General features: G+C 61.1%; 42 protein-coding genes and 3 pseudogenes (1 of these 45 running past the window's edge). 22 read left to right on the top strand and 23 right to left on the bottom strand.

Annotated features, from left to right (window positions below; all coding sequences use genetic code 11):
- The 7 genes from RY831_RS00225 to RY831_RS00195 form a co-directional block, all read left to right on the top strand.
- Positions 1–264, top strand: partial view of an arsenate reductase ArsC gene (locus tag RY831_RS00225; RefSeq protein ID WP_326504324.1) — the 3' portion only. The gene continues 246 nt to the left of window position 1, outside the view; 264 of the gene's 510 nt are visible here — the last part of the coding sequence; the start codon falls outside the window, past its left edge; the stop codon is at positions 262–264.
- A gap of 60 nt (positions 265–324) precedes the next feature.
- Positions 325–1,395 (top strand): ACR3 family arsenite efflux transporter, encoded by a 1,071-nt coding sequence (arsB, locus tag RY831_RS00220; RefSeq protein WP_326504323.1) that lies wholly within the window; start codon positions 325–327, stop codon positions 1,393–1,395.
- A 5-nt stretch (positions 1,396–1,400) separates the two neighbouring features.
- On the top strand, positions 1,401–1,832 hold the full coding sequence (gene arsC, locus RY831_RS00215; protein WP_326504322.1) for an arsenate reductase (glutaredoxin): 432 nt from the start codon (positions 1,401–1,403) through the stop codon (positions 1,830–1,832).
- 233 nt (positions 1,833–2,065) lie between these two features.
- Complete coding sequence (locus RY831_RS00210; RefSeq protein ID WP_326504321.1) at positions 2,066–2,275, top strand: hypothetical protein; 210 nt, start codon at positions 2,066–2,068, stop codon at positions 2,273–2,275.
- A gap of 452 nt (positions 2,276–2,727) precedes the next feature.
- Complete coding sequence (gene glgA, locus RY831_RS00205; RefSeq protein WP_326504320.1) at positions 2,728–4,302, top strand: glycogen synthase GlgA; 1,575 nt, start codon at positions 2,728–2,730, stop codon at positions 4,300–4,302.
- Positions 4,303–4,305: 3 nt separating this feature from the next.
- Positions 4,306–6,735: a 1,4-alpha-glucan branching protein GlgB gene (glgB, locus tag RY831_RS00200; protein ID WP_326504319.1), complete on the top strand. Its 2,430-nt coding sequence runs from the start codon at positions 4,306–4,308 to the stop codon at positions 6,733–6,735.
- A gap of 486 nt (positions 6,736–7,221) precedes the next feature.
- Positions 7,222–8,430: a nucleotidyltransferase family protein gene (locus RY831_RS00195; RefSeq protein ID WP_326504318.1), complete on the top strand. Its 1,209-nt coding sequence runs from the start codon at positions 7,222–7,224 to the stop codon at positions 8,428–8,430.
- Positions 8,431–8,672: 242 nt separating this feature from the next.
- On the opposite strand, the gene RY831_RS00190 is transcribed toward RY831_RS00195, so the two are convergent.
- The 4 genes and pseudogenes from RY831_RS00190 to RY831_RS00175 form a co-directional block, all read right to left on the bottom strand.
- Positions 8,673–9,641, bottom strand: coding sequence for a TIGR03885 family FMN-dependent LLM class oxidoreductase (locus tag RY831_RS00190; RefSeq protein WP_326504317.1), 969 nt, complete (start codon positions 9,639–9,641; stop codon positions 8,673–8,675).
- A 330-nt stretch (positions 9,642–9,971) separates the two neighbouring features.
- Positions 9,972–10,196 (bottom strand): hypothetical protein, encoded by a 225-nt coding sequence (locus RY831_RS00185; protein WP_326504316.1) that lies wholly within the window; start codon positions 10,194–10,196, stop codon positions 9,972–9,974.
- A gap of 284 nt (positions 10,197–10,480) precedes the next feature.
- Positions 10,481–10,636 (bottom strand): annotated as a pseudogene (locus RY831_RS00180) (STAS domain-containing protein); the annotation flags it as partial.
- A 215-nt stretch (positions 10,637–10,851) separates the two neighbouring features.
- Positions 10,852–12,183 carry a hemolysin family protein gene (locus RY831_RS00175; RefSeq protein ID WP_326504315.1) on the bottom strand — a complete coding sequence of 444 codons (1,332 nt, stop codon included), beginning with the start codon at positions 12,181–12,183 and terminating at the stop codon, positions 10,852–10,854.
- A gap of 267 nt (positions 12,184–12,450) precedes the next feature.
- Here RY831_RS00175 and RY831_RS00170 point away from each other — a divergent pair, with 267 nt between their 5' ends.
- The gene (locus RY831_RS00170) at positions 12,451–12,684 is read left to right on the top strand and encodes a ParD-like family protein (protein WP_326504314.1); all 234 of its coding nucleotides are present in this window, start codon (positions 12,451–12,453) and stop codon (positions 12,682–12,684) included.
- The gene (map, locus tag RY831_RS00165; RefSeq protein WP_326504313.1) at positions 12,684–13,508 is read left to right on the top strand and encodes a type I methionyl aminopeptidase; all 825 of its coding nucleotides are present in this window, start codon (positions 12,684–12,686) and stop codon (positions 13,506–13,508) included. Before RY831_RS00170 ends, map begins: the two co-directional genes overlap by 1 nt.
- A gap of 130 nt (positions 13,509–13,638) precedes the next feature.
- Here the strand turns inward: map and RY831_RS00160 are convergent, their stop codons facing one another.
- The 7 genes from RY831_RS00160 to RY831_RS00130 form a co-directional block, all read right to left on the bottom strand.
- Positions 13,639–14,751: a hypothetical protein gene (locus RY831_RS00160; RefSeq protein WP_326504312.1), complete on the bottom strand. Its 1,113-nt coding sequence runs from the start codon at positions 14,749–14,751 to the stop codon at positions 13,639–13,641.
- A gap of 122 nt (positions 14,752–14,873) precedes the next feature.
- On the bottom strand, positions 14,874–15,269 hold the full coding sequence (locus RY831_RS00155; protein ID WP_326504311.1) for a hypothetical protein: 396 nt from the start codon (positions 15,267–15,269) through the stop codon (positions 14,874–14,876).
- Positions 15,270–15,524: 255 nt separating this feature from the next.
- Positions 15,525–16,757 carry a beta-ketoacyl-[acyl-carrier-protein] synthase family protein gene (locus RY831_RS00150; protein WP_326504310.1) on the bottom strand — a complete coding sequence of 411 codons (1,233 nt, stop codon included), beginning with the start codon at positions 16,755–16,757 and terminating at the stop codon, positions 15,525–15,527.
- Positions 16,754–17,035 (bottom strand): acyl carrier protein, encoded by a 282-nt coding sequence (locus RY831_RS00145; RefSeq protein ID WP_326504309.1) that lies wholly within the window; start codon positions 17,033–17,035, stop codon positions 16,754–16,756. Before RY831_RS00145 ends, RY831_RS00150 begins: the two co-directional genes overlap by 4 nt.
- 103 nt (positions 17,036–17,138) lie before the next feature.
- Positions 17,139–18,380, bottom strand: a complete 1,242-nt coding sequence (locus RY831_RS00140; protein ID WP_326504308.1) for an NAD(P)/FAD-dependent oxidoreductase — start codon at positions 18,378–18,380, stop codon at positions 17,139–17,141.
- Positions 18,380–19,090 (bottom strand): methyltransferase domain-containing protein, encoded by a 711-nt coding sequence (locus tag RY831_RS00135; protein ID WP_326504307.1) that lies wholly within the window; start codon positions 19,088–19,090, stop codon positions 18,380–18,382. The genes RY831_RS00140 and RY831_RS00135 overlap by 1 nt, the downstream gene beginning before the upstream one ends.
- A 13-nt stretch (positions 19,091–19,103) precedes the next feature.
- A complete protein-coding gene (locus tag RY831_RS00130; RefSeq protein WP_326504306.1) occupies positions 19,104–20,162 on the bottom strand; it encodes a type III polyketide synthase in 1,059 nt (352 codons plus the stop codon).
- Between the two features lie 145 nt (positions 20,163–20,307).
- On the opposite strand from RY831_RS00130, the gene RY831_RS00125 reads away from it, so the two are divergent.
- Positions 20,308–20,442: a hypothetical protein gene (locus tag RY831_RS00125; RefSeq protein WP_326504305.1), complete on the top strand. Its 135-nt coding sequence runs from the start codon at positions 20,308–20,310 to the stop codon at positions 20,440–20,442.
- 69 nt (positions 20,443–20,511) lie between these two features.
- Here the strand turns inward: RY831_RS00125 and msrA are convergent, their stop codons facing one another.
- The 9 genes from msrA to RY831_RS00080 form a co-directional block, all read right to left on the bottom strand.
- Positions 20,512–21,354, bottom strand: a complete 843-nt coding sequence (gene msrA, locus RY831_RS00120; RefSeq protein ID WP_326504304.1) for a peptide-methionine (S)-S-oxide reductase MsrA — start codon at positions 21,352–21,354, stop codon at positions 20,512–20,514.
- The gene (locus RY831_RS00115; protein WP_326504303.1) at positions 21,355–21,957 is read right to left on the bottom strand and encodes a diguanylate cyclase; all 603 of its coding nucleotides are present in this window, start codon (positions 21,955–21,957) and stop codon (positions 21,355–21,357) included. It abuts the gene before it with no gap.
- Positions 21,958–22,202: 245 nt separating this feature from the next.
- The gene (locus RY831_RS00110; protein ID WP_326504302.1) at positions 22,203–22,781 is read right to left on the bottom strand and encodes an NADPH-dependent FMN reductase; all 579 of its coding nucleotides are present in this window, start codon (positions 22,779–22,781) and stop codon (positions 22,203–22,205) included.
- A 460-nt stretch (positions 22,782–23,241) separates the two neighbouring features.
- Entirely contained in the window at positions 23,242–23,706 is a 465-nt protein-coding gene (locus tag RY831_RS00105) for a DUF2846 domain-containing protein (protein ID WP_326504301.1), read from the bottom strand.
- A 522-nt stretch (positions 23,707–24,228) separates the two neighbouring features.
- On the bottom strand, positions 24,229–25,734 hold the full coding sequence (locus RY831_RS00100; RefSeq protein WP_326504300.1) for a hybrid sensor histidine kinase/response regulator: 1,506 nt from the start codon (positions 25,732–25,734) through the stop codon (positions 24,229–24,231).
- 300 nt (positions 25,735–26,034) lie between these two features.
- On the bottom strand, positions 26,035–26,427 hold the full coding sequence (locus RY831_RS00095) for a RidA family protein (protein ID WP_326504299.1): 393 nt from the start codon (positions 26,425–26,427) through the stop codon (positions 26,035–26,037).
- Positions 26,417–27,553 (bottom strand): DSD1 family PLP-dependent enzyme, encoded by a 1,137-nt coding sequence (locus RY831_RS00090; RefSeq protein ID WP_326504298.1) that lies wholly within the window; start codon positions 27,551–27,553, stop codon positions 26,417–26,419. Before RY831_RS00090 ends, RY831_RS00095 begins: the two co-directional genes overlap by 11 nt.
- 10 nt (positions 27,554–27,563) lie before the next feature.
- Positions 27,564–28,556 carry a Bug family tripartite tricarboxylate transporter substrate binding protein gene (locus RY831_RS00085; RefSeq protein WP_326504297.1) on the bottom strand — a complete coding sequence of 331 codons (993 nt, stop codon included), beginning with the start codon at positions 28,554–28,556 and terminating at the stop codon, positions 27,564–27,566.
- Entirely contained in the window at positions 28,553–29,209 is a 657-nt protein-coding gene (locus tag RY831_RS00080) for an HAD family hydrolase (protein WP_326504296.1), read from the bottom strand. The genes RY831_RS00085 and RY831_RS00080 overlap by 4 nt, the downstream gene beginning before the upstream one ends.
- A gap of 138 nt (positions 29,210–29,347) precedes the next feature.
- Between RY831_RS00080 and RY831_RS00075 the strand changes: the two genes are divergently transcribed.
- The gene (locus tag RY831_RS00075; RefSeq protein WP_326504295.1) at positions 29,348–30,265 is read left to right on the top strand and encodes a LysR family transcriptional regulator; all 918 of its coding nucleotides are present in this window, start codon (positions 29,348–29,350) and stop codon (positions 30,263–30,265) included.
- A 96-nt stretch (positions 30,266–30,361) separates the two neighbouring features.
- Here RY831_RS00075 and RY831_RS00070 read toward each other — a convergent pair whose 3' ends face one another.
- A complete protein-coding gene (locus tag RY831_RS00070; RefSeq protein WP_326504294.1) occupies positions 30,362–31,912 on the bottom strand; it encodes an alpha-amylase family glycosyl hydrolase in 1,551 nt (516 codons plus the stop codon).
- Positions 31,913–32,553: 641 nt separating this feature from the next.
- Positions 32,554–33,636 carry a hypothetical protein gene (locus RY831_RS00065; protein ID WP_326504293.1) on the bottom strand — a complete coding sequence of 361 codons (1,083 nt, stop codon included), beginning with the start codon at positions 33,634–33,636 and terminating at the stop codon, positions 32,554–32,556.
- Between the two features lie 496 nt (positions 33,637–34,132).
- On the opposite strand from RY831_RS00065, the gene RY831_RS00060 reads away from it, so the two are divergent.
- From RY831_RS00060 to RY831_RS00020, 9 genes are all read left to right on the top strand, one after another.
- Complete coding sequence (locus RY831_RS00060; RefSeq protein ID WP_326504292.1) at positions 34,133–37,519, top strand: maltotransferase domain-containing protein; 3,387 nt, start codon at positions 34,133–34,135, stop codon at positions 37,517–37,519.
- 2 nt (positions 37,520–37,521) lie between these two features.
- A complete protein-coding gene (gene treS, locus RY831_RS00055; RefSeq protein ID WP_326504291.1) occupies positions 37,522–40,890 on the top strand; it encodes a maltose alpha-D-glucosyltransferase in 3,369 nt (1,122 codons plus the stop codon).
- A complete protein-coding gene (gene glgB / locus RY831_RS00050) occupies positions 40,883–43,147 on the top strand; it encodes a 1,4-alpha-glucan branching protein GlgB (protein WP_326504290.1) in 2,265 nt (754 codons plus the stop codon). The genes treS and glgB (RY831_RS00050) overlap by 8 nt, the downstream gene beginning before the upstream one ends.
- Positions 43,148–43,149: 2 nt before the next feature.
- Complete coding sequence (glgX, locus tag RY831_RS00045) at positions 43,150–45,294, top strand: glycogen debranching protein GlgX (RefSeq protein WP_326504801.1); 2,145 nt, start codon at positions 43,150–43,152, stop codon at positions 45,292–45,294.
- Positions 45,281–47,071 carry a malto-oligosyltrehalose trehalohydrolase gene (treZ, locus tag RY831_RS00040; RefSeq protein ID WP_326504289.1) on the top strand — a complete coding sequence of 597 codons (1,791 nt, stop codon included), beginning with the start codon at positions 45,281–45,283 and terminating at the stop codon, positions 47,069–47,071. Before glgX ends, treZ begins: the two co-directional genes overlap by 14 nt.
- The gene (gene malQ / locus RY831_RS00035) at positions 47,068–49,182 is read left to right on the top strand and encodes a 4-alpha-glucanotransferase (RefSeq protein WP_326504288.1); all 2,115 of its coding nucleotides are present in this window, start codon (positions 47,068–47,070) and stop codon (positions 49,180–49,182) included. Before treZ ends, malQ begins: the two co-directional genes overlap by 4 nt.
- Positions 49,182–52,115, top strand: coding sequence for a malto-oligosyltrehalose synthase (treY, locus tag RY831_RS00030; protein ID WP_326504287.1), 2,934 nt, complete (start codon positions 49,182–49,184; stop codon positions 52,113–52,115). The genes malQ and treY overlap by 1 nt, the downstream gene beginning before the upstream one ends.
- 55 nt (positions 52,116–52,170) lie before the next feature.
- On the top strand, positions 52,171–53,361 hold the full coding sequence (locus RY831_RS00025; RefSeq protein ID WP_326504286.1) for a Do family serine endopeptidase: 1,191 nt from the start codon (positions 52,171–52,173) through the stop codon (positions 53,359–53,361).
- Positions 53,362–53,451: 90 nt separating this feature from the next.
- Positions 53,452–54,729 carry a phospholipase D-like domain-containing protein gene (locus RY831_RS00020; RefSeq protein WP_326504285.1) on the top strand — a complete coding sequence of 426 codons (1,278 nt, stop codon included), beginning with the start codon at positions 53,452–53,454 and terminating at the stop codon, positions 54,727–54,729.
- A gap of 55 nt (positions 54,730–54,784) precedes the next feature.
- Here RY831_RS00020 and RY831_RS00015 read toward each other — a convergent pair.
- Positions 54,785–55,255, bottom strand: a pseudogene (locus RY831_RS00015) (DDE-type integrase/transposase/recombinase); the annotation flags it as partial.
- Here RY831_RS00015 and RY831_RS00010 point away from each other — a divergent pair.
- A pseudogene (locus tag RY831_RS00010) lies at positions 55,245–55,733 on the top strand (IS6 family transposase); the annotation flags it as partial. The pseudogenes RY831_RS00015 and RY831_RS00010 overlap by 11 nt on opposite strands.
- 304 nt (positions 55,734–56,037) lie before the next feature.
- On the top strand, positions 56,038–57,671 hold a 1,634-nt coding region (locus RY831_RS00005; RefSeq protein WP_326504284.1), incomplete at its 3' end, for a hypothetical protein.

Below are 57,671 nucleotides of genomic sequence, written 5' to 3'. Positions count from 1 at the left end.
TTCATCATCACCGTTTGCGATAACGCGGCGGGAGAAGTGTGTCCTATCTGGCCAGGCCGCCCCGCAACTGCTCACTGGGGCTTTGAAGACCCAGCGGCCGTCGAAGGCTCGGACGAAGACAAACGCAAAGCTTTCGAAAAAATCTTCAAGCAAATCATGGCGCGATTGAATGCGTTTGTCAGCCTGCCTTTGAACATGCTCGAACAGCACGCCATTCAGCAGGAAATCAAGAAGATTGGCGATACTCCCGTCACGCCTGCATAAATACGCGTTACTTGCCACGCGGCGAGAGGCGCGCGTGGCACTTTCAAGGCTTGCACAATAATGACAACGACTCACACGACTGCAGTCGCCGGCGGCGCTGCCCCGGCAATAGGATTTTTCGAGCGCTATCTCACCATCTGGGTGGCCCTGTGTATAGTAGCTGGCATTCTGTTGGGGAGGGCATTTCCTCCAGTTTTTCAAAGTATCGCAGCGCTCGAAGTCGCTCGGGTGAACATTCCTGTCGGAATACTCATCTGGGTGATGATCATTCCAATGCTCATCAAGATCGACTTTGCCGCGCTTTCCCAGGTAAAGGGACACTGGCGCGGTATCGGCGTCACTCTAGCCATCAACTGGCTGGTCAAGCCGTTCTCGATGGCGATCCTTGGGTGGCTGTTCATCCGCCATGTGTTCGCTGCATGGCTCCCTGCGGACCAGTTGGACAGCTACATTGCCGGCCTGATTTTATTAGCTGCCGCTCCGTGCACGGCCATGGTTTTCGTCTGGAGCCAGCTCTGCAAGGGTGATCCGTATTTCACGCTGTCCCAGGTCGCGTTGAACGACGCCATCATGATTGTGGCTTTCGCTCCTCTGGTAGCGCTGCTACTTGGCCTGTCGTCCATTACCGTGCCTTGGGACACGCTAATCACATCGGTTGGTCTATACATCATCGTTCCGGTCATTCTCGCCCAACTGATCCGCAAGGCGTTGCTGGCAAAGGGGCCGGGCCGCCTGGAGCGTGCAGTCGCAAGTCTCGGCCCGTTCTCAATCTCGGCGCTGCTCCTGACTCTTGTCCTTTTGTTCGCCTTCCAGGGCGAGGCCATCACCGAGCAACCGTTGGTTATTGCCATCCTGGCAGCCCCAATCCTGATTCAGGTGTTCTTCAATTCGGGCCTGGCCTACCTGCTTAATCGGAAATTGGGCGTTGCACATTGTGTCGCCGGCCCGTCCAGTCTCATCGGCGCTTCCAATTTCTTCGAACTTGCGGTGGCGACTGCCATCAGCTTGTTTGGTTTTCAGTCTGGAGCCGCTCTGGCCACTGTCGTTGGTGTACTGATCGAAGTCCCCGTGATGCTGCTCGTGGTTAGCGTCGTGAATCGTTCGCAGCGTTGGTACGAAGCAAAGGTATAAGCAATATGGACATCAAGATTTATCACAACCCTGATTGTGGCACGTCTCGCAACACTCTCGCCCTGATCCGAAATGCGGGCGTTGAGCCGCAAATCATTGAGTACTTGAAGACGCCGCCGGACCGGGCGGCGCTAAAGGAAATGATCGCAAATGCCGGATTGACGGTACGCGAAGCCATCCGGGAAAAGGGCACGCCGTACGCCGAGCTTGGCTTGAACGATCCGAGCCTGACAGACGAAAACCTGCTGGACGCCATGCTGGCCAATCCAATTCTCATCAATCGTCCCTTTGTCGTCACTCCGGCCGGGGTTAAGCTGTGCCGGCCGTCGGAAGCAGTACTCGATATCCTGCCATTGCCGCAGAATGGTCCGTTTAGCAAGGAAGACGGTGAAGCGGTGATCGATACTCAAGGCAGAAGGGTAAGAGGCAATGGCTGACCTGTCGCTCAGCTTTCAATGCCGTCCGTTATATGTGGTTTCGGGCGTTCATTCTTCTGGTACGTCACTGTTCTCTATTGCAACAGTTATGCGATATATCAGAAGTCTCCGGGTCAGTACTTATCCTGTTGCGTGTAGGACGATTCCGACGAAATCTTGCGCATGATCAAGTATGCCGATTTTGAAAACGCCATACTGAGGTCTCCTTAGTTCACTTCTCTGTTCCGCCACTTATGCAAACCGTCCTCAATACAGCAGCAACCATTGAAAACCTTGTAGAAGTTACCCTCGGCGCGGATGCATCGGCGCGCGAAAAATTCATGCTGCGCGAATCGTTGAACAATCTCGTGCGCCTTGCCCGCGTCGAATACAAAATGGAAATGCAGACCAGCGTCGACAAGATTTTGCATATGCTGCCTGACCGCGCCACGCTGGTCGTCTGATCTTGTGCCGTGCCAGGGAGCTGCGCAGCGTGCTCCCCTTGCACAACGGCTTGCATCGTAAACGCTGCAGTTCAACTCTTCATCCTCCGCCGTTTCCCTCCCATCAGCACTCTTGCCCGAGCCGTTGCAGATAGCTCCGCATACGTTTCCCTTGTTCAACTGTACAGCCAGTAAACGACGTACGTTGATTCCTTCAGTCATTACCCGATCTTTTAGTTCCATCAGAGTTATGTAGCAACGCAACAAAATTGACTTTACGCAATGGATGGGATGCGTAGAGCCTTTATTGTCTGTACACCTTTGGCCTTTATTAATTTATGGCAACAAAAGGCTTGCAAAAGAATAAAAATTTTTGCGTTGCATCATGCAACAAGATGTAACGCTTCGCAGTCGAATACCGAAGCTCGATGCCCGGCCGGCATGAGCATCAAACAACCCAGGGAGCATTCACTTTGACCGCCCGCGTCTTACTCGTCACTTCCGAAGCAGTACCTCTCGTTAAAACCGGCGGACTAGCCGACGTCATAACAGCATTGGCACAGGCGCTCCGCCAGCAAGGCATTGATGCCGCTGTCATGATGCCGGGCTATCCAGCCGCGATCGAGCGCGCCTGCAATCTGAAACCGGCGGGAACGCTGCAGCAATTGCCGGGCGGTCCCGGCATCGTTCTTCACGGGACCATGCCGGGAAGCGACGTGCCGGTAGTGCTCCTGAAGACCGAGCGCTTCGATCGCCGCACGGCTAATCCGTATGTAGACGAAGATGGACGCGAGTACGACGACAACGCCTTGTGCTTCGGATCCTTGGCGCATGCGGCTGTCAGTATTTGCGCGGGCGAAACCGACCTTCCGATTCCGCATGTGGTGCATGCGAACGACTGGCATGCCGGGCTGATTCCTGCCTTGCTGCGCTTGAAGGGGGTGTCCGGCGTGGGCACGCTGCTGACCATTCACAACCTTGCCTTCCAGGGCAACTTTGCGATGAGCGCGGCGGCGGAACTGTGTATTCCCGATGCCATGCTGACGCCGGATCAGTTCGAATTCTGGGGCAAGATGAGTTTCCTGAAGGCCGGCATCCTCCACGCGGACCGCATTTCCACGGTCAGCCGCTCCTATGCAAATGAAATCCTGACGCCACGCTTCGGCCATGGCTTCGACGGGCTGCTCAATGCGCGCAAGGATGTATTGGTCGCCATTCCGAACGGCGTCGATACCAGCGCCTGGGATCCGGCCCGCGATCCGCTGACCGTGCGTCATTTCTCGCTCAACGACATGCGCGGAAAGAGCGGCTGCAAGCGCGAACTGCAGCAGATGTTCGGCCTGCCGATCGATCCGTTTGCACCGGTGCTCGCCATCGGAAGCCGCATCACGCATCAGAAGATGGCCGACGTCGCCATCGATGCCTTGCCCGGCGTGCTCGAACGTTTCCCGCGCGCGCAAGTGGTCGTGCTCGGCTGCGGCGACCATGCGTATGAACAGGCTTTCCTCGACATGGTCGAGCGATTCCCCGGCCGTGTCTCGGTCCATATCGGCTACGACGAACGCCGCGCCCATGCGTTGCATGCGGGTGCGGACATGCTGCTGCATGGAACCCGCTTCGAGCCGTTTGGCCTTACGCCACTGTATTCAATGCGCTATGGCACGATCCCGATCGCTTCCCGTGTTGGCGGCATGATCGATTCCATCGTCGACGCCGGCCTGGAAGGGGCCGTGCCCGAAGACGCGAGCGGCATCCTGTTCGACGGCGAAGAGGCCCAGGACATGATGGCAGCGATCAGCCGCGCTTTCGAGCTGTATGCGCGCCCCAATGAGTGGCATCTCATGCAACGCAACGCAATGTCGGCCGACTTCGCCTGGTCGGGACCGGCGGAGCAGTACATCGGGGTTTATCGCGAGATTGCTCCGGCCGAGGCGCAACCTTTGTTCGATGCGCGCAGTATCGCCTTCGATGCCAATGTCGATGCCGATGTTCCGGAAAGCGAAGAGGCGGCCGATACCGTGGCCATGCCGGAATACATGACGGCGTAACGCATGGGAAAGGGAGCAAGGCAACAAGGTCATCCGCCGGACGAAATCCAGACAGCGAGAACAAGCACCGCCTCCGAACATTCATCGAATACCAAACGCAACGGAAACGCCGGGTCCGCTCACGTTGCGGTCTCTGTCCGGCAGCTTGCCGGCTGGATCGACCCCTTGGCGTTCGATCCGCAAACCATCGATGCCGCGCAAGACGGCAGGCTGCGTGATCCGTTTTCGATCTACGGCCCGCATGCTCTTGCGCCGGGGGGCGTATGCGTCATCAGGACTTTCCAGCCCGGCGCGCACAAGGTGGAGGTGCTCGCGGAGCCGGCAAGGGCAGAGGCGGACGGCGACTACGAGGAACGGCTGCTGGCTACGCTGGCACCCCTGAGCGGCGCCGGGCTGTTTTCGGGCATCATCGACGCGTTCGGCGATGGCGATGAGTGCCAGCCGCAATGCTACCGGCTGCGCATTACCTGGCCTGACGGATCAGGCGGCACCGTACGCCAGGTCATCGAAGACCCCTATGCATTCGCACCGCTGTTAAGCGACAGCGAGCTCCAGCTGCTTGCGCAAGGCCTGCAATGGCAGGTGCCGGATTGTCTCGGTGCCTTGCCGATGACGATCGCCGGCATCGACGGCACTCGCTTTTCGGTATGGGCGCCGAATGCGATGCGCGTGTCGGTGGTGGGCGACTTCAACCAATGGGATGGCCGAAGGCATCCGATGCGGCTGCGCCATGAGGCCGGCGTTTGGGAACTCTTCGTTCCGAGGCTCGGCGCAGGCGAACGCTATCGCTATGAGATTCTCGCGGCGGACGGAAGCCTGCTGCCGCAGAAGGCCGATCCCGCTGCCCGCGCCACGAGCCTGCCGCCGGATACGGCTTCCGTGGTTGCCCCGCCCCTCGAATACCGCTGGAATGACCTTGCGTGGATGCGCGAACGCGCCGGGCGGCAAAGCCCAGGCGCGCCGATTTCGATCTACGAAGTGCATGCGGCTTCGTGGCGGCGGCCCGAGGATGATCCGGACAGCATCCTTGACTGGAACGCGCTTGCCGAACGCCTGATACCCCACGTGCTGGAATGCGGATTCACGCATATCGAACTGCTTCCCGTCATGGAGCATCCGTTCGGCGGATCATGGGGTTACCAGCCGCTGTCGCAATTCGCGAGCAGCGCGCGCTTCGGTTCGCCGCAGGCCTTCGCGCATTTCGTCGACCGTTGCCACCAGGCTGGCCTGGGAGTGATACTCGACTGGGTGCCGGCCCATTTTCCAACCGATGGTCATGGCCTCGCCTGTTTCGACGGCAGCGCGTTGTACGAGCATGCCGATCCCCGCGAAGGCTTTCACCAGGACTGGAATACGCTGATCTACAATCTCGGCCGCAATGAAGTCGCCGGCATGCTGATCGCCAGTGCCCTGGAATGGCTTGAGCGCTATCACGTCGACGGCTTGCGTGTCGATGCGGTATCGTCGCTGCTTTATCGAGACTACAGCCGCAAGCCCGGCGAATGGATACCCAACCAATACGGTAGCAGGGAGAACCTGGAAGCCATCGCCTTCCTGCGCCGGCTTAATCATGTAGTCGGCGAGCGCTGTCCCGGTGCGATGGTCATCGCCGAAGAGTCCACCGCATGGCCTGGCGTCAGCCTGCCCGAAGAAAAAGGCGGGCTCGGATTTTCCTACAAGTGGAACATGGGCTGGATGCACGACTGCCTACAGTACATGCAGCGCGAACCTGTACATCGGCGTTACCATCATGGCGACCTCGGCTTCGGTCTCTGCTATGCATTCAGTGAACGTTTCGTGCTGGCGATTTCGCATGATGAAGTCGTGCATGGCAAAGGCTCGCTGCTGGGCAAGATGCCGGGTGACGAGTGGCAGCAACGCGCCAACCTGCGCGCCTTCCTCGGCTTCATGTGGACCCATCCCGGCAAGAAGCTGCTGTTCATGGGCTGCGAATTCGGCCAGCGGCGCGAATGGAATCACGATGGCGAACTGCAATGGGAACTGCTGGACAATCCCGCTCACAGCGGCATCCGCGACCTGGTCGGCGATCTCAATCGTCTGTATCGCTGCACGCCGCCGCTGCACGACAGCGATGCGGATGCCCGTGGCTTCGAATGGGTCGTCGGCGACGATGCGGCCAATAGCGTTTTCGCCTATTTGCGCCACAGTACCGGAAGCGAATCGCGCCCCTTGCTGGTGGTATGCAACTTCACGCCGGTGCCCCGCCATGCGTACCGCATCGGCGTGCCGGGCGGACGGTCCGGTGCTCGCTGGCGCGAGGTTCTCAATACCGATGCACAGCGTTATGGAGGCAGCAATGCAGGCAATCTCGGTGGCGTCGTCGCGCACGACCAGTCCAGTCATGGACAACCATACTCGGTTGTGCTGACGCTACCTCCGCTGGCGACCATCGTCCTGCAATGCGAAGAGTAAAGCATTAGACCATGCGCTTCGGTCCGTGACAGCTTGATGTCCGTCAATGCAAATACTGATGCAACCGCATGCATTTTTTCGAACATGGTTTATCGTGATTGCGTCCATCTGGTTTCTGTTTTCAATGCAGAGGCTGGTGTCCGATAGCACTGCCTGATGGTATTTCACACGGAGTGGAACCAGCTGCATAAAGTATTGATAGCGCGTCGTTACGCATTGCCAGTACACCGGCAATGTTGAAATGGTGTCGACTGTTAACTGTTGCAAGGGAACTAACACCCCAATTCAGTGGTCTCGGCATTAATCTTGCGTATATAAAAAGACGTGCAATTTGTGCGCGCCTGAATGAAATGAAAATGCAGGACTTGAGGTTGCCTTACCGCATCATAGCTTGAGATTGTTCAAGCTCTTCGAAGGCGACACGTGTTCTCCTTAAGGCCTGCGCATTCATTGCGTATCCGGACAATTATTGAAGGCTAAATACATATGAAAGCAATGATTCTCGCTGCCGGCAAAGGCACTCGCGTACGTCCTCTCACATACGACCTGCCCAAGCCGATGATCCCTATCCTGGGTAAGCCGGTCATGGCCTACATCGTTGAACACCTTGCAAAGTGCGGCGTCAAGGACATCATGGTCAACGTCAGTTACCTGCACGAAAAGATCGAGAGCTACTTTGGTGAGGGCAGCCGCTTCGGTGTACGTATTGGCTATTCATTCGAGGGCTACGTCGACGAGAACGGCGAAGTCGTTCCCGAGGCGCTCGGCTCTGCTGGCGGCATGAAAAAAATACAGGAATTCGGCAGATTCTTTGACGATACCACCATCGTCCTCTGCGGCGACGCGCTGATCGATCTCGACATCGCGGCGGCAGTCGCGGAGCACAAGCGCAAAGGTGCGATGGCCAGCGTGATCACTCGCGAAGTGCCGTGGGACAAGGTTTCCGACTATGGCGTTGTCATCAGCGACGAAGACGGCCGCATCGTCAAGTTTCAGGAAAAGCCGAAGCGCGAGGATGCCCTGTCCAACATGGCCAGCACCGGCATCTACATTTTCGAACCGGAAGCCATCGACCTGATTCCCTCCGGCGAAGTATTCGACATCGGTTCGCAGCTGTTCCCGCTGATGGCCGAGAAGGGCTTGCCGTTCTATGCGCAGAAGCAGGAATTCGAGTGGCTCGACATTGGCAGCGTCACCGATTACTGGGGCGTGCTGCAAAGCCTGCTCACCGGCGACGTTCCGCAGCTGGAAGTACCCGGCGCGCAGATCCGCGACGGCGTCTGGGTAGGCCTCAATACCCGCATTGAGTGGGAAGGCACCACCATCGAGGGTCCGGTCTACATCGGCGCCGGCTGCCACATCGAAGCAGGCAGCACCATCATCGGTCCGACATGGATCGGCCACGGCAGTCATGTCTGCGCCGGCGCCGAGGTCGTGCGCAGCATCCTGTTCGAATATACCCGCGTGCTGCCTGGCACCGAGCTGGAAGAAGTGATCGTCTGCGGCGATTACAGTGTCGACCGCAAGGGCAACATGGTGCGCCTGTCCGACAACGAAGACGCTGGCCTCAACAATGCACGCGACCGCAGGCTGGCTCGCCGCATCAAGGACAGTGACGAAGAAATCGAAGACATCAACTCGCCGGTCGGCGTGCTCGCCACTGCCGAGAATGTCGCCATGTCCTACGCGCCTTGAACGGCAAGGCAGGTCAGGCCCTGGGGCTTGTCCTGCTGCGGTTCGCCGCACGGCGCCTCATTGCGCTCCCATGAGTCATTAAGGTGCCGTGCCGGCAACATCATGTCCCCTCGGCTTCCGCGAGCCGAACTCCCATCATCGTCCCGCAGCGCCTCGTCACCACTTCATATCGTTCTGCATCGTTTAGCATTGCATCGATTTGCAACACGCCGTATCGCACAGCCATCTCGGCAGGAAAAATTCTAGCGCTCGAAATGCGGCAGTACGGTTTGCGCGAAAGTCGAGATGAAGGCCTGCTGGTTGCGATGCACGTTGTGAATGAACAGCGTATCGAATCCAAGCTCCGCATCCTTCAGCAGCCATTCCAGATGTTGGTGCGCGCTGGATGACACGCGCACGCTTTTGGCAATCTCCGCTGGCGTGAGGCCGGCGGTTGCGCGATCGAATGCTGCCGGGGTGTCGAGATCGGCCAGCAAAGCCTTGTCCAGCGCCGCCTGCCGCCATTCCGTTGCGGCCGCCTGCAGCGCCTCGTCCTCGCTGGGCGCATGGCTGATCACCACCTGCAGGTAGATCGGCTTGCCGGCGCCGCCACCGCGCCGGAAGGCGCCCACCACGTCCTGCATCTGCGCATGCTCCTGCGACACGGTAATCATGCCGTCGGCCCAGCTGCCCGCCCATTCCGCCGATTCCGGCGTCAGGCAGGCCGCATATATCGCCGGGGCCAGCCCGGGTGCCGGTCTTGAATAAAGCCTGGCATTGCGTATCTGTATAAGGCCATTGCGGGTTACGGTCTCTCCGGCCCATAACGCCCGCATGATATCGACGCATTCTTCCGTGCGCTCGCGGCGCTGCGCCTTCGGTATCCAGGCTTCCCCCGTGATGCTTTCATTGAGCGCTTCACCGCTGCCCATGGCCATCCAGAAGCGGCCCGCATACATCTCGGCCAGCGTCGCGGCAGCCTGCGCGATGACTGCGGGGTGATAGCGCTGGCCAGGGGCGCATACCGTGCCGAAGCTCAATGCCGTAGCTTCCATTGCAGCGCCAAGCCAGGACCAGGCGAAGCCGCTCTGCCCTTGGCGTTTGCTCCATGGATGGAAGTGATCCGAACACATTGCCATCTTCCAGCCGGCCTGCGCGGCCAGTTTTGCGTTGTCGAGCAGGCGGGAGGGAGGGTATTGCTCATGCGAGCAGTGATATCCGATGCGAGTCATGGCGTACTGTCCTTGGCAAAGATCTGCGGTAGACAGCAGCGCCGTCACTATGTGCCCGTGGCGATACGATATTGCGGACCTTCACTCTGCGGCAGCATCATCACTACATCGTTTCGCCTGCACTTGAATGAGCGAGCCTGCCGGATGAGCCTGCTTCAACGCGCCATATTGCCCGGCTGACGGCTCCGGCGCAGTACCAGGATAGTCATGTCATCGTTACGTCTGCGAAAATCACGGTAAAGAACAGCGGCAACCAATGCCGGATGCCTGCGCACAGTCCGGGATACCTTGCCAGATCCCAGTGCGTGCCGAGCCCGTCGGAGTGCATGATCAGCAGCGAATCCGGGTGCCATGTATAAGAAAATCCTGAGCCCTGCGCATCGTGGTGCCGACTATGCCGTTGTGCGATGCGATGTGCTTGACTGCGCCGTCGATGATGCATGCGCTGATGTTGCCGGCACCGGCAAACCTCAGCGTCTCCCGGCCGGTGTCGATTTGTGCAACCGCCACCGCGGCTCTGCGCGTGCCATGCAGGCGCAGATTGCATCGCGCCATTCTTCTGCGCTGGGTATCGGCTGGTACACGACGCCGACATCCCATTCGAGCTCCGGGCTGTAGCCGCCGTATCGATCGCCAGGACTTCAATGCCGGGATTCGGGCCATGCCCGATTGGCCTGAGGACGATTTCTCCCCGAACGGCATGCTTGAAAATATTGGTTGCGGCTTCGGTAACGGCAGTGGCAACCTTGCCGGCGACGGTCTCGTCGAAGCCCGGGACCCTTGCCAGATCGACACCCGCCCTTCGCGCGGACGCGATCTCACCCGACTCGAATGCTGCTAATACAGCCTGCCGACGCGGTGTTGCCGATCATGCGGCCAATGAAGGAATCGACCATATCGAGCGCCGAGATGTCGATCAGCACGCCGTGCGCCCGATCCTTCACGATCCATTCGGTCAGGCCATCCTGCAGCGTCATCGCCAGGCGGTCGTGCATGTCAACCTGGATGTTGACGAGCCATGCAGTGGTCCGGTAGTCAACGGCTTCCGGCGTTGCTGGAAGTCGCCGGGTGGGGGCGAAAGAGGCTTGCCATGGGAATCTATGGCAGCATTCAAAGGCGGGAACGAGAGCAGCGAGCCATTATAAAAGATGGCCTATGCTGCTCTCGAGAGGCTTTCGGAGGGCTCAGGCGGTTACTTGCAGCCGGCAGGTTACTGAGTTTCTTGAGCAGACTCAGTTTCGGGTTTCGGGATGCGCGAGATCAGAAGCCGGTCAATCCTCTGGCGATCCATGTCCACGACTTCAAACCGGTACTCTTCCCAGTTGAAGTGTTCCGATGCATCCGGGATATGACCCAGCTGAGTCAGGACGAAACCCGCGAGCGTGTGATATGCCCCATTGGCTTCTTCCGGAAAACGCACGTCCGACTCCATGATTTCGCGGAACCTGTCGAGCGACACGCCGCCATCGATGAGCCATGAACCATCCTCGCGCTGCACGGCATCGGATTCCTGCTGGTCGTTGTCGACGACCGCGACATCGCCCACCAGCGCGCCCATGACGTCGCTCAGCGTGACCATGCCGCCGATCTCGCCGTATTCGTCGACGATGAATGCCAGTTCCGTACGGTGCTGCTTCAAGGTTTCAAGCAGGTGCATCGCACTCACGGATTCCGGAACATAGAGGGGCGACTTGACGGCCTGCGCTAGGTCGATGCTGGAGATGGACTTGCCGCGTATGGCTTGCTCGAACAAATCGCCGGCATGGATGATGCCGATTACATCGGAACGGTCGCCGCGGCACACGGGAAAGCGGCTGAACGGGCTGTCCGCGATCTTGGCCAGGTTCTCTTCCATCGTGTCGTTGAGATCGATGAATTCCAGGTCCGTGCGCGGCGTCATCAGCGCGCCGAGGCGCTGGTCGTCAAGGCGGAGGGCTCGCGTAACGATGTCGTGCTCGGTCTTTTCGAAGAGGCCGGCATGCGTGCCTTCCTTGAGCATCCCCGTGATTTCCTCTTCTGTCACCGTAGCCTCCTCGTGCTTGTGCAATCCAAGCAGGCGCATGATGGCTTCGGTAGCGACCGAAAGAATTTTCACGAAAGGCGAGACCACCTTCGACAGCCACTGCATCGGCGAGGCAATGATCGTGGCGACGGCTTCCGGGTATTGCATGGCGATGCGTTTCGGAACGAGTTCGCCGAGCACGATCGAGGCAAAGGTGATGCCGATGACCACGATGGCAAGCGCAATTTCGCGCGCATACTCGGCCACCGACGGGATCGCAGCGATTTGCGGCGTCAGGCGCTCGACAAGGGATGCTTCACCGTACGCACCGTTGAAAATGCCGATGAGCGTAATGCCGACCTGAACTGTCGAAAGGAAGCGGCTGGGGCTGTCGGCGAGTTGCAGGGCGGCGCGGGCTCCGCGGCTGCCATTTTCGGAAAGTTTTTCCAGCCGGATGCGTTTGGAAGAAACTACGGCTAATTCAGACATGGCGAAAACGCCATTGAGAAGAATAAGACCAAGGATAATCAATATATCCACTGAGGCAGGACTACGCGGTTGTCCCGCTGATCCCGGTTGTTGAGGAACCGGTATTGTACACGCGCCAAATTCAGTATCGATAGCGTTGCGGATGAGAAACAGGATGTAGCTGGGCTGGACCCAGCGATTCGACGCAATTCATAGCGCTCCTCCGCGCTTTTGTCGCCGATCATCTTGTTTTCCTATTGTTCTTCCTGTTGTTGGCAGCGATACAGCGACATTATGCTAGTATACGAATCGCCTACGAAACATATATTTCACGTCAAAATGGGAATCCTGAAAATCTCTGAGCAGATGCATGAAAACCTGCGTACCACCAGTGCCGCGCTCAGTCGCTCCATTAATGCTCAAGCCGAACACTGGCTTCGGGTCGGCATGCTGGCCGAACTCAATCCAAAATTAAGCTATGGCGAGATCTGCCAACTGCTGATTAGCGCGCATCAGTCTGAAGAGCTTGATCCGGCAGTCGTCCGGCATGCCGCCGAGCAGGAGGCAGCGTAATGACCAGGAATCAGGTTCCCCTTCGTTCCGACGCCGAGATCGAAATGGCGCGCCGCGCAGGAGCACTCGCGGCGGACGTGCTCAGGATGATCACGGAGCATGTCAGGCCCGGCATCACCACCGGCGAACTCGACAGGATCTGCCACGATTACATCGTCGACGAGCTGAAGGCCATTCCGGCCAACGTGGGCTACAACGGTTTTCCCAAGACCATCTGCACCTCGGTCAATCATGTCATCTGTCACGGTATCCCCTCGGACAAGCAACTGAAGGATGGCGACATCATCAATATCGACGTCGCGGTCATCAAGGACGGCTGGTTCGGAGATACCAGCCGCATGTATTTTGTCGGCGAACCGGGGATCCTCGCGAGGCGGTTGGTGCGCACGACCTACGAGGCAATGCGTGCCGGCATCCTCGCGGTGCGCCCCGGCGCAACGCTGGGTGATGTCGGCCATGCCATCCAGACCGTCGCGCACCGCGAGGGTTTCAGCGTCGTGCGCGAATATTGCGGGCACGGCATCGGAACCATTTATCACGACACCCCGCAGGTGCTGCACTTTGGCCAGCCCCGTACCGGCCTGGTGCTGGAGCCCGGCATGATCTTCACGATCGAGCCGATGCTCAACGCCGGCAAGCCGGCGACGAAGGAACTGGCCGATGGCTGGACAGTGGTGACGAAGGATCGCTCCCTGTCCGCGCAGTGGGAACACATGGTGGCAGTGTCAGAAAGCGGCTTCGAGGTCCTGACGGCCTGGCCCGATGGATACGGAGACTATCCAGCCATCGATGCCGAAGCGCCGCTTTCGGCCGCCCTGACCTGAACCCGCCCGGCGTTGGCAGTATCCGATTGTAACGAGGTGAAGATGCGCACCGGCGGCTTGCCGGCATGCCTTCATTCCTTCGCCATCATTCCCCAAGTCATTCCATGACTTGGGATTGGTATAAGAAATTCTACGGAGCGCCGGCTACCACTTCAAACTGTCTGGTGCCCGTCATGTCAGTCCACTTTCCCTTGACGGTCAAGCCGTCGATCGTCAGCGCCAGCCTGCCGGTGGGTGTCAAATCCTCGCCGGCCGTTTCGGTCAACTCGATCGTCTTGCCCCGGCGCCGACCGCTGACTTCCAGTTTCTTACGCTGCCGGTTATAGAAGTACGAGCCGTACACGGCCTCGCCATCGTCGTTGGAGAGAATCATGGTGATCGGGTTCGCACCGATCTTTCCCCGCAAGACTTGACCGAAAACCCCGGCCGGCTTGCCTTCACCTTCGCCGAGAAATAGTGCACGGCCATAGGGCGTCAGATGTTCCGTGATGTCGGCATAAGGGATCTTGACCGTTACCTGGTCCACGTCGTCCAGCGCGCGCATCGCATGGTTGCTGCAGCGGGAGGTCGTTACCAGCAAGGCATCCTTGACAGGATTGATGCGATGCCAGCGCATTGCTTCGCCAGTAACTGGCATCCTGGCTTGCGACAGGCACTCCGTATTCAGCTCGATCCTTGCCCGCAGATCATCAATCACATCCTTGGCTGCCTTCCTGTGCCGTTGTTCTCGCAGCTCGGACCGGTTGATCCTGATCTGTTCAGAATACGCCGCGGTCTTCTGCCTGCGCAGCAGCCGCAAGACTTCGCGTTGACCCGGGCTCGTCAAAACGTCAGCCGCCGTGATGCGTCGGCCTGTCCTCGCATCGAAGACAAATACGAGTTGGTGGTTTTCACAGTAAGCGCCGCAGGTTTCCGTATTGAATTCAACGGTGAATATCCGGTCATTGCGGGTGACTGAAAACTCTTGAGCTGTCGTTCCCACCAATATCCCGACATCGAATGTCTTGCTGGCCTTGAGCGGCGCAAGCGTGCCGAACAAATCGATGTACAGGGCATCATTGATATTGGCCGCCGCCGGGTCGGTCGGGGGATGCAGGAGCGGCATGTTGATTTCAGGCGTGAAACCTGTATCGCGAGCATGGACATCCTTGCCGGAGATTTCCACCGATTCCACTTTCAGCTGGGCTGCGGCGGGCAGCGATAATGCCCATGCGAAGGCAAGAAGCAAATTTTTCTTCTTCATGTTTTTATTTGCATGTTTCCGCATCGGCGGGAAACAGGAATATGCGTTCCATTTACGCGTTCGGCCGACATTCCATCTTCGGGCTTAACGATTGCAATAGTTGAGCTGGCTGGAACAAGCGATTAACGACCGACCCATTTACGAATAACTTCCCGGTATTTCATGAAGGCGGCTTCGTTCCCAAGTTCGCTGCGCCATTGGTAAATGGGAATGATCTCGGATGCGCCCAATGCCCTCGACGCAATTTCCACACTTTGAGAAATGAAATGGCGCTTGCTCTCCATACCTGTAAAGTGCACCAGAAACGGCGTGTCCCTGGCAACGGGATGCGCCTTCGCCAACCGGAGAAAATCGTAAAACTGCCCATCGTTGAAATGAACGCTGCAAGCGATCAAGTCATATGGCTGTTCGAAATGATCAATTGCATCAGCAAGAGTCAAGACCGCGTCATATTCGAACTCGGGCGCGGGATAGGCTTCGCCAAGCACGGCTAATGCATCAGGAATGGTGGCTGTCAATATCCGTATAGGCTGCACGATGAAACCTGCTTTACCAGATTGAGCTTGGCAAGATTGTAGTGGAATCCTGCCCCGAGATCCTATCGCATTCAAATCAGAATTTCTGGAATGCGCTTGCCAAGAAAGCAAACAAGAGCGGTCAGGCAATGAATCCTGGGGAGTATCGACCTTGAGGTAGATCTTTTGAGAGGGATGGCAGCGGAGTTGGCTGTCCGCGGTGAATAAAGCAATGCCGCTTCCACGCGCAAACCCTTCTTACGGCGGCCTGCGCGCCAGCAATACCGCGTTCGTTCCGCCGAAGGCAAAGGAGTTGGACATGACGGTACCTATTGAAGAGCATTCCCTGGCAACGTTCGGCACATAGTCGAGGTCGCACTCGGGGTCCGGATCTTTCAGGTGCGCGGTAGGCGGTATCGTCCTGGCCTGCAACGCCAGCACGGCGATGGCGAACTCCAGCGCGCCTGCCGCTCCGAGCAAATGCCCGTGCATCGACTTGGTGGAACTGACGGGGATGCGTGCCGCATGCGGTCCGAACACTTCCTTGATCGCGGCGGTTTCAACGGCATCGTTGGCAAGGGTGCCGGTGCCATGCGCATTGATATAGTCGATCGACGCCGCATCGGTCCCTGCAGACTGCAGTGCAAGCTGCATTGCCAGGGCCTGACCCTTGACGCTAGGATGCGTCAGGTGGGCCACGTCCGTCGTCAATCCGTATCCGATGATTTCCGCCATGATGCTTGCGCCCCGCGCCTGCGCGGCTTCCCATTCCTCGAGCACCAGAATGGCTGCGCCTTCGCCCAGCACCATGCCGCTCCTGTTCCTGGAAAAGGGCTTGCAGGAAGCGGCCGGGTCCTGCGGGTCTTCCGTGGCGACTGTCCGCATGGCTTCCCAGGCCTTCATCGGGCCCAGCCACAGCGACGCCTCGCTGCCGCCGGCGAACATGATGTCGACCGCTCCGGAGCGGATGCGCTGAGCCGCCTCGCCGATGGCGACCGTGGACGATGAACAGGCGGTGGTGAACGTCAGGTTGGGTCCGGTAAGACCGTATTCCAGGCCTATCCAGGAAGCGGCCGCGTTGTTCATCGCCAGAAGCACGCTGAACGGCTTGATGCGGTCGGATTGTTCTCCATAGAGCGTCCGGTAGCCTTCGTCCGCCGTGTGCGCGCCTCCCATGCCGGTGCCGAGAAAGACTCCGGTGCGGGCAGGATCTAAATCATCGCGGGACAGTCCGGCTTGTGCGGCCGCCTGATGGCTTGCGGCCAGCGCGAACTGGGTGACTCGGTCCATCATGCGAAGTTTCGGACCGTCCGCCACGGAGGCCGGGTCGAAGTTTGCCGGTGCCGCGATCCGATTGGTCAAACGCTTGTAGTCATCCGATTCCAGCCGCCGGATGCCGGAGCGTCCCGCCGCGAGACTGTCCATCAGCTCGCCGGGCGAGTTTCCCAGCGGGGAAACGACGCCGATGCCGGTGACAGCGACACGTTTCATGTGCGAGCCTGGCTCGCCGCCGCACCAGCAGCAGCACCCGTTGCGGGAGGCGGCGTCATGACGTTCTGCACGTATGCGACGACATCCCCGATGGTGACCAGTTCGACCTGCTCGGCCGGGAAGCGTACGCCGAACTCGTCCTCGATCTTGAAGACCAGCTCCATCACCCCTAGGGAATCGACGCCCAGTTCATCGAGCCTCGCTTCCGGCACCAGTTTTTCCGGGTCCAGCTTGTAGTCCTTCACCAGGATTTCGGTCAGGCGCTCGACGATGTTCATGTTTTCTCTCCGGCTATTCACTCTGGTTTATTTAACTTACAGATCCGGCTCGAAAATTGAACCATTTTTCTTGCCGGACCAATAGTTGCATTGCATCCCGCTCTTATTGACATCCAACAATCCGGTTATTTCCAACGCGCGGACCGGAACGGACTTTGCCGCTCCAGCGTGCAAACCGGCCCAGAAGCCCGGGATGGCGCTGCAGCAAGGGAAGCACGGAGCCGCAGATGTCAGGATGCATCGCTGCATGGGCAAACACCGCGGCCAGGCGGATGCGGCCGGCAAAGTGACGCCGCCATGCACGCGCATACTCGGTCCGCATCCCGGACTGCCATCGCGGATCGGAAGCATTCTCGCGGTGCGGCCCGAGCATGTTTGCCAGCAGGACCGCCGACTGGATTGCCATGCTGATACCTTCACCGATGATAGGGTGGGTCTCGCCAGCCGCATTTCCCACCAGGAATGCGTGCTGCGGCTGCCGTCCGATGCGAATGCCGGGACGGATCGGTCCGGTCGCGATCCATTTTCTTTCCTGCGCGGCTCCCGCCAGCATGTCGCGCACCGCGCCGCAGTGGCCGGTGACCCAGCGCCCGGCGGCCTCGTTGGGACCGCAGCCGGGGTATCGAAGCCGGGCCTGTTCGAGCGTCGCGCGGCGCATGCAGAATGCCAGTGTGACGGCGTCATGATCGGTGACCACCATGCCGCCATACCCGCCCGGAAAAGAAAGCACCGGGAGAACGCCCGGGTCCAGGTTCGCACCAGCGAAGTCGGCCTTGAATGCGAGCAGGTCGGACGGGGAGTGATGCCGCTGAGGCTTGCCGGCGCCATACTGCAGCGGCTGCCACGAACCATGCGCGTCGATCAGCACCGGTGCGGTCAGTACCCGCGTCTCGGCATTGCGCAAGGCGCGGACATGGCAGTGGAACTCACCGGCGTCGCCTTCCACCGTGCAAGCCGTCCAGGGCTGGAAGACATGCGTGCCGCACTGCCGCGCCCGCTCCAGCAGCAGCGCGTCGAGATGCTCGCGCCTCAGGGCCGCGCCCCAGGGATGCGCGGCATCGGCATACGGAGGCAGCGATGCCCGAATCGTGCGGTCGCCGCATACGAAGGCCACCTGGCGCAGCGGAGGGCTGGCCAGCGTCTGAAACCGGTCGCCGATGCCGAGTGCCTCGAGCAGGGGAAGATTGCTTGCAGCGATGCATCCGCCGCATACCTTCTCCCTCGGGAAGTTTTCCTTGTCGACAAGGGCGACCCGCCAACCCGCATCGGCCAGCAGGATGGCTGAAGTCGTGCCGGCCGGCCCGGCACCGATGATGATGGCATCGAAGGCGGTTTCCATTGACATCAGCGCGCGCGCCGCGCAACGAAAAGATGGCTGAACAATCCGGCATGCCGCTCGTTCAACTCCCACCCCGATGCGACGGATGGCCACAGCTCCGACAGCTCGCCGCCGTCGAAACCCGCCTTGACGCTGAGTACCGCATCGGTGCGGGTCACTTCATTTGCGCCAAGCAGGCCGACCATCCGGCTTGCCAGCAGGGGCAGGCGAGCCCGCCTCGGTTCGCATGCAACAAGCATGTCGGCACGCCTGCTGACGGCATCGAACAGCCGGCTGATTCGCACGCTGTCGAAATGATGAATGAACAGGTTGGCCAGGGCGATATCGAATCGCTGATGTCCGGCGTGAGCGATCCAGTCATCGATGTCGACTTGCAAAGTCTCGACGGTCCATCCCAGTCCGGCGAAGCCCTCGCGCGTTTCCCGGGAGACGAGATCCTTGCAGTCGAGGAGCACGACATGCACCTGCGGCCAGCGCGAAGACAGGCGGCGCGCGAGGCGAAGCATCAACTCGCCGTCGCCCGCGCCGAATTCGATCATGCGCCTGGGAGCGGCATGTGCGCCTGCCAATGCGCGGGCCAGGATGCCGGCGCTTCCCATGACCCGGTTGATCCGCCGGAGGTCGCGGCGCGAGCGGACCGCCCGCGGATCATCCGCCTCGAGTTCGTCCAGTATCTCGGCTTCCAGCAATCTCGGCAAAGCAGGTTTCATCAGCATGGCCGGCGCACCACTAGGCAACCTTGAGCAGCGCGCCGTGGCAGCTCAGTCCGGCGCCGAAGGACGACAGCCACCATGCACCGGGTTCGCAATGATCGCGCAGGGCCTCCTTCATCACGAAATAGACCGATGCGCTGCTCAGGTTGCCATAGTCGCGAAGGACCGCCGCGCTGTAGCGCAGATCATGCCGGGCCAGGCCCATCTGCTTTTCAAGCGCATGCAGCACGTCCCGTCCGCCGGGGTGCATGATCCAGGTGCCGATGTCGCTGCGGCGCATGTCCACGCGGCGCAGCGCGGTGTCGAGAACCTGTTCCGCGTAGTGCGCGGCCAGGCTCGGCACCTGGCGGGTCAGGATATTGCGCAGCAGGCCGTCCCGTTCTTCGAACTTCAGGGCATCGCGCTCCGCGGTGGCGATGAGCGACTCCGCATGCATCCATTCGATTTGCCGCAGATGCTCCTGAGGCCGCCGGGAAAGGACCATGGCGCCCGCGCCGTCGCCGAACAGGCAGGCGCTGATCAGTACGCCCGGGTCCTCGTCGAGATACATCGCGGCGCTGCAGACCTCCACGCAGACGGACAGCACATGATTGCATTGGCCCGCCGCCAGCAACGAATTGGACAACCGCATATTCGGCAGCGCCGCGGCGCAGCCCTGGCCGACCAGATCGAAGGCTTGCACGTCGGGGCGCAAACCCAGCGCTTCGATGACATAGCCGCTGAGTCCGGGGCAAAGATAACCGGTGCAGGTGCTGACCACGACCGCATCGATGCTGGAGGGCCGCAGGCCGGAACGTTCCAGTGCGCCCATCCCCGCTTGCCGGGCCAGCTGCGGAGCATTGGAAAGGAAGCGTGCATGCAGGGCGTTCGGTTCGATATCGAACACTTCGTCGAGCGAGTCAAGCGCAAGGTGGCGGGTTTCGATGCCGTTGTCGCGCAGAAGCACCGCCTGGGCGACGGCATGCGCGCGCGGTCCCAAACGGTTGAACCATTCGGATCGCTGAAATGCGTCCCAGCATTCGATCTTCGAGTAACGATGTTCCGGTACGGCCGTTTCTATTCCGTTGATAAACATTTTTATATTTGAGTATCAAGCATGATTGTGCTCCAGAGGGAAATTCCGGTACCGTCCATATCCGCAGGTAATAGCATCCATACGCTGCCCGGCATGCCGCTGGCGCCGTTGAAAAACCGTCTTGATCGAAAATCAGGAAACCTGCATGCCGCCGATTGCAGACTTCGCATGGACGATCGTCTGCCGCAATGTTTCGTTTATTTATGCTGCGATGAAAATCGGACAACCGCGCCACGAGTTGGTTCGAATTGCCTTGCGACCAGGCCTTTTACATAACTGAAGAAATCTGCCCGTCCGCCTAAGACTGCTCCAGCGGATTCAACGGAATCGGCTGACTTGGCTGAGTTGGCTAACTCTGCGGAATGGAACAGGTCAGTCCGGTCCCCTGCAGGCCGCAATACCCTCCGGGGTTCTTCGCCAAGTATTGCTGGTGATCGTCCTCGGCATAATAGAAGGGTGGAGCGGGATAGACGAGTTGCGTCGTGATTTGTCCCAGGCCCGCATGGGAAAGCTGCGCCTGGAAGCGCGTCATGCTCGCTTCAGCCGCCGCGTATTGACCGCCCTCGGTGCAGTAGATTGCGGACCGGTACTGCGTGCCCATGTCATTGCCTTGCCGCATGCCCTGTGTCGGATCATGGTTTTCCCAGAAAATCTTCAATAGTCTGTCGAACGGGCAAACCGCCGGGTCATACACGACAAGCGCCACTTCGGCATGTCCGGTCTCGCCGGAACAAACTTCCCGATACGTCGGGTTAGGGGTGAATCCGCCGGCATATCCGACTGCCGTCGTGTGTACGCCTGGCTCCGCCCAGAAGAGCCGTTCGACTCCCCAGAAGCAACCCATGCCGAAGTACGCCGACAACAGGCCTTCGGGAAATCTACCGGCCAATTCACGACCATGGACAAAGTGGGCATTGTGCAACGGGAGCGGTGCGGCGCGTCCCGGCAAGGCATTCTGCGCTTGCGGCATGCGCTGCTTGAATGCCCCGATGCCTGATAGCAGTTTCTTGAACATAGCTGTCCTTGATTCGGAATTGCGTTGAACGCTGTTAAGTTTCATGTCTTCGCCGGCAGGCTGCGGCAGCATGTCGACGGCATCGGGAACGATGCTGCCCGGGCTGTCAGCAAGATAGAGTTGCGGCCGCGCCGGGCCGGGTCCTGCTTTTATTGAAGCCCCGATCACCCGCGACATTCATGCATCCCGTCCGGGCATCAGTCTCTCCGCAGGCTTGTTCATCACCACGCGCCGTCTGTCCGAGGCACTATAGCAGCGCCAGAATTCTTCCATGTAAGGCAAGGCGATCAGGAGGCCGGCGCCTGCAATGACTCCCGCAAGGTAAGACGGCGGAAGCGGGTTCTCCTTCATCCGGAGCTGAAAATCGGCTTGGCCGTTCATCGAAACCAGCGCGACGAATTGTTCCCAATGCAGAAAGACAAGCAGCACAAGCATCATCAGCGGAAGCAGTTCCTGGAAGCTGTGAATGACTTGCTCGCCGGGAAGGATGGTTCGCTTGTCGACCGCATACCGCAGGTCCCACAGAACGGTCGCTTCATGCGCAAGAAATCCGATAAGCATAATGCCCAGGACCAGTGCATTGATTTCAAGGAACAGGCCCATCAGCAAGGGTATGCCGATTTCGCTGAGCATCAGGAGATGCAGCAGCGATTCCTTGACGCCGGAGGTCTCGCTGATTTTCGTGATGCGATGGAATAGCCAGTCACCGAAGCCGACGATGATCCACAAGGGAATGAAAAAATAAAGGATGGAGTTGACCATCAAGTTCGGCAACGTCATTAGGCCTCCGCTGATACTGAACACTGCGACGAGCAAAATTTGGAGACTAATTGAACTGACAAGTTCTCTGCAGACAGTACTTCATGACAATTCGCCAGAGCTGACCGGGATGGAAACCGGCATTTATTGATTCGGCCCGAAAAATGGTTCATTTTTCGGGGCGCTGATCTCACCCTCAACCTCTGGGAGAGGGTCGGGGTGAGGGGATCCGGCCCAACATATTTTCGGGCCGGATCTGCAACGACTCATTGGACGATCTCACGATAGGGCGTGGCTGTGCGTGCGTCGCGCAAGGCGTAGGCCCACCAGGCAAGCTGTTTCATCATCCTGGAAAGCGCATTTTCGATGGACTCGGTCGGCACCAGTTTTCCATCCGCACCGATCCGATCCCACACGTTGGCAACGCTGACTCCGTCCCGGACCGTGGCAACGTGCAACTCGGCGAAGACCTGCCGCAACTGTTCCACTGCCCGTATGCCGCCCGAAGTGCCGCCATACGAGACAAACCCGACCACCTTCGCATTCCATTCCTGGTAAGCGGCGTCGATGATCTCTTTCAGCGGCGCCGGATATCCATGGTTGTATTCGGGCGTCACCACGACGAAGGCGTCCGCTTCGCCGATGAGCATTTTGAGGCGCGACAAGCCGTCTTCCCTTGAGCCGGGAGCATTCCAGCCAGGGGCCATTGCCCGGGGATCAATCAACTCGATATCGAACATGGATTGATCCGCCATCTGCCCACGGACCCATTCCACCAGCCGATCACACAGCCGTCCTTCACGCGCGCTGCCATAGATGATTGCCACACGAATCCGTTTATTCATTGCACCTCCTTCTTGGTCGATGTCCTGGAATAATGGGAAGTGTAAAACCTAAAGTAAAGTTGAGGTCAAGGGATGGGTGGCGTTCGAATTGATATGACGGGAGTGTTCGCAGGAAAATGCGTGCGAGGCGCATTGAGAGTTGCGACCGGCCCGAGACCAGGCCGGCACGGGAATTGGATTGATGCCCCAGGTGAATCGCCGGGTTGGCAAGGTGCGGTCGTAGTGATCGCCATGAGGCCTGACTCGGCATACCAATTGGCATGCTGACGGCTCGCGCTGTCCATCGGCTTACATTCACGACGATGGGGAGAATTTCAAGCGTTTGCCGTTCGCCGCAAACCGTTTGGTGTTCTGCTGCAGGTTCCGGTGATCGGCCCTGAATGAGTAGCAAGCATAGGCTCGGCGGCGCTTGACTGGCCGATTGTCTCCATCAGCTCCCATGGCGTGTTAGGGCCCGCGGTTATTGGGTCGGGCTGCACTTTCCCGGTTTAGCCATTTCCAGCTTGGCAACCGCTATTTTTCCTTGCTCTTCCGGGATCTGCTCTAATCCCGCGCCGCCAACAAATACACCCATCTTGATGAATTGCCGAATGAAGTAGTTCTTCCCCGTCTCGAACATTAAATCAAGTGTATTCGGCGAAAACTCGGATTCCGTGTCGACCTTGTGATTTTTCCCGCCCTCTACCTCCGTATAGAAAAATACATCCGGTGCACTCTCTCCAATGCATTTTCCGTCAATCCATACATCCTTCTTGAGAGCCTTGCCAACGAAGCTGTCACGATAGATGTATACGCCGGCATTGCCCTGACTCGGCGGATTAAATTCCTTCGCTTTAGCTGCATCTTCCTTTGAGGCCATCTCTACAGAAGCACATCCGGAAAAGAGAAGCGTGGCGGTGATTGTTAGGACGTAGATGATCTTCATTCAGTTTATACCTGGATTGAGTATTGAAGGTTTGAGTTGATGTATGCCCGCTCTCGGCGGGTCGGTGGATAACAGATGGCAGATCTTCAATAAGCTGATCGGCTTGATTACCTATTGAAAAGGCGACAATAATCCGGAAGGGGCGCCGGTCACGCCAGATCCTAGATCACGGCATGCTGCCATAGAGCAATTGGTAAAGATATACCCAGAACATGGGATGAGCTAGGGTCTCCATCATCCAACCTCGGTGCGCTGTGCTCGAGAGTTCTTCGGCTGCATTGAGCGAGGGTCCAGACCTCCATCGCCCATGGATGAAGTGGAGCGGTCTTAAGAGTCCGGTCGGCGCCGCATTGAAAATGCGGGGCGTGTCCAACGTTGATTTAAGCGGCATGGAGCGTCGGAGCTCAGCGATGCGTTAAACAGCATCATCTCCTGCTTCCTCAATGAATTCACGCGACAAGATTCATCCCGCTATCAGCCACCTGTGCTGCCTATACCCCATGGCAGCCGCAGATTGCGGGCTCAATCTGCGGCTGCGAGGTCGAGAATGTCGGTGAGCTGACGCAGGTTGAGGGGTTTGATGAGGTAGTGGTCGAAGCCGGCTGCGATTGCGTTTTGCCTGTCGTACGTCTGGCCATAGCCGGTCACCGCAATCATCAGCGTTTGCGCGTGCCGTGGCTGCAACCGGATCCGGCGTGCCAGCTCCATGCCGTCCATGCCGGGAAGTCCCACGTCGATCAGAAACGCATCATAGACCGCGCCGCGGGCAGCTTCCAATGCCATGTAAGGATCATGTTCAAGCCAGACCGCATGCCCGAATTCCTTCAGCAGCATACCAAGCGTTTGCGCGGCATCCCGGCCGTCTTCCACCACCATGATGTTCAGGGGCCGCCTCGCAGCGGCGATCGAGACATGCCTCCGCTCCTCGAGTGCCATGCCGGCGCCGATTGCCAGCTTAGGCAGGCTGACGGTAACAGTGGTGCCCGTACCGGAGCCCTCGCTATGCATCGTCACCGTGCCGTCGTGCAGGGTGATCAGGCTGCGTACAAGCGCGAGGCCGATTCCCAGACCGCCCTGCGCACGATCCGACGTACGCTCCGCCTGGGTGAACAGGTCGAAGGCCGACTGGCACATTTCCGGCGTCATGCCGATGCCGTTGTCTGCAATCATGATTTGCACCGTCTCGGGCAGTGTTTCGATGCTGACCTCAATCTCGCCGCCGTCGGGCGTATATTTCGCCGAATTGCCGAGCACGTTCGCAAAGACCTGCACCAGGCGTTTGCGGTCGCCATGCACCAAAGCCGCTTCCGGCGGAGTGTTCACCGCTATCCAGTGGCGACGGCTATCGACGAATGGACGGACCTGTTCAATCGCTTCGGCGATGACCGTCCGGATATCCTGGTTTTCCTTCCGGAGTTCAACCAGCCCCTGCGTCACGCGTGAAACATCAAGCAGGTCATTGATCAGACCGGTCATGTGGCCGACCTGCCGGGCAATGATCTTGCTGCACTGGTGGATTCCCGTGCCATCAAGTCGACCCAGCAACAGCAGGTCTGCGGCTGCCGAAATCGGCGCCAGCGGATTGCGCAGTTCGTGAGCAAGCATCGCCAGGAATTCATCCTTGCGTTTGTCCAGTTCCACTTCTGCGGAAACGTCCCGAATCTCGAGGATTTTCAGGACCGGCACGCCATCGATGATGATCGGGCTGGCGGAGCAGGAAACATGGAAAGGCGAGCCGTTCTTGCGGAAGAACAGGTCGCGGTGATTGCGCACGCTCGCGCTACTCCCCAGGATGCAGCCGATCGGGCACTCATGAATGGGGAAGGGCCGGCCATCCGGGTGATGGTGATGGACCCAGTCATGAACCGGTTTTCCATTCATGTCGTCTGCCGTAAAGCCCGTGACTTCGGTCCACGCGCGATTGGCAAAAAGGCAATGCCCGTTTTCGCTCATGACGACAATGCCTTGAGCCGAGTTTTCGGCGATGGCCAGCGCAATGTCTTTTACATCAGGAAGTTTGGATTCCACGCCGACGCGTCCTTGCAGGGTAAGCGCGCGAAGTGGCGGGAGCAACTCGCTCTAAGCTCGCAAATTAGGGATAGGTGGAATTATGCCTGATCCCGGAAATTCTCTGCAGTACTCCTGCGACAACAAGTAAAAGGCAACAGGCAACTAGCTCGTGGCGATGGATAATGATGGCCGACAGAAGCGAAGGCATCGATGCCGCCTCAACGCCGCAGCGCAGCTTTCCAAGGACGCCGGTCCCAAGATCGGGATGCTGAACGATCAAGCAGCAGGCTGGCGTCCTTGCGCTCCAGGTGGTTTGAATTAAGCGATGATTGCCGCTACAGCTTCAATTTCCAAGGCACAGCCGTAGTGCAGATGCGGAACGGGTACCACTGCACGCGCCGGCTTCGCCTGTCCGCACCAGCGTGCATAGATTTCATTGAAGTCGGGCCATAGTCCGATGTCTGCAATGTAGATTCTGACCTGCACCAGGCTGGAGACCGAAGCGCCTGCCGTATCCAGTATCGCTTCCACGTTGGCAAGCGCTTGGGCTGCCTGTTTGGCAAACGGTTCGGACGCCAGTTTCGTGCCGTCGGGTGCGATGGGAAGCTGGCCTGAAATATAAACCAGGCCGCCGCAAGTTACTGCATGACTGTAGTGTCCCGCAGGCTCCGCCATGCCTCCGGGTATCACGGGGGTGGGCTTACCATCCATGGAATCTCTCCCAGACAGCCGTGGAGCCGTCGTTATTTATTGTTCGGTATTCGGGGAATTGCGCGCCTGTCGCGCATGCATGGTTAGGCAGGATGCGCAGCTGCGTTCCGATCGGGAAAATCCGGGCGATGTCTTGCGCGGCGATCCCGTTCTCCGCTGCCAGGATGCCGTGCTCCTGGTTGGCGCTGGCCAGCATGAAGCCAGGAATGACGGCACCCGAGATGTCGCACACGGCGCCATAACCATAGTCTTTCTTTTGTTTCTGGGTTCCCCTGTCCCGGCTCATGGCCATCCAGCCCGCGTCGACGATCGCCCATCCCTTTTCAGGCTGATGACCAATCACCGTTGTTGCCACCGAGAGTGCGATGTCGTCGATCCCGCACACGCCTACATTCTTCATGACCAGATCGAAGAAGACATACACGCCGGCTCTTACCTCTGTCACCCCTTCGAGAGAACGGGCCGACAGTGCAGTGGGAGTCGAACCGATACTCACTTCGGGGCAATCGTAGCCAGCGCCTCGCAGGCGTTCGGCAGCAAGGACGCACAACCGTCGCTCCTGCTCCGCGATTTCCTGGAGCGCCTCGAGCGTATCGACATCGTACGAGCTGCCGGCGTGCGTCATCACGCCTGCGAGTTCGGCAATGCCGCCCGCAAGTATCTTCCCGATCTCCAGGAGTTCTTCGCTCTGCGGCCGGATACCGGAGCGATGTCCATCGGTATCGACTTCGATCATGGTTCGAAATGTCTTGCCAAGTGGCGTCTTCCTGGCCGAGATCATGCCCGCTGCCGCCGCTGAATCAACGACAACGGTAAGCCTGCATCCCCGGTCGATCAGCGAGGCTGCCTGCTCGATTTTGTTCGGTGCAAGACATACTGCGTAAAGTATGTCGTCGATCCCCGCGGCAAAAAAGTTCTCCGCTTCCTTCAACGTCGATACGGTGATGCCTTGCGCTCCCGCGGCAAGCTGGCGTTGGACGACTTCAAGGCATTTTGAGGTTTTCACATGCGGGCGGAAACGCGGACCGAGCTCGGCGATACGACGCTGCATGCGGTCTATGTTGCAGGACATTTTTTTTTCATCGATCAAAGCCGACGGCGTTGGCAATGCGGAATGGTTGGTCACGACTCTTCCTTTAATCAAGATATTCGACGCGGGTTTTCAATTCGGGGACTTCGGTGGCTATGCCGTGGGAAATCAGATCCGTCACGGCACCAGGCGCAGCCCCTTTGCCGCTCGCCACCTCGACGCCCACCTTTTGCATTTGCGTGGCGAAATCCTGATTGCGCAACGCGTTGGCAAGGCCATCCTGAAGCGTTGTCACGATAGTTGCCGGCGTCCCCTTGGGTACAAACAAGGCATTCCATGAACGGAGATCTATGCCGGCGTAGCCCGACTCCGCCGCCGTCGCAACGCCTGGCAATTGCGGCACGCGCTGGGCGCTTAGTGCTGCGACCGCTTTTATCTTGCCGCCGGCGATTTGAGGAAGCGCGGTTGTGGTCTGATCGCACATGAAGTCAATCTGGCCACCCATCAGATCATTCATGGCTGGGCCGACTCCGCGATATGGCGCATGGATCACATCCGCCTTCAAGGCCGAGAGCAGCATCACGCAACCTGCATGAGAGATGGAGCCGGTGCCCGCGCTTCTGTAAGACATCTTGGCCCGGTTCACGCGCACATAGTCGACGAATTCCTTCAGGTTTGAAACGGGAAGCGAGGAGCGGGCCAGAAGCACCAATGGCGCACTGCCAATCAGTCCAATGGGTACAAAATCCTTTTGAGGATCGTAGGGCAGTTTCTTGTACAGGGCGACATTGGCGACATGCGTGCCGTTGGTGCCGAAACCTAGCGTATATCCATCCGGCGCGGCTTTGACCACCTTGTTCAATCCTATCGTTCCTCCCGCGCCGCCGACGTTCTCAACGATAAACTGCTGCCCGAGGGACTTGGTCATCTGCTGTGCGACCGCACGGGCCAAGGCGTCGCTTGGTCCGCCCGCCGCGAATGGCACGACTATCGTTACGGGCTTGTCCGGATATCGCGCCTGCGCTCCGACCGGCCCGGCCAACAGCAGGCAAGGGAAGGCGATGGCAACAAGTGATTTCAGGGTTGTCGTGCCGTTCATCGTGCTTCTCCTTTGAGCCACGGGATCAACTTGTCCAGCGTCTGCGATTCGAAATCCGCCTCGGGCGCACCCTCCGGCCTATGCAGTCCGACGCGATTGTGCCAATAGGTTCGCAAGCCGACTTTGGAGGTTCCGAAGAGGTCATATGCAGAGCCTGCAACAAACGCTGCTTCGGAGGCTCCGACACCCATGCTGTCGAGCGCCATGCGATAAGGCCGGATGTCAGGCTTGTAGTATCCGGCCTCCTCGGCTGTTACGACGCAGTCCCACTTGACATTCAGGAGTTCGGCGGCAACGCGTCCCAGGCGCGTGGAGCAATTGGTGACGACCGCCAGTTTCGTCTTGCCCGATAGCTGGGAAAGCACTTCGTTGGCGCCGCTCCATACCGGCAAGGTTTCCCATTCCGACTCGAGGCGGTCCGCGGCGTCTGTGCCAAGGCCGGTGTTCTCCGCCGCGCGCCGTACGAGTATCTCGTACGGAATGTAGGCGCCGCATCCATACGTCAGTCGCAGATATTCCGCTCGCCACGTCCTTCCCGATTGCTCCGAACCGGCCGCGGCGTTCCAGGCACTCCACGAGTCCAGCAGGGCGGTAAGTAAATCGAAAAGAACTGCTTTTGGAAATTCAGGGGCTTTATCGCTGTGCGATTTCATTCGACGTTTGCCTTCAGTGGAGGTTGATCGGGGAACAGCAGCGTCCGGGTCTTTTCATGGACCCCACGGACAAAAGTATAGGCAGCGAATCGTCAGTTTGGTTTAAGCTACACGCGAACTATGCTTAAGGAAAATTGAATGATAAGGATTGAGGATCTTGAATTGTTCGAGGCGCTGAACCGGACCGGGTCTTTAACCGCGGCGGCGCGTGCGCTGGACCTCACGCCGAGTGCGCTTTCCATGCGACTGAAGCGTCTTGAAGGCGAACTCAAGGTCAGCCTTGTGGTTCGTAATGCCAGGAATCTGCGATTCACGGCCGAGGGCGAGCACCTGGTGGTTGAAGCGAAAGCAACCCTGGAAAGGCTCAGGGCGCTTCCCGAAGCCTTGGGCTCGGAAGGCAGGGCGCTGGCGGGGCCGCTGAAGATCGTTGCCCCGTTCGGATTCGGGCGCTTGCATATTGCGCCACTGATTGCGGAGTTCTCGATGTCCAACCCGGGACTGCGGATAGGCCTCGAACTTGCTGAAAACCCGTGGGCGCAAAACCAGGATGCGGATGTCGTTATCCACATCGGCAATATTCGCGACACTTCCTGGATCGGTCACAGCATTGCACGCAATGAACGGTGGATCTGCGCAAGTCCGAAGTACCTGAAGACCTACGGCGAACCAAGCAATCCGGCGGAGCTATTGCAGCACCGCTGCCTGTGCCTGCGTGAAAACGATGAAGACGTCACGCTTTGGCATTTCCGGCCCCGGTCCAACGCGAAAGGGCGCGGCGGCAGGCGTGAGGCGATACGCGTGGCCACCAGCCTGACCAGCAATGATGGCGAGGTCATCCGCAACTGGGCGGTGAACGGGTTGGGGGTGATGTTGCGCTCGGAATGGGATGTCGCGCCGCTTGTCCGGAGCGGTACCCTTAAGCGCCTGCTTTCCGATTGGGACTTCGACTCGGCGGACATCGTGGCTCTTACGCCCGCCCGCAAGGGAATTTCCGCGCGCGTTGCCCAGTTCCTCGACTTCATCAAGCTCAGGTTCGCATCGACGAAACCATGGTGAGGCCGGAGAATGCCGCCGGCTAGGCCGGGCGGCATAGCCGGCAATCGATATGACGATGCGCCGCCTGTGTTCCGGATGTCAGGACGATAGGAGCGGCTAGCCCTGCAGGAAGCAGAACCCGCTCACGTCCAGTTTCACGGTACGGCCGTCAACCATCATGTTCCTGCTCATGATGACGGTGCCTACATCGACTGGCGCCACGCTCTTTTCCTTCACGTCCATGTTGAACAGGCACACGATTTCCGAGCCTTCATGCATGCGGGAGAAAGCAAGCACGCCATCCGGCGCATCGAGAAGCGTGATGCCGCCCTGGCTGAATTCCGGCCGTGTCTTGCGCAGCAGGATCATCTGGCGCGCGAAGTTGAGAATGGAATCCTTGTCGGAGTCCTGCCTGTCGACGTTCATTTCGATGTGCACCGGATCTACCGGCAGCCACGGCTCTGCACGGCTGAAGCCTCCATGCGGCGCATCGGTCCATGGCATGGGCGTGCGGCAGCCGTCGCGGCCCTTGAACTTGGGCCAGAAAGTCTTGCCGAACGGGTCCTGCAAGCGTTCGTAGGGCACGTCCGCCTGGGGCAGGCCGAGCTCTTCGCCCTGGTAGAGGCAGATGTCGCCGCGCATCGCGAACAGAAGGGCCAGCGCCTGTTTCGCATTCTGATCCGGGTCGCGGCCGTTGAGCCAGCGGCTCGCCACGCGCGGCTTGTCGTGATTGCTCAATGCATAGCAGGGCGAACCGGGCGGCCTGATGCTTTCTTCCAGCGTGGTGATCACATTGCGCACGTAGGGCGCGCTGCTGTCGGGCTGCATCAGCGCGAAGCTGTAGGCCGAGTGCAGGCGGCCGGGCCTGGTGTACTGGCCCATCAGCTTGAGCGCATCGTGTCCGCCGACTTCGGCCAGGCTGAAGGCGCCGTAGGCATCGAGCAGCTTGCGTATCTTTTCCAGGAAGGCGTCCATCTCGGGACGGGCCTGGTCATAGATATGCAGCTGGAAACCGTAGGGATGCAGCGCCGCGCTGGTATCCTCGCGCGGCGGATTGTTGCGCAGCAGCTGGTCTTGGAAGATATGGTTGCAGGCGTCGAAGCGGAAGCCCGATACGCCCATGTCCAGCCAGAAGTCCATTTCCTTCAGCACCGCGGCCTGCACTTCGGCATTGTGCATGTTGAGGTCGGGCTGGCTGGAAAAGAATGAATGGAAGTAGTACTGGCGCCGCTCAGCATCCCAGCGCCACGCGGAGCCGCCGAATACCGAGACCCAGTTGTTCGGCGGGCTGCCGTCGGGTTTCGGATCGGCCCACAGGTACCAGTCCGACTTGTTGTTTTCCTTGGCACGGCTCTGCTTGAACCAGGCATGCTCTTCCGAGGTGTGCGAAATGACCATGTCGACGATGATGCCGAGGTCCAGCGCCTTTGCCCGCTTCATCAGACTCTTGAAGTCTTCCATCGTGCCGAAGATGGGATCGACCGCGCGATAGTCCGACACGTCATAGCCGAAGTCCTTCATCGGCGATTTGAAGAAGGGACTGATCCAGATGGCGTCGACGCCAAGGCTCTTGATGTAGGAAAGCTTCTGTTCGATGCCGGCCAGGTCGCCGATGCCGTCGTTGTTCGAATCCTGGAAGCTGCGGGGATATACCTGGTAGATGATCATGACTGTCTCATATGCTCATAGGGTCACTGTGCAATCAATGTTGTCGGCTTGATTCCGCAAGGCTGGCCGCACCGTACGGATGCATTGTTATCAATATCGATCACTATTAGTTGACTGCATAAACGTTACTATCCGTTGACTTCCGGAAATACGCAATGTCCTAGATGCAAGATCAGAGCGTTTTGTTCCCCAAGCGCAACCATTCGAGAACAATTTTGCAGCCATGAATGATAAGTTTTGGGCGGCATCGAGTGACCGAGATTTTGTGATCTGACGGTTTTGCCAAGATTGTCGGGCGAAAGAGTAGATGCGGGCGAGGGCGGGGATGGATAAATGTAGGAAGTGCAAGGGCTGATTAATTCATGAGATCGTAATTAGCTCATGAAGACCTGATGCGGTGCTTTGAAGTCCAGCACGAGGATTCGCTCTAGCAAATCCGTGGGGGTAGCGGCACACGCGCATTCAAGGCGTGCCAGGAAGGGTATCGGGAAAAACGACCGCTATTACAAAAGCAAAGCCCAAGAATAACAATACGAATTTCTACCGCAGTTTTAAAGCGATGAACCATTCCTTGAGTACTGGAACTGCTGTGCGCGGGCGTCAAGCGTGCCTTATCCACCAGGCTTGTGCACGGCTTTCGCTTAACGACCCTGCGTATGCTGATTGTGACGTTCGATGAGGACCGCTGCCATGTCGGTCAGCTTGCTAGGGTCGTCGAGTATCGGCTGCAATTCTTCGACTGACAGGTAGCTCCCCGCAAGCGTGCTCAAAAACTCCAGGCTCGGCGTATTGGCGCGAGGCACTGATGCCTGCGCCTCGGTTGGGCTTGTTCCTGGTGGGCGTCTGGTCTCCTGTGCCGCCTGACGAGGCATAGGCATAGGCCTTGGCCCTTTAGGCCTGGCGTCCGGCCTGCGTAGTGAATTGCGCGGTGCTGGGTCTGAGCTAGGAGGGGTAAGAACGACGCAATTGGCCCGATCCATGAGCGGCGCGGGAACCGCTCCATTTTTGATATAGGCATTGCCAAGATTACTCAGTTCGGTAAGTGCAAGTCCCAGACGCTGCGCAACTTGCGCTCTTTGTTCCTTCGGCAGGTTCAGGTCGTCAATCTTCCCGATCCCATGCTCGCCCGGGGTGCCGAAGTCCAACAGCGTATATTTTTTCTCCGTTCCATCCGGCGATTTCATGATGAAAATCGGTGTCGTGCTTAAGTTGATCGCCGCATCGCGAAGTTCTTTGGATGCGCCGCACTCCATTGTCGCCATGCCTTGCAGGCCGGTCACGCCGGAGCGCAGTCCATAGGTTTGGGGAACTCCGGGTTGTTTCTTTACCGCTTGGACGAAGGGTCTCAGCAGGAAGTGCAAGGTTTCGTCCCCATCCTTCCATTTTTTCATGGCGTTGTTGATGTCCGAATGCGTCCCTTGGAAACGCTTATGGCTATTTATCAGTCCTTCGCGCAGCCCGACAGCGGGATTCAGAGGAATCGATGGCGGCAATTTTTCCGCCTTGGAATTCTTGAACATGGTGCGCAGTTTTTTGGCCATGGTCCGGCCCTTGGCTTTTGCATATTCGGATGTTCGCCCACCGAGGCTGGACTCCATTCCGGAAGGCAGCGTACTCGCCGGAATGGAGCTCTGGATATCAGCCGGTGTTACCTTTGATCCCTGCGCGCCGCTCCCCATGAACTTCAGTAGAGAAAAACTGATGTTGTTATTAAGGAGGCGCATGGCGAAACCTTTCAATGTTGCAATGAATAGTGATGAGTGTTTTGGAACTAGATTCAAAGATGAGTGACTTCGCGGTAACGGTAGTTCCATTAAACAATTATTCTTTTTTCCGATGGTTTGTTGATAACAGTTTCAGGAGCAAGATCTCTTCGAAAGTTGTTGTTCCTCGGGTGCCATGTATCAAACAGGAAGGCAGGCGTACTTTTTATTGGCAACATTGTGGTTCGCTGCAGTTCTTGCTTTAATGAAATCGTGCGCAGCTTCTCGGCTTCGGGTCGGACTTGTCTACAAGTAGGAAGCATCAGTCAGGCCAATATTTCCGCCGCGATACGCAAACACCAAGCAAGTCCGCGATAGCTTGCGATTTATGCATTTCAGTCCGCGAACAAATTGCCAGTTTGGATGCTCTATTTGGAATGATTTTTCGGAAGCCTTTCCGCCAGTGCAACATATACGGAAATGCCGCTTTTTTTAAAAAGAGGATGCAGTGACGACAATGCCCACAACCATGCCTTTTCTGCCCAGAATTTATTCCATCAGCTTGCGGCGCGCCGGCGCGGGCGATTCGCTCAACAGCGCCATCGAGCGATGCGCGGCGCTGGGCTTCGATCATGTGCTGCTGGTGCGCGAGGCGGGAGAGAAGGCCGAACCTGATGACTTGCGAGCTATCGTGCAGGCCGCCGGGCGGCACAAGCTGAACGTGCTGCTGGACCTGGACATCGGCAGCATCGGCAGCGATCCTGTCCTGCTGGAAAGGCATCCCGACTGGTTCGAGCGGCGCGATAACAACGACGACCTGCCGGACCCGCGCCGGGATCCCCTGCAGGAAATACGGCGCGTGCCGCGCTATGGCGACAAGGCGGCTTTCGACAGTATCTGCGGCTACTGGCAGCAGCGGCTGGAAAACTGGGTTGCGGCGGGCATCGCCGGCTTCCGTTGCACCTCGGTCGCCGAACCGCCGCCGGCCTTGTGGTCCTGCATGATCGGCGCGATGAAGGGCAAACGGCCGGATGTCCGCTTCCTGGCATGGACGCCGGGCTGCACCCCGCAGCAGATGGATGCACTGGCCGGTTGCGGCTTCGATGCCACCTTCTCCTCCGGTGCATGGTGGGATTACCGGTCGCGCTGGCTGGTGGAAGAGGAGGCGCGGCTGCAGCGCGTCGCGCCGCCGATCGCGTTTCCCGACAGTCCCAATGAAGCGGTCATCGAGCGCCTGGCCGGCAATGAAGAGCCGGAGGCGCGCCGCCGCATTTATCAGCGCGCGCTGAGGATGGCGGCCGCCACCGGCAACGGCATCCTGGTGCCGCAGGGCTTCGAATCCGGAGCCTCGGGCGAGTCAGCCTATCGCAGCCAGCAGGAAGAGGGCGGCATCGACCTGAGCGCGGACCTGCGCGAAGCCAATGCCTTCATCGCCGAACACGGCGCGCGCTTCCATCGCGGCCGGCTACGCATGATGAGCACGGTCGAATCCGGCATCGCGGTGCTGCTGCGGGAAAGCGCCTCGCCCGACGGCGCCGAAGCCCTGCTGCTGGTGGCCAATTCCGACCCGATGCGCGCCTGCGCGGTCAACGAGGGCCAGCTGCTGGAACGCGCCGGCGGCTTCGTGCGCGAGCGCAAGCTCTGGCCCGCGCCGGTCGAGCGCAGGGAAACGGGCAAGGAAATGAGCAAGGAAGCGGGCTCCGGCAGCGACGGCATGCGCGACAGCGACCGCAGGAAGCCGCCGGTGTCCGCCGCGCCGGCCGCAAAGGAAAGCCCGAAGGAAAGCGCCGCGCCGGTGACGCTGGAGGCCGCGGACTTCCAGCTCTACCTGGCCCGCCGTCTGCCGCCCATCCTGGCGCGGCAGACTGTCGAAGACGTCGCCAAGGCGGCGCAATCGCCGCGCATCGCGATCGAGTCGATCTCGCCGGCCTGCGATGATGGCCGCTTCCCGGTCAAGCGCACCGTGGGCGAAGTGGTGAACATCGAAGCCGACGTCTTCGTCGACGGCCATGACAAGCTGGCGGTGGCGCTGCTGTGGCGCGCCGCCGACCAGGACGAGTGGCAGGAAACCCGCATGCACTTCCTGTCCAATGACCGCTGGGCCGCGCCGCTGGCGCTGACCCGCATCGGCCGTTACCTGTTCGCGGTGGAAGCCTGGAAGGATGTATTCGCCACCTATCGCGACGAGCTGGAAAAGAAGACCGCCGCCGGACTCAACGTCAGCGTGGAACTGGAGGAGGGCCGGCTGCTGGTGCAGGCGGCGGCGGACCATGCCGAGAGTCGGGGCATTTCCAGCTTCGGCTATCTGAAGACGCTGGCGGGCAGCCTGAAGACCGCGGCCAGCGATGCCGAGCGCGTCACCGCGCTGCTGTCGGAACCGACCGCCGAGGCGATGCGGCTGGCTGATGCGCGGCCGTTCGCGGTGCGCAGCGTGCAGACAATGCGTATTGAAGTCGAGCGCACCGCCGCGCGTTTCTCCAGCTGGTATGAGCTGTTCCCGCGCTCGCAGAGCGGCGATCCGGCGCGCCACGGCACTTTCGACGATGTCATCAAGCGCCTGCCGGCGATCCAGGCCATGGGCTTCGATACGCTGTATTTCCCGCCCATCCATCCGATCGGCAGCAAGCATCGCAAGGGCCGCAACAACAGCCTTACGCCGGGGCCGGACGATCCGGGCAGCCCGTATGCGATCGGCGCCGAGGAGGGTGGCCACGACGCCATCCATCCGCAGCTCGGCTCGCTGGAAGACTTCCGCCGCCTGCGCGACGAGGCGGCGCGGCACGGGCTGGAGCTGGCGCTGGACTTTGCGATCCAGTGCTCGCCCGACCATCCCTGGCTCAAGGACCATCCCGACTGGTTCGCCTGGCGGCCCGACGGCACCATCCGCTATGCGGAGAATCCGCCGAAGAAGTACCAGGACATCGTCAATGTCGATTTCTATGCGAAGGGCGCGATTCCCGGCCTCTGGACCGCGCTGCGCGACGTGGTGCTGTTCTGGGTCAACGAGGGCGTGAAGGTATTCCGGGTGGATAATCCGCACACCAAGCCGCTGCCGTTCTGGGAATGGATGATCGGTGAGGTCAAGGCCCGCCATCCCGACGCCATCTTCCTGTCGGAAGCCTTTACCCGGCCGAAGATGATGTACCGGCTGGCCAAGGTCGGCTATTCGCAGTCGTACACCTACTTCACCTGGCGCCATACCAAGGAAGAATTCACCGAATACCTGACCGAGCTCAGCCAGAGCCCGGTCAAGGAATTCTTCCGTCCGCACTTTTTCGTCAACACGCCCGACATCAACCCGGTCTTCCTGCAGAAATCCGGCCGCCCGGGCTTCCTGATCCGCACGGCGCTGGCCACCACGCTGTCGGGATTGTGGGGAATGTACAGCGGGTTTGAGTTATGTGAAGCCACGCCGGTCCCGGGTAAGGAAGAATATCTGGATTCGGAAAAATACGAGATTCGCGCCTGGGACTGGCAGCGCCCCGGCAACATCATCCAGGAAATCACCTTGCTCAACAGGATCAGAAAGGAAAACCCGGCGCTGCAGACGCATCTCAACATCCGCTTCCTGCCGGCGTCGAACGACAACATCCTGTTCTATATCAAGACCACGCCGCCGGCCGACAGCTGCGAGCATTTCGGCGACAACGTGGTCATGGTGGCCGTCAACCTCGATCCATTCAATGCGCATGAAGCGACGCTGGAGCTGCCGCTGTGGGAATTCGGCGTGCCCGACGACGGCGTGCTGGAAGTCGAGGACCTGGTCGGCGGAAGCCGCTTCGGCTGGCATGGCAAATTCCAGCAGCTGAGGCTTGACCCCTTTGTTTGCCCCTATGCCATCTGGCGCGTTCGTCACACCAGCCACACCAGCCAAACTAGCCACAATAGTCAAACCGGAGCCTGAATATGGATCGCCGCAGTACACCCAGAAAAACAAGTCCGCAAACGGACTTCAGCTTCAGCGACGATCCGCACTGGTACAAGGACGCCATCGTCTATCAGTTGCACGTGAAGTCCTTCTTCGATTCCAACAATGACGGGATCGGCGACTTCGCGGGGCTGATCGACAAGCTTGACTATATCGCCGACCTTGGCGTCAACACCATCTGGCTGCTGCCGTTCTACCCATCGCCGCGCCGCGACGACGGCTACGACATCGCCGAATACAAGGGCGTGCATCCCGACTACGGCTCCATGGCCGATGCCAGGCGCTTCATCGCCGAGGCGCACCGGCGGGGGCTGCGGGTGATCACCGAGCTGGTGGTGAACCATACCTCCGACCAGCACCCGTGGTTCCAGCGCGCGCGCAAGGCCAAGCCCGGCTCCGCGCAGCGCAACTTCTATGTCTGGTCGGACACCGACGAAGCCTATGCCGACACGCGCATCATCTTCTGCGATACCGAAAAGTCCAACTGGACCTGGGACCCGGTGGCCAATGCCTTTTTCTGGCACCGCTTCTATTCTCACCAGCCGGATTTGAACTTCGACAATCCGCAGGTGCTGAAAGCGGTTCTGAGCGTGATGGAATTCTGGCTCGACCTCGGGGTCGACGGCCTGCGGCTGGACGCGGTGCCCTACCTGATCGAGCGCGAAGGCACCAGCAATGAAAACCTGCCCGAAACGCATGCGATCCTCAAGCAGATTCGCGATGCGGTCGACCGCAGCTATCCGGGCCGCATGCTGCTGGCCGAGGCCAACATGTGGCCGGAAGACGTGCAGCAGTATTTCGGCGACAACGACGAATGCCACATGGCATTCCACTTCCCGCTGATGCCGCGCATGTACATGGCGCTGGCGCAGGAAGACCGCTTCCCGATTTCCGACATCCTGCGCCAGACGCCCGAGATTCCCGCCGACTGCCAGTGGGCCATTTTCCTTCGCAACCACGACGAGCTGACGCTGGAAATGGTGACCGACAAGGAACGCGATTACCTTTGGAATTACTACGCGTCGGAAAAGCGGGCGCGCATCAATCTCGGCATCCGCCGCCGCCTGGCGCCGCTGCTGGAACGCGACCGGCGGCGGACCGAGCTGCTCAACAGCTTCCTGCTGTCGATGCCCGGCACGCCCATCATCTACTACGGCGATGAGATCGGCATGGGCGACAACATCCATCTCGGCGACCGCGACGGCGTGCGCACACCGATGCAATGGACGTCGGACCGCAACGGCGGCTTCTCCCGTGCCGATCCGGCCAGGCTGGTGCTGCCGCCCATCATGGACCCGCTGTACGGCTTCCAGGCGGTGAACGTGGAAGCGCAGTCCGCCGATCCGTACTCGATGCTCAACTGGATGCGCCGCATGCTGGCGGTGCGCAAGCAGCACTGCGCGTTCAGCCGCGGCTCGCTGACCATGCTCTATCCGGCCAACCGACGCATCCTGGCCTACCTGCGCGAGCATGGCAAGGACGACCACACCGAAACCATACTCTGCGTGGCCAACGTGTCGCGCTCGGCGCAGGCGGTGGAACTCGACCTGTCCGCGTATGCCGGACGCGTGCCGCTGGAAATGATCGGCGGTTCGGCGTTCCCGCCGATCGGCCAGCTGCCCTACCTGCTGACGCTGCCGCCCTACGGCTTCTATTGGTTCCTGCTCGCCGCCGAAACGAAAATGCCGTCATGGCACACGCCGGCGCCGGAACCTTTGCCCGAGCTGCAGACGCTGGTGCTGCGCCATGCCATCACCGAACTTCTCGAGCCGCCGCGCCGCGGCACGCTGGAAAAGGATGTGCTGCCGGCCTATCTGCCAAAACGTCGCTGGTATGCCGCCAAGCAGGAAGCGCTGCAGTCGGTGCGCATTGCGCTGGCGACCCGCCTGCCGGCATCGCAGTCGCGGCCGAACGTGATGCCCAGCATGCTGGCCGAACTGGAGACCACCACCGCCAGCGGCACCGAACGCTACCTGATGCCATTCGGTTTCATCCGCGAGGAAGAGATCGTCACCGCGCTGCCGCAGCAGCTGGCGCTGGCGCGGGTGCGGCGCGGCCGCAATGTCGGCCTGCTGACCGATGCCTTCGTGCTCGATTCCTTCGCCTATGTGATCATCCAGCTGATGCGCGAAGGCACCACCATCGCATCCGACGACGGCGAAGTGCGCTTCATCCCCACCGACACCTTGCATGCGGTGGACACCAGCGCCGAGCCTGCGATCCGGCGGCTGTCGGCCGAGCAGTCCAACAGTTCGATGATCATCGAGGACAAGATCGTGCTCAAGGTGATCCGGCACATCGCGCCGGGCATCCACCCGGAAGCCGAGATGGGTCGCTACCTGACCACGCTCGGCTTCGCCAACATGCCGGCGATGCTTGGCGAGGTCACCCGCCACGGCGCCGACGGCACGCCGTTCACGATGATCATCCTGCAGCAGTTCATCGACAACCAGGGCGACGCCTGGCAGTGGACGCTCGATACGCTGTCGCGCGCAATGCAGCAGACCACGGTGCCGGAAGCGGCCGCTCCCGACATGAGCACCGAGATTTCCGATCCGCATGAGGAGCTGGTGAGCCTGGCGACCAATCTCGGCCGCCGCCTCGGGGAAATGCATGCGGCCCTGGCCACGCCGACCGACAATCCCGACTTCGCGCCGCAGCCGGCGACCGAGGACGATGCCAGGGCCTGGGCCGAAGGCGCGCGCCGCCAGCTGGAGGCCGCCTTCGACGTGCTGCGCGCCCAGACCAGCTGGAGCAGCGAGGCCGAGGGCCGCCGCGTCGAACGGCTGGTCGGCCAGCGCGATGCGCTGCTGGGCAAGCTCGATGCGCTGGCCGCCGCCGGTGTCGGCACGCTGCGCACCCGCATCCACGGCGACTTCCACCTTGGCCAGGTGCTGGTGGCGCAGGGCGATGTCTATATCGTGGACTTCGAAGGCGAACCGGCCAAGCCGCTGCACATGCGGCGCGACAAGATGAGTCCGATGCGCGACGTCGCCGGCCTGATCCGGTCCTTCGACTATGCGGCGGCCTTTGCCGGGCGCAGCGGTCCGACCGACCTGAACGAAGCCGAGGAAGTGCGCAAGCAGCAGATCATCCGCGACTATGCGCCGAACAGCCAGGCCGCGTTCATGCAAGCCTACCGGGAAGCCGCCTATGCCGGCGCGTTCAAGGCATCGGAAGAGGCCGAGCGGGGACTGCTGCAGCTGTTCGTGCTGGAGAAGGCGGCGTATGAAATCTGTTATGAAGCGGCCAACCGTCCGACCTGGGTCTCGGTCCCGGTCAACGGCATGGCCAAGATTGTCGATGAATTGCTGGGCGGGACAGAAGGAGAACAGTCGCATGGCTGAGCGTACCGAAGACAAGATGGAAATCGATCCGAAAACCCTGGACGCCGTGCTCAACGGCCGGCTGTCCGATCCGTTTTCCTTTTTCGGCAGGCATCGCGCCGGAGACCGAGACGTGGTGCGCACCTTCCAGCCGGGCGCGCGCGCGGTCGACCTGGTGGAGCGCATGCCGGGCAACGACGCCGGCGGGCGGCTGATCGAATCGCTCTACAACGTCAACCAGACGGGCCTGTTCGTCAGCGGCGGCACGCTCGGCCCGCAGCAGGATTACCTGCTGCGCATCACCTGGCCGACGCCGGGCGGCGGCGAGTTCGTGCAGTACACCGAAGACCCTTACCGCTTCGGCCTGCTGCTGGGCGACCTCGACATCCACCTGCTGGCCGAAGGCCGCCACCTGGAACTCGGGCGCTGCCTCGGCGCCAATCCGATGACGGTGGACGGCATCGCAGGCACCCGCTTCGCGGTATGGGCGCCGAATGCACGCCGTGTGTCCGTGGTGGGCGACTTCAACCAGTGGGACGGGCGCCGCCACCCGATGCGCCTCCGGGTCGAGGCCGGCGTCTGGGAACTCTTCATTCCGCGCCTGGGCAGCGGCACCCGCTATCAATATGAGATCGTCGGCGCCGACGGCAATGTGCTGCCGCTCAAGGCCGATCCGGTCGCGCGCGCCACCGAAGCACCGCCTTCGACGGTGTCGCTGGTCGCTTCCGACGTGCCGTTCCGCTGGACCGATGATGCCTGGATGGCGTCGCGCCGCCAGCGCCATGCGCTCGACGCGCCGCTGTCGGTGTATGAGGTGCACGCCGGTTCCTGGCTGCGCATCCTGGAGGAGGATGGCCGCAGCCTGAACTGGCATGAACTCGGCGACCGCCTGATCCCGTACGTGGCCGGCATGGGCTTCACCCACGTGGAATTCCTGCCCATCATGGAACATCCGTTCGGCGGCTCCTGGGGCTACCAGCCGCTCGGGCTGTTCGCGCCCTCGGCGCGCTTCGGCACGCCGGCCGGATTCGCTTCCTTTGTCGACCGCTGCCATGCGGCCGGGATCGGCGTCATCCTTGACTGGGTGCCTGCGCACTTTCCGTCGGATGCGCACGGCCTGGTGCGCTTCGACGGCACCGCGCTGTACGAGCACCAGGACCCGCGCGAAGGCTTTCACCAGGACTGGAACACGCTGATCTACAACCTCGGCCGCAATGAAGTCTGCGGCTTCCTGATCGCCAGCGCGCTCGAGTGGCTGGAGCATTTCCATGTCGACGGCCTGCGCGTGGACGCGGTGGCTTCCATGCTTTACCGCGATTACAGCCGCAAGGCCGGTGAATGGATTCCCAACAAGTACGGCGGCCGCGAAAACCTGGAAGCGGTCGATTTCCTGCGCAACTTCAACCAGACCGTGGCCGAGCGCTGCCCCGGCGCGATGGTGATCGCGGAGGAATCGACCGCCTGGCCTGGCGTTTCGGCGCCGGTATCGGAAGGCGGGCTCGGCTTCACCCACAAGTGGAACATGGGCTGGATGCACGACACCCTGCGCTACATGAGCTACGACCCGATCTACCGCCAGCACCATCACCATGACATGACCTTCGGCCTGATCTATGCGTTCTCCGAACGCTTCATGCTGCCGATCTCGCATGACGAGGTGGTGCACGGCAAGGGTTCGCTGCTCAACAAGATGCCGGGCGGCGACGTGCACCAGAAACTGGCCAACCTGCGCGCCTATTTCGGCTTCATGTGGACCCATCCCGGCAAGAAGCTGCTGTTCATGGGCTGCGAGTTCGCCCAGCACACCGAATGGAACCATGACGGCTCGCCCGACTGGAACCTGCTCGACGTGCCCGGCCACCGCGGCATACAGCGGCTGGTGCGCGACCTTAACCGGCTTTATGCGGGCGAGCCCTCGCTCCACCGCAAGGACGCCAGCCACGAAGGCTTCGCCTGGGTGATCGGCGACGACAGCGCCAACAGCGTGTTTGCCTATCTGCGCAAGGGCAACGATGGCGATGCGCCTCTGCTGGTGGTGCTGAACATGACGCCGGTGTCGCGCGACAACTACCGCATCGGCGTGCCGGGCGGTTCCTCGGGACCGGTTACCTGGCGCGAGATCCTCAACACCGACAACCAGGTCTACGGCGGCACCGGCATGAGCAACGGAGAAGTGCGCAGCGAGGCGGAGGGAAGGCACGGCCAGCCGCACTCGCTGGTGCTGACGCTGCCGCCGATGTCGGTGGTGATGCTCAAGCCGGTTCAGGCTCTTCATTGAGCATGGCGACCGGCATTCCGAATTCCCTGACTTCACTGCCGAGGATGGAGGCCGGCGCCGCCTATCCGCTGGGGGCCGTCTACGACGGCTTCGGCACCAACTTCGCCGTCTTCTCCGCGCACGCGACCAAGATGGAGCTGTGCCTGTTCGACCCATCCGGCCGGCATGAAGTGGCGCGCTTCGCGCTGCCCGAATGCACCAATGAAGTCTGGCACGGCTACCTGCCCGGGCTGCATGCCGGCGCGCTCTATGGCTACCGCGCCTACGGGCCTTACCAGCCGGAGCAGGGGCATCGCTTCAACCCCAACAAGCTGCTGCTCGATCCCTATGCGCGGCAGCTGCATGGGCAGGTGCGCTGGAGCGACACGCTTTACGGCTACCGCTATCTTTCACCGCGCGCCGACCTGTCCTTCGACCATCGCGACAGCGCGGGGGCGATGCCGAAGGCGGTGGTGGTCGACGACAACTTCAACTGGTACGGTGATACCCATCCGAACGTCCCCTGGGACCAGACCGTCATCTACGAGACGCATGTGCGCGGCATGACCATGCGCGCCGAGCACATCCCGATGCGCCAGCGCGGCACCTTCGCCGCGCTGGCCGACCCGAAAGTCATCGCACACCTGCAGCGTGTCGGCGTGACCGCGGTGGAACTGCTGCCGGTGCATGCCTTCCTGCAGGACCGGCGCCTGGTCAACCTTGGCCTGAGCAACTACTGGGGCTACAACACCCTGTCGTTCTTCGCGCCCGAGCCGCGCTACCTGTCGAACGGCTCGCCCGCCGAAATGAAGCAGGCGGTGCGCCAGCTGCACGCGGCCGGCATCGAAGTCATTCTCGACGTGGTCTACAACCACACTTGCGAGGAAAGCGAGCTGGGGCCGACCATCTCCTTCCGCGGCTTCGACAATGCCAGCTACTACCGGCTGCATCCCGACAACCGCCGCCACCACATCAACGACACCGGCTGCGGCAACACCGTCAATTTTTCGCATCCGCGCGTGATCCAGATGGTGATGGATTCGCTGCGCTACTGGGTGCAGGAATTCCATGTCGACGGCTTCCGTTTCGACCTGGGCGCCACGCTGGGGCGCGAGCATTACGGCTTCGATCCCGGCGCCGGCTTTTTCGACGCGCTGCTGCAGGACCCGGTGCTGGCGCGGGTCAAGCTCATTTCGGAACCCTGGGACATCGGCCCGGGCGGCTACCAGGTCGGCAATCATCCACCCGGATTCGCGGAATGGAACGACCGCTTCCGCGACGACGTGCGCAGCTTCTGGCGCGGCGACGCCGGCAAGCGGGGCGCGGTGGCGGCGCGGCTGCTCGGCTCCGCCGACCTGTTCAACCATCACCGCCGCCGCTCCTGGGCGTCGGTCAATTTCGTCACCGCCCACGACGGCTTCACGCTACAGGACCTGGTCAGCTACAACCGCAAGGACAACCTTGCCAACGGCGAAGACAATCGCGACGGCAGCGACGAGAACCGCAGCCGCAACTGGGGCGCCGAAGGGCCGACCGCCGATCCCGCGATCCGTGCCACCCGCGAACGGGTGAAGCGGGCGATGCTGATGACGCTGATGTTGTCCAACGGCACGCCGATGCTGCTCGGCGGCGATGAATTCTGCCGCACCCAGCAGGGCAACAACAATCCGTATTGCCAGGACAACGATCTGTCCTGGTTCGACTGGAGCCTTGCCGACACGGAAGAAGGCCGCGCGCTGATCGACTTCACGCGCCGCTGCATCGCTGCCCGGCTGGCGACGCCGACCTTGCGCAGCACCCGTTTTCTCGCGCCCGCATTGAAAATATTGCATGGCATGCCCGACATCAGCTGGTTCGACGAGACCGGCAGCGAAATGACGCAGGATCGCTGGGACTTCTCGGAAGGCCGCCTGCTGGCGCTGCGCCGCATCGCCGCGCATCCGGAAGCAGGCGCGATTTCTGCTTCGCTGCTGCTCCTGAATGCGTATTCGGAGGACCGCAGCTTTGTCCTGCCGAAACCGGCCATGCCCTGGCGGGTGCTGCTGGATGCGGCCGAAGGCAACAACATCCATGCTGGCGGGCACGCGCGGCGCCTCCCGGAAAACAACATCATCAACGTCTCCGCGCACAGCGCGGTTTTACTGGTAACCGACAATGTCAACATTTAATCCCAGCTTTGGCGCGCAGCTTGTTGCGCCGAACCGTACCCGTTTCCGCCTGTGGGCGCCAGGCAAGGACAAGGTCAGCGTTGAAATCGAGCATGGAAAGAGCCTGCCGATGCAGGCGGCGGGCGACGGCTGGTTCGAGGTGGAAGCCGATGTCGGCGCCGGCACGCAATACCGCTATCGCGTCAGCGACGACCTGGCGGTGCCGGACCCGGCTTCCCGTGCCCAGGCCGGCGACGTGCACGATGCCAGCATCGTCTGCGATCCGAATGCCTATCAATGGCGCAATGCCGACTGGAAAGGGCGGCCCTGGCATGAAACGGTGCTGTACGAACTGCATCCCGGCGCCTTCGACGGCTATGCCGGCGTGGCAAAGCAGCTGCCCGCGCTGGCCGAACTCGGCATCACCGCCATCGAGCTGATGCCGATCGCCGATTTCCCCGGCGCCCGCAACTGGGGCTACGACGGCGTGCTGCCATATGCGCCGGACGCGGCCTACGGCACGCCGGAAGCTCTGAAAAGCCTGATCGACAGCGCGCACGACCATGGCATCATGGTCTTCCTCGACGTCGTGTACAACCACTTCGGGCCCGACGGCAACTATCTCGGCGCCTATGCGCCGTCCTTCTTCCGCGACGACATCAAGACGCCCTGGGGCCAGTCCATCGATTTCCGCAAGCGCCAGGTGCGCGATTATTTCATCGAGAATGCGATCTACTGGCTCGCCGAATACCGCTTCGACGGCTTGCGCTTCGATGCGGTGCATGCGATCAGCGAAAAGGACTTCCTGGTCGAAATGGCCGAGCGCATCCGCGCCTCCTTGCCGGCCGAGCGCCACGTGCACCTGGTGCTGGAAAACGACGACAATTCAGCGAAGCTGCTGGAGCAGTCGCCGCGCCTGCTGTACAACGCGCAATGGAACGACGACATGCACCATGCGCTGCATGTGCTGCTGACCGGCGAGCGCGAGGGCTACTACATCGGCTACGTCGGGCAGCCCGAGGAAAAGCTGGCGCGCGGACTGGCCGAAGGCTTCATCTATCAGGGCGAAGCATCGATATACCCCGGCGGCGAAAAGCGCGGTGAACCGAGCGCGCATCTGCCGCCGACCGCCTTCGTCAATTTCCTGCAGAACCATGACCAGATCGGCAACCGCGCCTTCGGCGAACGCCTGAGCGCGCTGGCCGACCTGCATGCGCTGCGTGCCGCCAGCGCCCTGCTGCTGCTGTCGCCGAACATCCCGATGCTGTTCATGGGCGAGGAATTCGGCGCGACCCAGCCCTTCCTTTACTTCACCAGCCATCTCACCCCGGAGCTGGCCGATGCGGTACGCGAGGGCCGGCGGCAGGAATTCGCCAAGTTCTCGGCGTTCAGCGACCCCGCCACGCGGGAAAGGATTCCCGACCCGAATGCCGAGCAGACCTTCCGCGATTCCATACCCGTGGCCGACGCCGACGTGGCCGGCGCATGGCGCGACTGGACGCGCGCGCTGCTCGCCATCCGCCGTGAGCAAATCATGCCGCGCCTGCAGGGCGCCATGGCGCTCGGCTCGGAAGTGCTGGGTCCGGCTTCCGTCAGGGCCCGCTGGAAGATGGGCGACGGCCGCGTGCTGATGGTGGCGGTCAATCTCGGCGATGCGCCGGTGAAGATCGACTTCGAGCGGCTGGCCGACGGCAAGGGCGGCACCATCCTGTTCCAATCCGATGGCGTGGAAGACGCGGCGCCGGGCGGCCAGCTGCCCGAGCATTCCTTCATTGCGGTTCTGGAGCCTGAAGAATGAACGACGCCGACATCATCGCACTGGCGAAAGCGGCCGGGCTGGTGCAGGACTGGGTGGCCGCCAACGGCGAGCCGAAGACAGTCGCGCCGGAAGACATGCGCGCCATCCTTGAAGCGCTGGACCTGCCCTGCGGCACGGCCGAGCAATGTGCCGCCAGCCGGGAGAAACTCAGGCAGCTCGAAGACGGCAGCAATCATTTGCCGCCGCTGGTCACCGGCGTGGTCGGCCAGCCGGTGAAGCTGGGTCATGTGGCCGCCCTGGCCGGCGGGAGCTATCGCATCGAACTCGAGGACGGCGCGCAGCAAAGCGGGCATTTCGGCGGCGATGCCTCCGGCGGGCTGGAGCTGCCGGCCATCGACCGTCCCGGTTACCATCGCCTGCTGGCGGGCGACCAGGAAACCACGCTGGCGATTGCGCCGCCGCGCTGCTTTGGCGTGGCGGACGCGCTCGCTGCCGTGCCCGGCCTGCGGCGCGATCCGCGCCTGTGGGGCCTGGGCGTGCAGCTGTATTCGCTTCGGCGTGACGGCGACGGCGGCATCGGCGACTTCGGCGCGCTGGCGATGCTGGCGCGCAAGGCGGCGCGGCATGGCGCCGCCGCGCTCGCGATCAGCCCGGTGCATGCGATGTTTTCCGCCGACGTCCATCGTTTCAGCCCCTACGGACCGTCGAGCCGCCTGTTCCTCAACGCGCTGCATATCGACCCCGCCGCGGTGATGGGCGCCGAAGCCCACGCGGCGGCGCTGGCCTCGCTCGGGCCCGATACCGCGCAGAGGCTTGCGCAGCTGGAACAGGAGGGCCTGGTCGACTGGCCGGGCGCCGCCGCCCTGAAGCTGTCGCTGCTGCGCCGCCTGTATGAACGTTATCTGCAAGCCGGCAATACCGGCGAGTTCGATGCCTTCCTGCGCGAGGGCGGCGACGCGCTGCGCGACCATGCGCGCTTCGAGGCGATCCATGCGGCGCGGGTCGCCAACGGCGAAAACGGCGACTGGCGCAGCTGGCCCGATGGCTTGCGCGACCCGCGCGGTGCCGATGTCGAAGCGTTCGCGCAGCAGCATGCGCAGGAAGTCGGATTCCATGCCTTCCTGCAGTGGCAGGCGGCGAAGGGTTTGTCCAGCGCGCAGAAGGCGGCGCGCGAGGCAGGCATGCCAATCGGACTGATCACCGATCTCGCGGTCGGTGCAGACAGCGCCGGCAGCCAGGCTTGGAGCCGGCAGACCGAGATCATCAACGGCCTGTCGGTGGGCGCGCCGCCGGACGTCATGAATTCCAAGGGCCAGAGCTGGGGCATCGGTGCCTTCTCGCCGGTGGCGATGAAGGCCAAGGGCTTCGCCGCCTATCTCGAAATGCTGCGCGCCACCTTCGCCTATGCGGGCGGGGCGCGCATCGACCATGTGCTCGGCCTCGGGCGGCTATGGCTGGTGCCGCACGGCGCGAGTCCCGAGCAGGGCGCCTATCTCACCTATCCGATGCAGGATCTGCTGCGCCTGATCGCGCTCGAATCCTGGCGCCACAAGGCCATCGTGATCGGCGAAGACCTCGGCACCGTGCCGGAAGGTTTCGACCGCCTGCTGGCCGATGCCGGCCTGCTCGGCATACGCGTGCTGCTGTTCCAGCGCAATCAGGACCGTTTCTTCAGGCCCGACGAATGGCCGTCCAGCGCCATCGCCACCACCACCACGCACGACCTGCCGACCATTGCCGGCTGGTGGCAGGGGCGCGACATCGACTGGCGGCGCGATCTCGGCCTGCTGCCGGTTGGAGAGACCGAAGGCGACGCCCGCCATGGCCGCGAGCGCGAACGGCGCGAACTGTGGGAGGTCTTCAATGAAATCGGCTGCGCCGGCGGCAGCGTGCCGGATGCGGCAGCGCGAACCGCGCCGATGGAAGCGGCCATCGATTTCATCGGCCAGACCCCGGCGCCGCTGGCGATGCTGCCGATCGAGGACGCCCTCGGCTTGCCGGAGCAGCCCAACCTGCCCGGCACCATTGACGAACATCCAAACTGGCGCCGCCGGATGCCGCACACTGTCGATGCCATCCTCGACGAGCCCGACGTGGCCGCGCGGCTGGCCATACTCAATCGTTCCCGTTCCCCGAGAGGAGTGCACTGATGTCCATCCCGCGCGCAACTGCCCGCCTGCAGTTGCATAAAGACTTCACCTTCGACCAGGCGGCCGAGGTGGTGCCGTATTACGCGTCGCTTGGCATCAGCCATATCTATGCATCGCCCATCCTGACCGCGCGCAGCGGTTCCAATCACGGCTATGACATCGTCGATCCGACCCGCATCAACCCGGAGCTCGGCGGCGAGGAAGGTTTCCGCCGCATGGTGCGCCGGGTCCGCGAAGCCGGGATGGGACTGATCCTCGACATCGTGCCCAACCACATGGGCGTCGGCCCTGAAAACCCTTGGTGGCAGCATGTGCTGGAGTGGGGGCGGACGAGCCCCTATGCGCGCTGGTTCGACATCGACTGGAATCCGGCAGACGAGACCCTGCAAGGCAAGGTGATGGCGCCTTTCCTCGGCCAGCCCTACGGCGAAGTACTGGCGTCCGGCCAGATCAAGCTGCAGTTCGACGAACTGCGCGGCAAATTCTTCGCGAGCTATTACTCGCACCGCTTTCCGATTTCGCCGGCCGGCTATGCCGACCTGCTGAAGTCGGTCGATTCGGCGCGCCTGGCGCCGGCGATTGCCGCCTTCGAGGAAGGCCGCGACGAGAACGGCGACATCACCCAGCAGAATGCCGACGTCGGCTTCGGCCTGCTGCGCGAGCTTGGCCATACGCCGGAGGGTACTGCCGACATCGCGATGGCCATCAACAACTACTCGGCGGCCGCGCCGCAGGGCATCGAAGCGCTGCACGCGCTGCTGGAACGCCAGCATTACCGGCTGGCATGGTGGCGCTGCGCGGCCGACGGCATCAACTGGCGGCGCTTCTTCGAAGTGACCGACCTGGCCGGCGTGCGGGTTGAGCAGGACGATGTGTTCGAAGCCACCCATGCGCAGATTTTCCGGCTCTATACTGAAGGCCTGATCGACGGCGTGCGCATCGACCATGTCGACGGCCTGGCCGATCCGGGCGCCTACTGCCGCAAGCTGCGGCGGCGCCTGCAGGCGCTGACCTCGCAGCGCCCGCCCGAACTGCCTCCGGCACCGGCCTACATCATCGTCGAAAAGATCCTCGCGCCCGACGAACAGCTGCGCAGCAACTGGGAAATCGACGGCACCAGCGGCTACGACTTCATGGACCGGGTCGGCGCGCTGCTGCACGACGGCGAGGGCAAGCAGGCGCTCACCGAGCTGTGGTGCCACCTGACCGATCACCAGCACAGCTTCGACGAGGAAGTGCGGCAGGCGAGGCGGCAGCTGCTGGCCAGCAACCTCTCCGGCGAGTTCGAGGCGGCTTCGCGCGCGCTGCATGCGGTGGCGCGCACCGACCTGCGCACCCGCGACTATTCGCTCGGCGCGATCCGCCGCGTATTCGCGGAGCTGCTGGTGCATTTCCCGGTGTACCGCACCTATGCCGACAGCAACGGCCGCGACGAGCTCGACCAGCAGGTGATCGACCGCGCGCTGGAATGCGCGCGCCAGAGCGTGGACCGCAACGAAGGCGCGCTGCTCGACGTGATCGCGCGCTGGCTGGGCGGCGACGCACCCCGCGATTCGGCCAATCCGCGCGTGCGCGCGCTGCACCAGCGCGCCATCACCCGCTTCCAGCAGCTCACGCCGCCGCTGTCGGCCAAGTCGGTGGAGGATACGGCCTTCTATCGCTATGGCCGCCTGCTGTCGCGCAACGAGGTGGGTTCCGACCCGGCGCAGTTTTTCATTCCGGCGCAGGAATTCCATGAAGCCAACCGGATCCGCGCCGAGCGCTTTCCTTACTCGATGCTGGCCACCGCCACCCATGATCACAAGCGCGGCGAGGACGTGCGCACCCGTATCGCCGCCTTTAGCGAAATCCCGGAGGAATGGTGCCGTACCGCGCGCGAATGGATGCAGCTCAATGCGCCGCTGCGCACCGAACTGCCCGCCGACGATGCCGGACCCGCCGGCATCGCGCCGCATCCGGCCGACGAGCTAATGCTGTACCAGATGCTTGCCGGCGCCTGGCCGGTCGGCCTGCAGCCGGACGATGCGGAAGGGCTGAAACAATTTGCGGCGCGCATCGAAGCCTGGCAAACCAAGGCGCTGCGCGAAGCCAAGCAGGTCAGCGACTGGGTCATGCCGAACGAGGCATATGAAGCCGCGTGCAGGAATTTCCTGCACGCGGTCCTGACGCCGGGCGAAGGCAACCGTTTCCTGCCCGAACTGGCCGCCTGGGTGCAGACCGTGGCGCCGGCCGGCATGATCAAAAGCCTTGCGCAGACGCTGCTGCGCATGACCTCACCCGGCGTACCGGATCTTTACCAGGGGACCGACTTCTGGGATTTCAGCCTGGTCGATCCCGACAACCGCCGCCCGGTCGATTATGCCGCTCGCCGCCAGACGCTGGAACGCATTGATGCGGAAGGACCGGGTCCGGATGCGTGGGACAGCGGCGCGATCAAGCAGCACGTGGTCGCCCGCACGCTGCGCTTCCGGGCCCGGGAGCCGGAACTGTTCATGCGCGGCGATTACCAGGCGCTGCAGATGGAAGGTCCGCTCGCGGCGCATGCGATCGCGTTCGCGCGCCGTCACCAGGGCAAGCTCATGGTGGTCGTCGCGGCGCATCTGCCGTGCCGGCTGCTCGGGGGCGAACGCATGCCGGAACTCACGCCCGAGGCGTGGCAGGAAACCGCCATCCGCCTGCCGCAGAACCTGGCGGTGGAGATGCGCGACGTGCTGGGCGGGCATGCGCTTGCACCCGAAGCGGGGCGCCTGCTGCTGAGCCAGGTACTGAAAAACCTGCCGGTGGCGCTGCTGTTCGCCGGTGAAGGCGCAGGCGAGAGCATGACCAGCCCGGCTGCCGGCGCTGCCAGCGCCGCCCGGATAGGAGGCAGCGCGGCGGCCGACAGCAAGGATGCGACCGTCGAGACCGAAGAGGAAAGAGCGGGCCCGACCTGAGCCGCTCGCCGTCCAGCTCGCACAGCCCAACCATGCCGTTGATGGAGTGACCAATATGAATCTTTGCCGCAGCAGCCAATTGTTCGCCGCCGGCAGCCTGCTTCTCTGCCTTGCCGCCTGCTCGCAGCAAGGCACGGACGAAGCGCCGCAAGCGCCCGGGGCATCCCAGGCACCGCAGGCCGCCGCACCGGCCGGCCCAACGCCGTCACCATCTCCATCGCCGTCGCCATCGCCGGTGACCGGCTCGGGCGTGGAACTGCCCAGCTTCGTCAACCTCGTCAAGCAGCAGGGGCCGACGGTGGTCAACATCAGCGCCACGCGCCTTGCGCAGCAGCAGGGCGTGCCCAACCTGCCGGAAGGCCATCCCCTGCGCGAATTCTTCCGGCGCTTCGGCCGCCAGCAGCAGCCCGATTCCGGCGAAGCGATCGCCGCCAGCCTGGGGTCGGGCTTCATCATCAGCGAGGACGGCTATGTTCTGACCAATGCACATGTAATCGCCAATACCGATGAAGTCATCGTCAAGCTGACCAACAAGCGCGAATACAGGGCCAAGGTGGTCGGGGCCGATCCTTACACCGACGTGGCGCTGCTGAAGATCGACGCCAAGGGCTTGCCCATGGCGAAGGTCGGCGACCCGGGCAAGCTCGAAGCGGGGGAATGGGTGGCCGCAATCGGCGCGCCGTTCGGCTTCGACAACAGCGTGACCGTAGGCGTGGTCAGCGCCAAGGGCCGCCTGCTGCCCAACGGCAGCTACGTGCCCTTCATCCAGACCGATGTCGCGGTCAATCCCGGCAATTCCGGCGGCCCCCTGTTCAGCACGCGCGGCGAAGTGGTCGGCATCAACTCGCAGATCTACAGCCAGACCGGCGGCTACATGGGTATTTCGTTCGCCATTCCCATCGACCTTGCGATCGGGATTTCCGAGCAGCTGCGCCAGAGCGGCAAGGTCACGCGCGGCCGCATCGGCGTGCAACTGCAGGAACTGACGATGGACCTGGCCGCGACGCTGGGCATGAAGGATACCCAGGGCGCGCTGGTGGCGGCGGTTCAGCGCGGCGGCCCGGCCGACCGCGCCGGCATCCGTCCCGGCGACGTCATCCTCGCGCTCAACGAGCAGCCGGTGCAAACCACAGCCGACCTCGCGCGGCTGATTGGCGGAACGCGTCCCGGTACCTCGATCAATGCGCAGGTATGGCGATCAGGCAATACCAACACGGTCAAGCTGACGGTGGAAGCCCTCGAGTGATTAGGGGGGAAATTAGGGGGGAGAGCGGTCGCAGCACGCTCGATCGACGCACGACATCAACGCAAGATAACGGAGTCCCGCGCCAGCACGATGACTTTACCGGACACCCAGACTATTCCATGGATCGCCGCATTCATCGGCATGGTGTCCTTGCTGCTGCTCGTGATCTGGTCGATCCGCCGTCATCGGGATCCCCGGTTGCATATCAAATGCGACGCCGCGATCGATGAACTGGTTCCTTCGCTGACCGGCTTGACCTTCAGCACCTCCATACCGGGCAACTCCATCGAATTGATCGAGAACGGCGCCTTCTTCGACGCGCTTCTCGACAGCATCCGCGGTGCGCGGCATTCGGTGCATTTCGAGACCTTTCTGTGGAAAGATGGCCAACTCGGCAGGCGTGTCGCGCAAGCGCTCGCAGGGCAGGCCAAGGCAGGGCGGCAGGTGCGGGTCCTGCTTGACGGCAACGGAGCGCGCAAGCTTGGCACGGCAGCCTTGAAGGAGATGGAGGATGCGGGCTGCCGGGTGGTGTTCTTTCATGATTTCCGGCTGCGCAACATCGGCGTGCTCAACGACCGCACGCACCGCAAGATGGTGATCGTCGATGGCCGCGAGGCATTCGTAGGCGGTCATTGCATCGTCGATGACTGGCTCGGCAATGCCGAGGACGGCAGGCATACAGCCGATATCAGCGTGCGGCTGCGCGGGCCCATCGTGCATAGCGTGCAGTCCGCCTTCAGTGAAAACTGGACCGGCGAAACCGGCGAGCTGTTTGTCGGTGAAGAAGTTTTTCCACATTTGGCGCCGCAGGGCGATGTGCTGGTGCATGCCGCTTTCGCCAAGCCCGAGGGATCGGCACCGGCGGTCAAGATTCTCCACCATACCGCAATCTGCCTCGCCCGCAGCCGCATCTGGATCCAGAACCCCTATTTCATTCCGGAGCCGGACGCGATCGAAGCATTCGGACAGGCAGTGTCGCGCGGCGTCGACGTGCGGGTACTGACACCGTCTACCGGCGGCACGGACAATCCTCTGGTGCAGCATGCGGGACACCGCAATTTCGAAAAGATGCTGCGCTGCGGCGTACGGCTGTTCGAATATCCGCATACCCTGCTGCACCAGAAAGTCATGACCATCGATGGCGTATGGTGCGCGATCGGCTCCAGCAACTTCGATGACCGCTCATTCGAAACGAATGATGAAATCACGCTGGGCATCCTGGACGCGGCGACTACCCGCAGTCTGGATGCCATTTTTGAAAGGTACGTCGCAAGAGCCAGGGAAATCGAGCTCGGTGAATGGTGCAGGCGCGGCGTGATGCACAAGATGACGGACCATGCGTGTTACCTGATTAACGAGGTTCTTTAGCTGGCACTGTCAACTTAACTTGGCGGAAGCGAGGAGAGGGCTGGTCGACCGATACTCAGAATGATGTAGACGGATGTCGGATGACACCGGTGAGGTCATGCCAGACAGCAAAGCGTCTGGTGAGCTGAGTGCGATGCTGCACGGCACCCAGATGCTGACGCCTGATGGCAAAATGCTGCCGGATCGGTCCCAAGCTCGACAAGAATTGTTGTGTGCGCCCCAGTGAGCGAAAACCCTTCATGCGGTGCTCGCGTTCTCGAGTCGGTTGATGACTGTTCTCGGCCCGGTTGTTGACTCGGGCCGCTGCCTTCACGAAGATATGCTCGGCGCCGGCAAGCACAGGCAGTTCTTCTTTCGCAGCCGGATAACGGCGCAGTTGGTCAGTGACGATCTTGCGTGGACCATTCGGGTACTGGGCCAGCAGCCGCTGAAAGAAGCGCTTGGCCGCTGCCTTGTCGCGGCATTTCTGCAAGAGGATGTCGAGTTCGACCCCATGCTAATCGACAGCACGCCATAGCAGATACGGGCCAGTTGGTGCCAGCTGGAGGCTGGATGAAACCTATGTTAAGGTCCACGGACAATGGAAATACCTGTACCGCGCAGTGGATAAACATGGCCAGACCGTAGATTTCCTGCTCACCGCCAGACGCGATCTGGCGGCGGCACGCCGCTTCCTGGAACGCGTGATCGGTCAGCACGGCTTACCCGACAAGATCACCATCGACAAGAGCGGTGCCAATACGGTCGCCATCCACAACATCCAGGCCGATACCGGCGCACCGATCGAGCTACGCCAAGTGAAGTACTTGAACAACCTCGTCGAGCAGGACCATCGGGCCATCAAGCGCATTATCCGGCCCATGCTCGGTTTCAAATCCTTCCGGTCGGCTACCAGGATCCTTGCCGGCATCGAGATGATGCACATGATCAAGAAAAGACAACTTGATTGCCGCGACGGGCAAGTTGCATCCGCTGCCGACCAGTTCTATTCCCTGGCCGCCTGAACAACCAATAACTGCGCGCCTTCTCTAGCGCTGACTTCCTTATCGCAACAGAACCTTCACGCTTTTCACCCCACGATGGAACTCATGGCATCTTCACTACACTCACCCGCATTCCTACATTAATCGAAATGCCATGTTTCCAAATCGCCTCCCTCCCTTTGCCCCTCCCGGTCAGGCACACGTAGCCGCTTCCTCGTCTTCCACCGGACAACCGCCGCAGGCCAGCGCGTCAATTCCCCGTGACTTGACTCGCCAATTTACGCTGATGATCAGCGGAGTCAACGGAGCCGACGGTCCGTCTTCAATGATCGAGCGTATTGTCGTGCCGCCGCGCAGGCGCAATGAGGTAGAGCAGCTCGACGACCTGCGCATCGTCAAGGCGTTGCACAATATTATTACCGCTCCTCATACATGGACTGTGACGTTACAATCTGGTGCGCAAGGAGGACGTGTTCTCACTTATACGCGCAATGATGTAGGCACCAATAATAAATCGCCAGTCGTGACGCTGACGACTAACCGTGCCGGCGTTTTGGAATCATTTGCGATGCATAGCGCGCAGAGCATCCATGATAACGATACCTACATTGCCCATTTTGCCAACCCGCTTGCCCCGCCACAAGCTGTTCGACTGCAGCAGATGCCTAGGTGGCTGGCAGATACCGCTTTCAACGAAGCTAGCAGCAGCAATACGCGCCGCATCACGCCACCCACACCACCGTATGCAAAGCGTACGCGCGTAACTACTCCCCCGATCTCGCCACGTACTTATGCCGGATTGCAGCAAGCTGCACGAGACAGTCTCGTGGCGTCTGACCCTGGCGTGCTACCGGCGTTACTGCAGGCGGAGACACTCTCTCTCATGCGACCTAACGGATTGCTTGTGGACCATCAGGGGCACACTTTGGAACACTATTTCCACCAGGGTATAACCATTGGCAACGCCTGTGGATCCCATGCAACCAACCAAGCGTTCCAGGGTAATGTGGTAGGACTTAGCCTACAAGGTGCGAGCATTAATCAAATTCTTGGTGTACTGGCGCAACAACGCCAGATCAAAATGGACGATGTGGGCATCATCGTCGATCCGGTCCAAGGGATACACTCCGAGGCCGAGTTGGAGGCGCTGGCCGCACGTCTTGAGTACAGCGGAACGGCTATTGTCGAAGTCGGGGGACAAGAATGGAGAGCCGCGGAAGCAGGCGGACAACGAAGCCAAGAAATGGACTTGCAGGTGACGCAACACTTCGTCACGCTGGTGCGCCATGCTATCGACGGTCGCGTGTACCTGCTGGATTCAATGCATCCGGAACAGGATGTTTCCTATGACACCGCACGACAAGCGCTGGAGGCCCAGTTCAATATCATCGATGAGAACGACGAGAATAGCCCCCGGTATCTGTCGGTGCTTGTGCCGCGGCAAGGGCAGGTGCTGGAGCCGGCGCCCTTGAATCCACAGGGTGCGTATCTGCCCAACCAAGGCTTCATGCCGTTGGACGAGCTGCGGGAGGAGCACTTGAATGTGGTGGAAGAACTGCATGGGGAAAATGCCCGAGGACGTTTGGAAAGGGCCATTGAGGGGCAATCGCAGGCGAGGCTGGTGGCTGGGGAAAGACATTGGGAGGACAGTCTCCAGAATGAGCCACAATACAATATAGAACCATCTGATTATCGGCAAACGCAAGACGCGTCCCGCTCCACGGCGATCTGGCCGCAGCAACACCTTGACATGCCTGCGTCCGCTACCGGCCGGACAGCAGATCAGGGGCTGGCGACAGGCAGTAACAATGTAATGAGCGAGGCACAGATCGGCGATGCGCCAGGGATGTCCCGGAGCCGGCAGGCGGCAGCCGGAGCGTCGGCGCCGGCCGGCTGGCAACACGCGCGCGATGCGCTGATGGCGCATCTGGCCCACGAATACCACTACTCTTACGGCGC

It is taken from the genome of Noviherbaspirillum album (genome assembly GCF_035916955.1).
GTDB lineage: Bacteria > Pseudomonadota > Gammaproteobacteria > Burkholderiales > Burkholderiaceae_D > Noviherbaspirillum > Noviherbaspirillum album.
This window is presented reverse-complemented; position numbering and strand designations above follow the sequence as displayed.

Coding starts and splice junctions, on each gene's coding strand:
- arsB (WP_326504323.1), top strand. CDS start 325: ATGACAACGACTCACACGACTGCAGTCGCCGGCGGCGCTGCCCCGGCA.
- arsC (WP_326504322.1), top strand. CDS start 1,401: ATGGACATCAAGATTTATCACAACCCTGATTGTGGCACGTCTCGCAAC.
- RY831_RS00210 (WP_326504321.1), top strand. CDS start 2,066: ATGCAAACCGTCCTCAATACAGCAGCAACCATTGAAAACCTTGTAGAA.
- glgB (WP_326504319.1), top strand. CDS start 4,306: ATGGGAAAGGGAGCAAGGCAACAAGGTCATCCGCCGGACGAAATCCAG.
- RY831_RS00195 (WP_326504318.1), top strand. CDS start 7,222: ATGAAAGCAATGATTCTCGCTGCCGGCAAAGGCACTCGCGTACGTCCT.
- RY831_RS00190 (WP_326504317.1), bottom strand. CDS start 9,641: ATGACTCGCATCGGATATCACTGCTCGCATGAGCAATACCCTCCCTCC.
- RY831_RS00185 (WP_326504316.1), bottom strand. CDS start 10,196: ATGGCGCGATGCAATCTGCGCCTGCATGGCACGCGCAGAGCCGCGGTG.
- RY831_RS00170 (WP_326504314.1), top strand. CDS start 12,451: ATGGGAATCCTGAAAATCTCTGAGCAGATGCATGAAAACCTGCGTACC.
- map (WP_326504313.1), top strand. CDS start 12,684: ATGACCAGGAATCAGGTTCCCCTTCGTTCCGACGCCGAGATCGAAATG.
- RY831_RS00160 (WP_326504312.1), bottom strand. CDS start 14,751: ATGAAGAAGAAAAATTTGCTTCTTGCCTTCGCATGGGCATTATCGCTG.
- RY831_RS00150 (WP_326504310.1), bottom strand. CDS start 16,757: ATGAAACGTGTCGCTGTCACCGGCATCGGCGTCGTTTCCCCGCTGGGA.
- RY831_RS00145 (WP_326504309.1), bottom strand. CDS start 17,035: ATGAACATCGTCGAGCGCCTGACCGAAATCCTGGTGAAGGACTACAAG.
- RY831_RS00140 (WP_326504308.1), bottom strand. CDS start 18,380: ATGTCAATGGAAACCGCCTTCGATGCCATCATCATCGGTGCCGGGCCG.
- RY831_RS00135 (WP_326504307.1), bottom strand. CDS start 19,090: ATGCTGATGAAACCTGCTTTGCCGAGATTGCTGGAAGCCGAGATACTG.
- RY831_RS00130 (WP_326504306.1), bottom strand. CDS start 20,162: ATGTTTATCAACGGAATAGAAACGGCCGTACCGGAACATCGTTACTCG.
- RY831_RS00125 (WP_326504305.1), top strand. CDS start 20,308: ATGCCGCCGATTGCAGACTTCGCATGGACGATCGTCTGCCGCAATGTT.
- msrA (WP_326504304.1), bottom strand. CDS start 21,354: ATGTCGCGGGTGATCGGGGCTTCAATAAAAGCAGGACCCGGCCCGGCG.
- RY831_RS00115 (WP_326504303.1), bottom strand. CDS start 21,957: ATGACGTTGCCGAACTTGATGGTCAACTCCATCCTTTATTTTTTCATT.
- RY831_RS00110 (WP_326504302.1), bottom strand. CDS start 22,781: ATGAATAAACGGATTCGTGTGGCAATCATCTATGGCAGCGCGCGTGAA.
- RY831_RS00105 (WP_326504301.1), bottom strand. CDS start 23,706: ATGAAGATCATCTACGTCCTAACAATCACCGCCACGCTTCTCTTTTCC.
- RY831_RS00095 (WP_326504299.1), bottom strand. CDS start 26,427: ATGGATGGTAAGCCCACCCCCGTGATACCCGGAGGCATGGCGGAGCCT.
- RY831_RS00085 (WP_326504297.1), bottom strand. CDS start 28,556: ATGAACGGCACGACAACCCTGAAATCACTTGTTGCCATCGCCTTCCCT.
- RY831_RS00080 (WP_326504296.1), bottom strand. CDS start 29,209: ATGAAATCGCACAGCGATAAAGCCCCTGAATTTCCAAAAGCAGTTCTT.
- RY831_RS00075 (WP_326504295.1), top strand. CDS start 29,348: ATGATAAGGATTGAGGATCTTGAATTGTTCGAGGCGCTGAACCGGACC.
- RY831_RS00070 (WP_326504294.1), bottom strand. CDS start 31,912: ATGATCATCTACCAGGTATATCCCCGCAGCTTCCAGGATTCGAACAAC.
- RY831_RS00065 (WP_326504293.1), bottom strand. CDS start 33,636: ATGCGCCTCCTTAATAACAACATCAGTTTTTCTCTACTGAAGTTCATG.
- RY831_RS00060 (WP_326504292.1), top strand. CDS start 34,133: ATGCCCACAACCATGCCTTTTCTGCCCAGAATTTATTCCATCAGCTTG.
- treS (WP_326504291.1), top strand. CDS start 37,522: ATGGATCGCCGCAGTACACCCAGAAAAACAAGTCCGCAAACGGACTTC.
- glgB (WP_326504290.1), top strand. CDS start 40,883: ATGGCTGAGCGTACCGAAGACAAGATGGAAATCGATCCGAAAACCCTG.
- glgX (WP_326504801.1), top strand. CDS start 43,150: ATGGCGACCGGCATTCCGAATTCCCTGACTTCACTGCCGAGGATGGAG.
- treZ (WP_326504289.1), top strand. CDS start 45,281: ATGTCAACATTTAATCCCAGCTTTGGCGCGCAGCTTGTTGCGCCGAAC.
- malQ (WP_326504288.1), top strand. CDS start 47,068: ATGAACGACGCCGACATCATCGCACTGGCGAAAGCGGCCGGGCTGGTG.
- treY (WP_326504287.1), top strand. CDS start 49,182: ATGTCCATCCCGCGCGCAACTGCCCGCCTGCAGTTGCATAAAGACTTC.
- RY831_RS00025 (WP_326504286.1), top strand. CDS start 52,171: ATGAATCTTTGCCGCAGCAGCCAATTGTTCGCCGCCGGCAGCCTGCTT.
- RY831_RS00020 (WP_326504285.1), top strand. CDS start 53,452: ATGACTTTACCGGACACCCAGACTATTCCATGGATCGCCGCATTCATC.